The organism is Aquitalea sp. ASV15 (assembly GCF_016429115.1).
GTDB lineage: Bacteria > Pseudomonadota > Gammaproteobacteria > Burkholderiales > Chromobacteriaceae > Aquitalea > Aquitalea magnusonii.
In genome coordinates this window covers 1-57,199 of sequence record NZ_JAELTZ010000022.1, presented here as the reverse complement: position 1 = coordinate 57,199, position 57,199 = coordinate 1, and the positions used below count along the sequence as shown (strand labels likewise).

Below are 57,199 nucleotides of genomic sequence, written 5' to 3'. Positions count from 1 at the left end.
AAGTGGGTCGTACTCCGCCACTGCAACAAAGGCCGGGGGCAGCGCGCTCAGATCGCCCGCCGCCAGGGGTGCCAGCCGTGGATCGGCATGCAGTGCCGGGTCGGCTGCGTACTGCGCCAGGTAATAGCGCATGTCAGCGCGGCTGAGCAGCGGGGCATCGGCATGTTCACTGGCCGCAGGCTCGGTCGGCACGGCCGCCAGTGCCGGGTAGAGCAGCGCTTGCCCGCACAGCGGCGGACCAGGCCTGCCACGGGCCGCCAGGCATAGTGCTGCGGCCAGATTGCCACCGGCACTGTCACCGGCAACCACGACACGGGCGGTGTCGATACCCAGCCCGAGGCCATCCAGCCGCAGCGCGTCCCATACCGCCAGGCAATCCTCGAAGGCGGCAGGAAACACATGCTCCGGAGCCAGGCGGTAATCGACCACCAGCACAGCCGCGGCACACTGCAGCGCCAGCGGTGCCGCGATAACGACATGGGAATCCAGTCCACCGAGCATCCAGCCGCCGCCATGCAGATACAGCACACAGGGCCAACCGGCAGGCGGTCTGTCCGCCGCGGGGCGGTACAGGCGCAAGGGGATGGCCCTGCCGGCCACCGGCAACGCAAGCTCGGTCACCTGCAGCCCCGCCGGTAGCGGCGGGGTGAAGTAACGGCACAGGGCATCGTAGGCGACACGCATTTCGGACAGGCTGTCGTCAGCGGGCTGAAACAGGGCGCACTGCTTGACAAAAGACTGCATTTCCGCAGAAAGCTGATAGCGACTGGCCATGGCCGGGCTCAGGAGCTGGACTGGTTGCTGGCCACGGCAGGGGGTGGCTGTTCGCCTATCTGGTGTGCCGGGACCGCACCATAATCTTCATGCAGCCACTTGAGCAGGCCATACACCATCACCAGCGTGATCAGGGCAAAGGGGATGGCCGTCACAATCACCGTGGTCTTCATGGTATTGAGCGGTGCCTTGGCAAAAATCATCGCCAGCGGCACCAGCGTGAGCATGACGCACCAGAACAGGCGGTCGATGGGGGATGGGTCCTCCCCTTCGGCCAGGTTGCGGGTACAGGTGGCGGAGACGGCATAACCTACCGCATCCATGTGCGCGGCCAGAAAGATCGCCATCACCGCCAGAAAGAAGGCCATCACCACACGGCCAGCGGGCAATAGCGCCAGCAACTGCGCAATAGCCGATTCCCCTCCCTCGGCCTGCAATACCTGCGGCACCGCCACCAGGCCATTGATGAAGCTGTGCACGCTATAGCTTTCCAGCACGCCGTAAACAAACCAGATGCCGGCACAGCCGCCAAACATCATGGCCAGCAGTACCTCACGGATGGTGCGGCCGCGGGAAACGCGGGTGACAAACAAGGCCACTCCCGGTGCATAGGAAATCCACCACAGCCAGTAAAACACCGTCCACTCACGGGTAAACTTGCCGTCGCCCAGCGGGTCGGTAAACAAGCTCATGTCGACAAAACTGCTGAGCATCAGCCCCAGGCTGGACAAGACATTACTGGTAATGAAGTGGGTTGGCCCCAGCAGATACACATAAGCGGCCAGTGCCAGCACGCCCCAGCACACCATCTGGCTCAGGCGCTTCATGCCGCCATCCATGCCCACCCAGGATGACAGGGTAAACAGCACGGCAACTGAAAGAATCACCACCAGCTGCGTGACAAAACTATCCGGAATGCCGGTTAGCGTGGATAGCAAGCGGGTAAAGGTGGTGGCGGTCAGCACCAGGGAAATGGTCAAGGCCCCGAACATGCACAGCATGAACAGCAAATCCACCAGGCGGCCCAGCGGGCCGTCAGACCGACGACCGGTAATGGCGGCAACGATGGCCGCCAGGCTCAAGCCCTTGTTTTTGCGCACGTGATAGTAGTAACACATGGCCACCGAGCCCACGGCATACATGGCCCAGGCACTCAGGCCGGAATGAAACAGCGAATAAGCCACACTGTATTTCAGCGCCTGCGGCGATGCCGGCGGCAGGTTCAGACCGGGGGTCTGGTAGTAATACGCCCAGTCCAGAAAGCCCCAGTACAGGGCGGACGAGCCCATGCCGGACATGATGAACATGAAAATCCACGACAAGGTGGAATAATCCGGGCCGCCTTCGCCCAGACGGATCTGCCCGTACTTGCTCAGCGCCAGCCAGGCAACAAACAGCACCGAGCCAAAGGCAAACAGCAAGATCGGCGAGGCAAATACATTGGTACACCAGGTCATCAATCGATCCGCCACCTCGATCGAAGCCTGCGGCATGGCGATCATCACCACCACCATCACCATCACGATCAGCAAACTGACCAGTGCCAGCGGCACATCGCGCCGGCTGTGTGTGAGCTTGTGCATCTTGCCTCCCTGCTGCCAGGCCCAGGCCCGGCCTGATTCGGAAATAAGGAAATTACGCTGTCCTGCCCGTACGCCGTGGCTCAGTCTTCCACCGCCAGCGGAGCCTGCATGACAGCTGCGGCAATGGCCTGGCCCAGCTCGGTGGTGCTGGCCCGGCCCCCCAGATCAGCGGTCAGCGGACCGCTCAGCAGCACAGACTCGATGGCCCGCATGATGGCATCGTGGGCGGCGCGGCAAGGCCCCTGGCTGTGGCCAAGAAAATCCAGCATCAGCGCACCTGACCAGATCATGGCGATGGGGTTGGCGATGTTTTTGCCGAAGATATCCGGCGCAGAACCGTGTACCGGTTCAAACAGGGAGGGGAAACGGCGCTCGGGATTGAGATTGGCCGACGCAGCCAGGCCAATGGTGCCGGTACAAGCCGGGCCGAGGTCGGACAGGATGTCGCCAAACAGATTGGAAGCCACCACCACATCGAAGCGGTCGGGCTGCAATACAAAACGTGCAGCCAGAATATCCACATGCTGCCGTTCCCATTGCACCTCCGGGTAGTGCTGTGCCACCGCCGCCACCCGCTCATCCCAATAGGGCATGCTCACCGCGATGCCGTTGGATTTGGTGGCGGCGGTCAGCTTTTTGCGCGGCCTGCTTTGTGCCAGGGCAAAAGCGTGATGCAGGATGCGATCCACGCCATGACGGGTAAATATTGCTTGCTGCAACACCAGCTCGCGTTCCGTTCCTTCGAACATGCGGCCACCGACTGCGGAGTACTCGCCCTCGGTATTTTCCCGCACCACCAGGAAATCGATCTCACCCGGCTGACGATTGGCCAGCGGACAGGGCACACCGGGCAGCAAACGCACCGGACGCAGATTGACGTATTGGTCGAACTGGCGGCGGAACTTCAACAGCGAACCCCACAGCGACACATGGTCCGCCACCTTGTCCGGCATGCCGACGGCTCCGAAATAGATGGCGTCAAAGCCGCGCAAGGTGTCGAACCAGTTGTCTGGCATCATCTGGCCGTGTTGCAGGTAGTAGTCACAGCTGGCCCAGTCAAACCGGCTAATCGACAAGTCGATGTCAAAGCGCCTGGCCGCCGCCTCCAGCACCCGCAAGCCTTCCGGTAGCACTTCCTGCCCGATGCCATCGCCTGCGATGGCGGCAATCCTGTAAGCCCGCATCCTGCCCTCCTCTGTTCTTTCGTCGTAATGACTTTGTACTTCGAGGCCTAGCATGGCGGAAAACAAAGCCCGGATAATTGGCTGATCCGTGCATACAGAAAACACGAAACATGAAGGATCTGCTGCAGCTTGAAGATTTGCGGGTATTTTGCCTGGTCGTGCGCAAGGGCGGATTTGCTGCGGCCGCCGAAGCCATGGCCGCCTCGCCGGCCTATGTCAGCAAACGCATTCGCGTGCTGGAGCAATGCCTGGATTGTCGTCTGCTGGACCGCACCACCCGGCGCATTGCCATGACCGAGCGGGGAGAACGCATCTACCAATGGGCGGGCAAAATACTGCAGGACGTGGAACAGATGAGCGTGGAGATCGGGAGTGCGCGGGAGCAGCCGCGCGGCATCATCCGCATCAGCAGCAGCTTTGGTTTTGGCCGGGTGCATCTGGCACCGGCACTGGGCGAACTGGCAGGACACTACCCGGAGCTGAACATCCGCTTCGAAGTGGCCGATTGTCTGATCGACCTGGCCCAGGAAGGCATCGACCTGGACATCCGCGTGGGCAACGAGATTGCCCCGCAGCTACTGGCGCGCAAGCTGGCGGATAACCGACGCATCCTGTGTGCGGCGCCGGCTTATGTGGCAAGACATGGCGCTCCGGCCACGCTCAATGCACTGAGCCGGCACAATTGCCTGGTCATCAAGGAAAGGGATCATCCCTTCGGGGTATGGCGGCTGACCGGCCCGCAAGGGGAATGCAGCATCCGGGTGCAGGGTGCGCTGGCGGCCAACCATGGCGAAGTGGTACACCAGTGGGCCTTGCAGGGCCACGGCATCATGTTGCGCTCGCTATGGGATGTGGCCGGCGAGCTGGAACGGGGAGAACTGGTACGGGTATTGCCCGATTACTACCTGCAGGCTGATATCTGGGCGGTGTATCCGGAAAAGCTGGCCAGCTCGGCCAAGCTGCGTGTCTGTGTCGAATTCATCCAGCAGTATTTCCGGCGCAGCCGGCTGGCGTGATGCCAGCCCGTCGCTGCATTTGCCGGCCCGCGCCGCTATTTCGGCTTGCGCAAGCTGGCCGGGGTATGGCCGGCCGGGCTGTCCGGCCCGTCTTCATCCTCATCATCCTCAGCCGCATAGGGCTGCGGCTTGACACCAGGCAGGTCGACTGGCGGCGGGGCCTTGGACAGTCTGGCCAGTGAACCGATGGTGGACATCACCAGCGCCACGATGACAAACAGCCAGAACCAGGTGGAATGCAGAATATCCATGGCCTCTTCCTTCAAGGGTTCTCCTGCCAGCGGCCGGCAGGCATCCGGCCGCTGGCAAGCAAAGCTCAGCCGCGACGCAGCACACGCGCTGCATCCAGCGCGAAGTAAGTCAGAATGCCATCCGCCCCGGCACGCTTGAAGGCCAGCAGGCTTTCCATCATGCATTTCTCTTCGTTCAGCCAGCCATTCTGGAAGGCGGCCTTGAGCATGGCGTATTCACCAGACACCTGATAGGCATAGGTCGGCACGCGGAAGGTGTCTTTCACGCGGCGGATCACATCCAGATAAGGCAGGCCCGGCTTGATCATCACCATGTCGGCGCCCTCCTCCAGATCCATGGCCACTTCCTGGATGGCCTCGTCCAGGTTGGCCGGGTCCATCTGGTAGTTGTACTTGTCGGCCTTGCCCAGATTGGCGGCTGAACCTACGGCATCGCGGAAGGGGCCATAAAAGGCGGAAGCGTACTTGGCGGAGTAAGCCAGTATCTTGGTATGGATGAAGCCGGCTTCTTCAAAGGCATCGCGCAGCGCGCCAATGCGACCGTCCATCATGTCGGACGGGCCAAACACGTCCACACCGGCTTCGGCGTGGCACAAGCCCTGACGGATCAGCACTTCGGTGGTTTCGTCATTCAGCACATAGCCATTGTCATCGATCAGGCCATCCTGACCATGCACGGTATACGGGTCCAGTGCGCCATCCGTCATCACGCCCAGTTCGGGAAAGCGCTGCTTGAGCGCACGCACCACGGTGGGTACCAGGCCATCCGGGTTATAGGCTTCCTGTGCGGCATTGTCCTTGCCGGTTTCAATCACCGGGAACAGCGACAGCATCGGGATGCCCAGTTCCAGGGCTTGTTCGGCGGTATACAGCAGCTTGTCCAGGCTCTGGCGCACCACGCCCGGCATGGAAGCGACCGCCTGCTCGCGATTCTCGCCTTCCAGCACAAATACCGGATAGATCAGGTCATTGGTGGTCAAGACGTTCTCACGCATCAGGCGGCGGGAAAAATCATCCTTGCGCATGCGGCGCATGCGGGTGGCGGGGAAATAGCGGTTGGCAAAAATCATGGGATTTCCATCACAGTGACAATAGCAATGCCGGGAATTGTACGCCTGTTGCCGCCGGCTGGCAGTGTCATTCCCATGCGCAGCGGCCACGGGGCCGATGTGTTGCGCCCTGCAGGGTCTGCCGGGCGGGCGCCCGCGGCAATAGCAGGTGATACATCAGGAAAAATCATACCAAGCATTCTTGTCACTCATGGCGGCTGGCGCTAAATGTTGTGTAAAAACAGCATTTTTATAAGACAAAATGTCTAATTTGCCAAAATGCAACAGTTAAAATACTTAGCAAAACGCGGGTTCATGCTGAAAAACAACAATGAAAAACAATATTCACCGGATGGACATTGAACTTTAAAACAAACGCAAGCATTTGTTTTAAAACAATAAAATATAACAAAACACATGAAATTAGTCCATTTGCACTGATTAATCAGGCAAATTCTCATGGCAATTTGTTAATAAATGTTCATTGACGGTTACAAAGGTGTTTCGCACACTCAGCCCCGTTGGTGAAATCAAGTTTTCACATGGCTTGCTTTACACCGCGCCCAGCCTGCCAACAGATCAGGCAGGCCAGAAAAAACTACTAAAGGATTTAGAGGAATGAAAAAACTCGTACTCGTTGCTGCCATCGCAGCCGCCATGCCGGTACTGGCCCAGGCCGACGTGACCATCTACGGCTCCGTGCGCGCCGGTATCGACAGCCTGAAATACAATGGCCAGACCACCACCGGTGTTGATGACTACAACAGCCGCATCGGCTTCAAGGGTAGTGAGGATCTGGGGAACGGCCTGAAGGCGGTATGGCAAGTGGAAAACGGCTTTGCTGTTGATGGCGTAGCCAGCAAGTCGGGCTCCGGCACCGGCACCCTGGCCAACCGCACCAGCTTTGTCGGCCTGGAAGGCAGCTTTGGTAAAGTGACCCTGGGCAATCAGCTGGACATCTTCAGCGAAACCGAAGCCACCGACAACCTGTATGGCCCGCGTCGTGATTCGATGGGCATTCCCTTCCCGCTGTATGAAGGTACTGACGTGTTTGGTGCTTACGGCGATGGCTTCACCAAGAACGGCATCCGCTATGACAGCCCGGACCTGAACGGCTTTACCGCCATTGTTGAATATGGCGCAGGCGAAGGCCGCTCCAGCACCACCGGCAAGCAGACCGGCAATAACTTCGGCGCACGTCTGGCTTATACCCATTCCGGTTTCTTTGGCGCCTATGCCAACATGACCCAGCTGAACGTGCTGGGTTCGGACAAGAACAGCACGGTACATCGTGTTGAATTCGGCTACGACGCCAACAACCTCTACCTGGCGGCCACCGTACAAAAGGCAACGCTGTATGGCGATGCCTGGGCCAAGAACACAGACGGCAGCTATGCCATCTCCAATCTGGCCAGCTTCGGCATCGCCAATACCGGTCTGAACAAGCTGAACAGCCACTCCTGGGCCATCAATGCTGCCTACACCATTGGCGCCTTCAAGCCGTCCTTCGTTTACTCCAAGCGCAGCGGTGTCAAGGTGGATGGTCAGTCGCAAGACTGGGGTGCCAGCCAGTGGGCAGCCGCCGTCGACTACAGCCTGAGCAAGCGCACCATGGTGCAGGCCGGCTACGGTCAAGTGAAAGAAAACGATGGTGCCGCCTCTGCGCTGGGCATGAGCGACGCCAAGACCACCCTCACCTGGCTGATGCTGAAGCACAACTTCTAAGCCGTGCTGCCTGGCTGGTTCCTTTGAAGAAAGTTCTTTGCCACCGCCTGGTCGCGGTGGCTTTTTTCATTTCGTCGTCCGGCACAGGCTCAAAAAACAAAACCCCCGGAAAACCGGGGGTTGTTCAACAAGGTCTGCACGCAGGGCCAGACGCGGTTTGCCAGCTTACTCGAAGAAATCGCGCAGCTTGTCCATGAAGGATTTGGAGCGCGGATTATGCATGGCCACGTCGCCCTGGCTGATGGCTTCAAATTCGCGCAGCAATTCTTTCTGGCGCTCGGTCAGCTTGACCGGGGTTTCCACCACCACATGGCAGTGCAGATCGCCATAGTCGGTGCCACGTACAGCCTTCACGCCCTTGCCACGCAGACGGTATACCCGGCCGCTTTGCGTTTCGGCAGCAATCTTCACCTTGGCCATGCCATCCAGGGTGGGGATTTCCACCTCGCCACCCAATGCGGCTGTCGCGAAGGAAATCGGCATCTCGCAATGCAGGTCCATGCCATCGCGCTGGAACACCGCATGCTGCTTGATGTGAGTGACCACATACAAATCACCAGCCGGGCCGCCATTCTGCCCCGGTTCGCCTTCGCCGGACAGGCGGATGCGGTCGCCCTCGTCCACGCCAGCCGGAATCTTCACGTTCAGGGTCTTGGTGGTCTTCTTCTGACCAGCACCATGGCAGCTGGTGCAAGGATCGCTGATCTGCTTGCCGGTGCCGTGGCAGGTCGGGCAGGTTTGCTGGATGGAGAAGAAACCCTGGCTCATGCGTACCTGACCATGGCCACCGCAGGTGGAGCAGGTCTTGGGCTGGGTGCCCGGCTTGGCACCGGTGCCGTGGCACACTTCGCAGTCTTCATGCGAGGGGATGCGGATCTGCTTTTCGCAGCCACGCGCCGCTTCTTCCAGCGAAATATCCAGGTTGTAGCGCAGGTCGGCACCACGATAGACATTGGAACGGCCACCGCCCGCACCGCCCCTGCCACCGCCGAAGATGTCGCTGAAAATATCGGCGAAATCGCCAAAGCCACCAAAACCGGCACCACCACCACCAGCGCCGGCTTGCGGATCTACCCCGGCATGGCCGAACTGGTCGTAGGCGCCACGCTTCTGGCTGTCAGAGAGGATTTCATAGGCCTCTTTGACTTCCTTGAATTTCTCTTCGGCTTCCTTGCTGTCCGGATTGCGGTCCGGGTGATATTTCATCGCCAGCTTGCGGTATGCCTTTTTGATGTCGTCCTCGGAAGCATCACGATTGACGCCGAGCACATCATAAAAATCTCTTTTGGACATAGTGTTTCACTCTCTGGCCGCGACCAGCGGTGCGGCAGGCAATGATCTTCTTGATACGGCAAAGGCACAGAGGCCGGTGGAGCAGTCTCCGCCATTCCCTGTGCCTCGTTCAGTCAGCAAGCCTGTGGCTTACTTTTTGTCTTTTACTTCTTCGAACTCGGCATCCACCACATCGCCTTCGTCCTTGGCCTTGCCGGCATCGGCGGCACCCTGACCCGCCTCAGCCTGCTGTGCCTGGGCATACATGATTTCGCCCAGCTTCTGGCTGGCCTTGGCCAGTTCTTCAGTCTTGGCTTCGATCACTGCCTTGTCTTCGCTCTTCACCACTTCTTCCGCGGCTTTGACAGCGTCTTCGATCTTGGCCTTTTCCGCGGCGTCGATCTTGTCGCCGTGCTCTGCCAGCGACTTCTTCACGCTGTGGATCAGACCTTCGGCCTGGTTGCGGGCAGTCACCAGCTCGTGCAGCTTCTTGTCTTCCTCGGCATTGGCTTCGGCATCCTTCACCATGCGCTGGATTTCCTCTTCCGACAGACCGGAAGAAGCCTGGATGGTGATGTTGGCCTGCTTGCCGCTGGCCTTGTCCTTGGCCGATACGTGCAGGATACCGTTGGCATCGATGTTGAACTCCACTTCGATCTGCGGAATGCCACGCGGTGCCGGCGGAATGTCACCCAGATTGAACTGGCCCAGGCTCTTGTTGGCGGCAGCCTTTTCACGCTCGCCTTGCAGCACATGGATGGTCACCGCAGTCTGGTTGTCATCCGCCGTGGAGAAGGTTTGCGATGCCTTGGTCGGGATCGTGGTGTTCTTCTGGATCAGCTTGGTCATCACGCCGCCCAGGGTTTCGATACCCAGCGACAGCGGGGTCACGTCCAGCAGCAGCACGTCCTTGCGGTCACCCGACAGTACCGAACCCTGGATCGCTGCACCAACGGCCACGGCTTCATCCGGGTTCACGTCCTTGCGCGGTTCCTTGCCGAAGAATTCCTTAACGGCATCCTGTACTTTCGGCATACGGGTCTGACCACCCACCAGAATCACGTCGGTGATGTCGGACAACGATACGCCAGCATCCTTCAATGCCACGCGGCACGGTTCGATGGAGCGGGTGATCAGGTCGTCAACCAGGCTTTCGAACTTAGCGCGGGTAATCTTCATCGCCAGGTGCTTCGGACCGGTGGCATCCATGGTGATGTACGGCAGGTTCACCTCGGTCTGAGTGGCGCTGGACAGCTCGATCTTGGCTTTTTCAGCGGCTTCCTTCAGACGCTGCAGGGCCATTACATCGTTCTTCAGGTCCACGCCCTGTTCGCGCTTGAATTCGGTCACGATGTAGTCGATCAGGCGCTGGTCGAAGTCTTCACCGCCCAGGAAGGTGTCACCGTTGGTGGACAGCACTTCGAACTGGTGCTCGCCGTCAACGTCGGCGATTTCAATGATGGAGACGTCGAAGGTACCGCCACCCAGGTCGTATACGGCGATCTTACGGTCACCTTCCTGCTTGGCCAGACCAAAGGCCAGGGCAGCTGCGGTCGGTTCGTTGATGATGCGCTTCACTTCCAGGCCGGCGATACGACCGGCATCCTTGGTGGCCTGACGCTGGCTGTCGTTGAAGTAGGCCGGTACGGTGATCACCGCTTCGGTCACTTCTTCACCCAGGTAGTCTTCGGCAGCCTTTTTCATCTTGCGCAGCACTTCTGCGGAGATTTGCGGCGGAGCCAGTTCCTGATCGCGTACCTTGACCCAGGCGTCGCCATTGGGCGCCTTCATGATCTGGAAAGGCATCAGGTCGATGTCTTTTTGTACTTCCTTGTCTTCAAAGCGGCGACCGATCAGGCGCTTGGCGGCGTACAGGGTGTTCTTCGGATTGGTGACAGCCTGACGCTTGGCCGGTGCGCCAACCAGGATCTCGCCATCGTCCAGATAAGCGATGATGGACGGGGTGGTGCGTGCGCCTTCGGCGTTTTCAATGACTTTCGGGTTGCCGCCTTCAACTACGGCTACGCAGGAGTTGGTGGTGCCCAGATCGATACCAATGATTTTGCCCATATTCCTTATTCCTTTATCTCAATTCGTTGCGACTGCGGCCAAACGCTGATAGCCGTGGCCTGTTGTTTTCATAGGTATTGGCTATGCTGTCTTTTTCAAGTGGCTGCCAAGAACCTTTTTATGACTCTCGTGTCAGGCTTTGGCCTTGGCCACGATCACCATGGCCGGACGCAGCGTGCGCTCAGCCAGTTGATAGCCTTTTTGCAGCACCCGTAACACCGTATTGGCTTCAGCGTCGGATTCTTCCGCGCTCATGGCCTGGTGTAGATGCGGATCCAGCTTGTCGCCTACCGCCGGGGAGATTTCCTTGATCTGTACCTTGTCAAAGGCGGCCACCAGTTGCTTCAGCGTCATGTCCACGCCCATCTTCAGGGTGTCGATCTGGCCGCTCTGATCCAGCAGCGCCATTTCCAGGTAGTCCTTTACCGGCACCAGCTCCTGGGCAAACTTGTTGATGGCGTACTTCTGGGTATTAAGCAGCTCTTCGGCATTGCGGCGACGCTGGTTTTCCTGATCGGCACGGCTGCGCAGCAGTTGATCCTGCAGTTCGGCAAGCTGTGCTTCCAGTGCGGCGATGCGCTGTTCGGCGGTTTGCTCGACAGTCTGTTCGCTGGCTGCTGCGTTGATGGTTTCGTCGACCGCGGCTTCGTTGGTCGCGTTGTTCTGGTTTTCCTGCATGGCAAGACCTCAAGTGAATCAGCTTTTAACGATGTCCCGATGCCAGATAAGGTCTCTCTGCGGGAATTCAAGTCCCGGTTCTTGCCCAGGGTTCACAACCGCTGTGACCAGCGCTCACCGCACAGTGCGTTTTCGGACTTTTCTTTTCGCAACTGCAACAAAAACTGGGCGATCAATTATTCATTTTTCGCCACAATTGTCACCTTCTGAACATCGTGTTTTTTTCGGTGTTGCACCGCACACAAGCGATTTTTTTTGTGCTTATAATGGGCCACACACGCTGAATGACCCACCCGAGCAAAGCCGTTATCCGCGGGCTTTTGGTGGTCAGAACGGGCAACAGGCAAAAACCGTTGTCAACAAAATCACTCCGGAAAAACCGGAATGTCATTTGGCCAGAGGATTGCCGGAATTCACCGGACTGCAGAGAAAACTATTCGAGAAGGGTTTGAACATGACTACTCGCGAACAACGTATCGCCGCCATTCAACATGACTGGGACACCAACCCGCGCTGGAAAGGTATCAAGCGTGGTTACACCGCCGCCGACGTAGAGCGTCTGCGTGGTTCGGTGCAAGTGGAACACACCCTGGCCCGCCAAGGCGCCGAGAAACTGTGGAACCTGGTCAACAACGAACCCTACATCAACTGTCTGGGCGCCCTGACCGGTGGTCAGGCCATGCAGCAGGTCAAGGCTGGCATCAAGGCCATTTACCTGTCCGGCTGGCAAGTGGCTGCTGACAACAACGAATACTCCGCCATGTACCCGGACCAGTCGCTGTATCCGGTGGACTCGGTGCCGAAGGTGGTGGAGCGTATCAACAATGCCTTTACCCGCGCCGACGAAATCCAGCACTCCAAGGGTGTGGAAAAAGGCCAGCCGGGCTTTGTTGACTACTACGCGCCCATCGTGGCCGATGCCGAAGCCGGTTTCGGTGGCGTACTGAACGCCTACGAACTGATGAAGGCCATGATCCGCGCTGGCGCGGGTGGCGTGCACTTCGAAGACCAACTGGCCTCGGTGAAGAAATGTGGCCACATGGGCGGCAAGGTACTGGTACCGACCCAGGAAGCCATCCAGAAGCTGATCGCCGCCCGTATGGCTGCCGACGTGTACGGCGTGCCGACCCTGGTGATTGCCCGTACCGACGCAGAAGCTGCTGACCTGATCACCAGCGACTACGACGCCAACGACAAGCCTTTCCTGACTGGCGAGCGCACTGCCGAAGGCTTCTACAAGACCAAGAAGGGTCTGGAACAAGCCATCAGCCGCGCCGTGGCCTACGCTGACTACGCCGACCTGGTATGGTGCGAAACCGGTACGCCGGATCTGGAATTTGCCCGCAAGTTTGCCGAAGCGGTACACGCCAAGCACCCGGGCAAGCTGCTGGCCTACAACTGCTCGCCGTCCTTCAACTGGAAGAAGAACCTGGACGATGCCACCATCGCCAAGTTCCAGCGCGAACTGGGTGCCATGGGCTACAAATACCAGTTCATCACTTTGGCTGGTATCCACAACATGTGGTACAACATGTACGACCTGGCACAAGACTACGTTGCCCGCGGCATGTCGGCTTATGTGGAAAAGGTACAAGAGCCGGAATTCGCCGCTCGCGAACGTGGCTACACCTTCGTATCCCACCAGCAGGAAGTGGGCACCGGCTACTTCGACGACATCACCACCGTGATCCAGGGCGGCCAGTCCAGCGTGACCGCGCTGACCGGTTCCACCGAAGAAGAGCAGTTCCACTAAGCAAAGCACGCCGGCTGCCGCCGGAAGCGCAGCAACAACCCGCCGCAAGGCGGGTTTTTTATTGCCCGCACGACATGACCTACGTGGTGAAAACGCCACAGCATATTCTACATAATGTAAAATAACCGCTCTGAGAAATTAATATTTTTACAATTAGTCCAATAAATTAGCTGATAAAAATATAAAAGTAAGGCTTCCAATAAAAAAATATGACTTTCTGTCAAACTTCTCTGCAAGCCACCAGCTCATCATGCCCTTGCAAAGGAGATCCCCATGCTAGCCTTCCCCGCCAATCGCTATCCAGCCTTTCAGCCCTGGCCTCTGCCTGACCGGCAATGGCCGTCACGTCGTCAGACACAAGCCCCCATCTGGCTCAGTACCGATCTGCGCGACGGCAACCAGGCCCTGGCCGAACCACTGACAGTCGCGCAGAAACTGCACTTTTTCGACCTGCTCGTGCAATGTGGTTTCAAGGAAATCGAGGTTGCCTTCCCTGCAGCCTCGCAAACCGATTTCGATTTTGTGCGCTGTTTGATCGAAGAAGGCCGGGTCCCCGACGATGTCACGCTGCAGGTGATTACCCAATCGCGTGCCGATTTGATTGCCCGCACCTTCGATGCCTTGCACGGCGCGCGGCGCGCCATCGTCCACCTCTACAACGCCACCGCACCCGCTTGGCGCGAAATGGTATTTGGTCTGGATGTCGCCGGTGTAACCCAACTGGCAGTGGATGGCTGCCGCCTGATACGCGAACACACGCAGCAACAGCCAGACACGGAATGGGTATTCCAGTACTCACCAGAAACCTTTTCCGCCACCGAACCAGAGGTGGCGCTTTCCGTATGCACCGCCGTCATCGATTGTTGGGGACCCACGCCAGGCAAACCGATGATCCTCAATCTGCCGGCAACCGTTGAGATGTCAACGCCCAATACCTATGCCGACCAGATCGAATGGCTATCGCGCCGCTTGCCGTACCGAGACAGCCTGATTCTCAGCGTGCACCCCCACAATGACCGGGGTAGTGCCGTAGCGGCGGCCGAGCTGGCCATGCTGGCAGGAGCACAGCGTGTGGAAGGCTGCCTGTTTGGCAACGGTGAACGCACCGGCAATGTCGACCTCGTAACCCTGGCGCTCAATCTATACAGCCAAGGCATTTCACCTAGCTTGGATTTTTCCGACATCGACAGCCTGCGTCGGCAAGTGGAAGACTTTCTGCAATTGCCGGTACACCCACGCCACCCCTACGCCGGCGAGTTGGTTTATACCGCATTTTCTGGTTCGCATCAGGACGCCATCCGTAAAGGCTTTGCACAGCAGAAGGCGGACGAGCCATGGCGCCTACCCTATCTGCCGATAGACCCGGCCGATGTAGGCCGAAGCTATGAAGCGGTGATCCGCGTCAACAGCCAGTCTGGCAAGGGCGGCATAAGCTGGCTACTGGAACGGCACTATGGATTGCGCTTGCCACGCGCCTTCCAGACCGACCTCAGCCGCCGGGCACAACAGGCCGCCGACAGCAATGGCAAGGAACTGGAGCCCGTCGAGCTGTACGCCTTGTTTGAAGCAGCCTACCTGAGGCCGGCCAGCAACTGGCGCTATCAGGCTCATTCATTAAGCAGCGCAGCAGACGGCACCGTCACGCTGGAAGTGCAACTGCTCACGGCCACTGGCCCATGCACTCTGCACGGCAGCGGCACCGGGCTGATCAGCGCCTTGCTCGACGCCTTGCCGCAGACAGTACAGGTGGTGGATTATCAGGAGCATGCTCTGGCCAGCGGCGCGGATGCCACTGCCATCTGCTATGTGGAGCTGATGTTGCCCCAAGACAAAGGTATGCTGGCAGCGGCAAGGGATTCGGATGTGGAGCGCGCGGCCCTGCGCGCCGTACTGGCCGGACTTAGCAGCGAACCAGCGGTCATCCACATGGCGGCGGCTACGTGATCATTTAGCTGAGCTAAACAATTTATTCATCCGGCAGCGCTTTTTCTTACACAATTTCGCACCAATACTATGCACATCCGGCCTGCCATCTGGCAGGCCGCATCACGTCTCATCGAATCTTCGTCACGAAAGGCAAGAACATGGCAAAAGTCGTCGTCGTTTATCACTCCGGTTACGGTCATACCCAGCGCGTTGCCCAGCAAGTGGCCGCCGGTGCCCATGCCGAACTCATCGCCATCGATGCCGAAGGCAATGTGCCGGACAGCGCCTGGGATACCCTGGCCGCTGCCGACGCCATCATTTTTGGCTCCCCCACCTATATGGGCAGCCCGAGCTGGCAGTTCAAGAAATTTGCCGATGCCAGCTCCAAGGCCTGGTTTACCCGAGCCTGGCAGGACAAGGTGTTTGGCGGTTTTACCAATAGCGCCAGCCTGAACGGCGACAAGCAGGTAGCGCTGATCAATCTGCAGACCCTGGCTTCGCAGCACGGCGGCATCTGGGTCAGCCTGGGCCTGCTGCCCAGCAACAGCAAGGCGGCAGCGCGTACCGACGTCAATAACCTGGGCGGTTCGGTTGGCCTGCTGGTGCAATCCCCGTCGGATGCCAGCGTGGATGAAATCCCGCAAGGTGATCTGGACACTGCCAAGCAATACGGCGCGCGCGTGGCTGCCATCGCCGCCAAGCTGCGCGGCTGATCCGGCCGATTGCAGATGTAAAAAAAGCCACCGTTACCGGTGGCTTTTTCATGGGCCATGTCTGGCTCAGGACGGTTTGTGCAGGTGGGAGTGCTTGCGCGAATAGCCGAAGTACACCACCAGGCCAATCACCAGCCATACCACGAAGCACAGCCAGGTCAGTGCCGACAGCTGCGCCATCAGGAACACGCAGAAGATCACCGCCAGCGCCGGGATATAAGGGACGCCCGGGCAGACAAACTTGCGCGGCAGGTTGGGTTCGGTCTTGCGCAGCTTGATGATGGCAATGGCAATCAGCGAGAACGCCGCCAGGGTACCGATGTTCACCAGCTCGGCCAGGGTGTGCAGCGGAATGAAACCGGCAATCAGCGCAATGATGGTGCCGATCAGCCAGGTGGCCTTGTACGGCGTGCCGTATTTGGGGTTCACCTCGGAGAAGATCTTCGGCAGCAGGCCATCGCGGCTCATGGCGAACAGGATGCGGGTCTGGCCGTAGGTCATCACCAGAATCACCGTCAGCATGCCCAGAATGGCACCCAGGTCGACAAAGCCGGCAAACCAGTCCAGCTTGGCCACTTGCAGGGCCAGCGATACCGGGTGGTCGATGCCGGCAAACTGGGCGTAAGGCACGATGCCGGTCATGATGGCCGACACGATGACATACAGGATGGAGCAGATGGCCAGCGACCAGATCACGCCCTTGGGAATGTCACGCGCCGGGTCTTTCACTTCCTCTGCCGCGCAAGTGACGGCATCAAAACCCAGGAAGCTGAAGAATACGATGGCCGCGCCATGGAACACGCCGTTCATGCCATAAGGCAGGGCCGGGCTCCAGTTGACCGGCTTGACGTGCCAGATGCCGATGGCGATGAACATCAGCACCACGGCCACCTTGATCAGCACCACGATATTGTTGACCCGCTTGGATTCCTTGATGCCAAAGGCCAGCAAGGCGGTGATCAGCATGGCGATGGTAAAGGCCGGCAGGTTGAACAGGGTGCTCTTGCCCGGTACGGCACCGGCAGCGGCGGTCAGGGCCTCCGGCAGGTGTACACCAAAACCGCCCAGCAGGCTCTGGAAGTAGCCGGACCAGCCCACGGATACCGCCGAGGAGGCCAGCAGGTATTCCAGCATCAGGTCCCAGCCGATGATCCAGGCGATCAGCTCGCCCAGCGTGGCATAAGCATAAGTGTAGGTGGAGCCGGAAATCGGCAGCATGGCCGCAAATTCGGCATAGCACAGTGCGGCAAAACCGCAGGCAAAGGCGCCGATGATGAAGGACAGCACCAGGCCCGGACCGGCCACGGTGGCACCGGTGCCGGTCAGCACGAAAATGCCGGTGCCGATGATGGCGCCGATCCCCAGCATGGTCAGGTCGAAAGCCGTCAGCTCCTTGCGAAGCCCTTTGGCGGTCTGGGCAAATTCCAGCATGCCCTGAACGCTCTTCTTGCGCATCAAACTCATGTTCAGACTATCCTGTGTGCGCCGTTCCCCTTGCCATGTTTGGGCAGCGGGGTAGCCGGCGTTGATGATCATACTCAGCCCTTCCGTGGCTGCCCCGTCTGTTGCCGGTTCGTGACCGACACCTCAACGCAGGGCACTGCAACGGAAAACGCGCGATCTTACAGGAAGGGGGGAACAGTTCAAGCCATAAAATCGGACAAAGTGTATCCATTATCCATTACCGGGCAGTTCTGGCAGCAGGATTTGCTGCAAAGCTGTCATAAGTCTGCAAGACAAGGCAGTTAATGGCGCTATCCGACCAATAATCCGGTAGAAATTGCCAAAAAAACGCAATGCCATGCCTATTTGACCGCAGTTTGCCCTGGTGCAAGCCTGGCTCACCCGGATGCAAGCCAATGCAACAACCTGCCATGACAGCCGACTGAATCAGCGGCAGGCGTGGATGCGGGCATCGCCAGACATGGCGGGGAAAGCCACAGGCATGGCAGTCGGCCGGGAACTGCCGCAGCGGCCAGGCAGGCGCGCAATGCCGCTGCTCAATCCCAATAGCCCGGCGCGGTATAAATCTGCCGCAGATGCTCGATGAAATGCCGCACCCGTGCCGGCAGAAAGCGTCGCTGCGGCACCACCGCATACACCGGGTAGTCCGGTGCGGCAAACTGATCCAGCACCGTGACCAGCCGCCCTTCCGACACATCATCCTTCACTTCCCACAGCGAGCGCCAGGCCAGGCCCAGGCCCTGCAAGGCCCAGTCGTGCAGCACGGCACCGTCATTGCACTCCTGCCGCCCGGACACGCGCAGGTTGATCAGCTCGCCATCGCGCTCGAAGCTCCAGCCACGGCTCTGGCTCTCGCCCAGCGACAGGCAGTTGTGGCTGGCCAGCTCGTCCAGCGTGCGCGGAATGCCATGTCGTGACAGATAGGCCGGCGAGGCCACCACCACGCGGCGGTTTTCCGCCAGTCGCATCGCCACCAGCGAGGAGTCGGCCAGATCAGAAATACGGATGGCGCAGTCAATGCGTTCGCGCTGCAAGTCGATCAGCCGGTCAGACAAGTCCAGCGTCACCCGAATATCCGGCTGCGCCAGCTGAAAGGCCGCAATATGCGGGGCCACATGGCGCCGGCCAAACCCGGCTGGTGCCGACACGCGCAAATGGCCACGCGCCCGACCGCTGCCGGAGGCCACCGCCGCCTCGGCCTCGGACAGCTCGGACAGGATGCGCTGGCAGTCTTCAAAAAACGCCGCTCCCTCCTGCGTCAGGGTCACGCTACGGGTGGTACGCACCAGCAATTTCACCCCCAGCCGCTCCTCCAGCGCATCCAGCCGCCGCCCTATCATGGCCGGCACCACCCCTTGCTGGCGTGCAGCGGCCGACAGGCTGCCGTGATTGACCACGGCGACAAAGGTTTCCAGCTGCTTGAATTCGCTCATTGCATACTTGAAAGTAAAAGATGTTATGCCTATTTATGCATTTTTTTTTACTGTTTGGCTAGATACACTGGCTGTCATCGCAATGCAGCATTTTGATCAATCAGGACGGTAGTCCGCCGCCCACGGCAATTCAATCAGGAGCAAGCACATGGCTGTCACCCTTCCGCAAGGCGTGGAAATCCTCGCCCCGCTGACCCCGGCGTTTGAAGAAATCCTCACTACCGAGGCGCTGGCCTTTGTGGCCAAGCTGCACCGCCAGTTTGAAGCGCGCCGCCGCGAACTGATCGCCGCCCGCGTGGTACGCCAGGCCGAACTGGATGCCGGCAAGCTGCCGGACTTCCTGCCGGAAACCGCCGCCATCCGCGCTGGCGACTGGAAGATTGCCCCGCTGCCGCAGGATTTGCTGGACCGCCGCGTGGAAATCACCGGGCCGGTTGACCGCAAGATGATGATCAATGCGCTGAATTCCGGTGCCAAGAGCTTCATGGCCGACTTCGAGGACTCCAACTGTCCGAGCTGGGAAAACCAGATCAGTGGCCAGATCAATGTGCGCGATGCCTATCGCAAGACCATTTCCTTTGCCAATCCGGACGGCAAGCAATACCGCCTGAACGATAGCGTGGCCACGCTGATCCTGCGTCCGCGCGGCTGGCACCTGATGGAAAAGCACGTCACCGTGGATGGCGAGATTGTCTCGGGTTCGCTGTTCGACTTTGCCCTGTCCTTCTTCCATAACATCGCCTATCTGCAAAGCGTGGGCAGTGCCACCTATTACTACCTGCCGAAGATGGAAGGCCATCTGGAAGCACGCCTGTGGAATGATGTATTCGTGTTTGCCCAGAACGAGCTGGGTATCCCGCAAGGCACAATCAAGGCCACCGTACTGATCGAAACCATTCTCGCGGCTTTCGAGATGGACGAAATCCTCTACGAACTACGCGAACACAGTTCCGGCCTGAATGCTGGCCGCTGGGACTACATCTTCAGCTGCATCAAGAAGTTCAAGCAGAACCGCGACTTCTGCCTGGCCAACCGCGCACAGATCACCATGACCGTGCCCTTCATGCGTGCCTATGCCCTGCTGCTGCTGAAAACCTGCCACCAGCGCAACGCACCGGCCATTGGCGGCATGGCGGCGCTGATTCCGATCAAGAACGATCCGGTTGCCAATGAAAAGGCACTGGGCGGTGTGAAGGCCGACAAGGACCGCGATGCCACCGACGGCTACGACGGCGGCTGGGTAGCGCACCCGGGGCTGGTGCCGATTGCCAACGAAGCCTTCAGCCGCGTGCTGGGCGATGCGCCTAACCAGATTGCCAAGCAGCGCCCGGATGTGAACGTTACCGCTGCCGATCTGCTGAACTTCCAGCCGGAAGCGCCGATCACCGAAGCCGGCCTGGCGATGAACATCAATGTGGGCATCCAGTATCTGGGCTCGTGGATTTCCGGCAACGGCTGCGTACCGATCCACAACCTGATGGAAGATGCTGCTACCGCAGAAATCTCCCGCTCGCAGATCTGGCAGTGGATTCGCAGCCCCAAGGGCGTGCTGGATGATGGCCGCAAGGTGACGGTGGAACTGTTCCGCGAACTGCAGGCCGCGGAAGTGGCAAAGCTGAAAGCCGAATACGGCAGCCGCTGGACCAAGCAATACGAAGACGCGGCCGGCATGTTCGACCTGCTGACCACCTCGGACGACTTTGTCGAGTTCCTGACCCTGCCAGGCTACGACTACATCGATTAAACGATCGACCCTATAGCTGGCAATTTGCCAGCTTACACTCATGCGGCCCGTGATCCGGGCCGCTTTTTTTATGCCTGCCCGCCGAATCGGCAACTTCCTGTCTCCAATATCCAATTTCAGCCATTTTATTGCGCACCGCAGCAAGAAAAATCTTTGGCATTGGAATAAAATTGCGCGAAATAAACATTTTCCAAAAAAATCTATCCTGACTCACAAGGAAACGCCATGTCCCTACGCCATCGCCAACTGCTGGCCGCTACCGCTGCCGTGTTGTCCCTGTCTGCCGCCGCGGCGGAAATGCAATCTGTCGCCATCACCGCCATCGTCGATCACCCGGCACTGGATGCCGCCCGCAAGGGGATTACCGATGAACTGAAAGCCGCCGGTTATGGTGAGGACAAGGTCAAGGTGCAATACCAGAGCGCCCAGGGCAACCCGGCCACGGCCGGCCAGATCGCCCGCAAATTCGTCGGTGACAAGCCGGACGTCGCCGTCGCCATCGCCACCCCGTCCGCCCAGGCCCTGGTGGCCGCCAGCAAGACCCTGCCCATCGTGTTCACTGCCGTCACCGATCCGGTGGCTGCCAAGCTGGTGAGCAGCTGGAAACCCAGTGGCAGCAATGTCACCGGTGTATCCGACATGCTGCCGCTGGGCCCGCAGGTGGACCTGATCCTGAAAGTGAAACCGGCCGCCAAGCGCATCGGCATGGTTTATAGCCCGGGTGAAGTCAACTCCACCATCGTGGCCAAAGAGCTGAAGGCCGAGCTGGCCAAGCGCGGCATGACCCTGGTGGAAGCCCCGGCCGCCCGTACCGTCGACGTGGCCCCGGCCGCCAAGAGCCTGATCGGCAAGGTGGATGCCATCTACACCAGCACCGACAACAATGTGGTGTCCACTTACGAATCGCTGGTGGCTGTAGCCAACCAGGCCAAGCTGCCGCTGATTGCCTCGGATACCGATTCGGTCAAGCGTGGTGCCATCGCCGCCCTGGGCATGAACTACTACGACATGGGCCGCCAGACCGGCAAGATCGTCATCCGTATCCTGAAGGGTGAAAAGCCCGGCAGCATTGCCCCGGAAGTGGGCAGCAAGCTGAGCCTGACCGTTAACCCGTCTGCCGCCATGAAGCAAGGTGCCCCGCTGTCAGCCACCCTGCTGAAAGAAGCCCAGAACACCGTCAAGTAAGCAATAGCTGCGCAACGCTGCCCTGATGGCCTGATGGTCGTCGGGGCTTTGTCCGTTATCACCGCCCTGCCTGCCCTGGCAGGGCCCGCCGGCTCCCCCATCCGGGCCGCCGGTTTGTCGTAGAGGTTTTCATGTCCCTGATTTCACTGATGGGCGCGCTGGAAATCGGCCTGATCTTTGCGCTGGTCGCACTGGGCGTGCTGATTTCCTTTCGCCTGCTCAATTTCCCCGATCTCACCGCTGACGGCAGCTTCCCGCTGGGCGGTGCCGTCGCCGCCGTATTGATTGCCGGCGGCCATGACCCGTGGCTGGCCTGTGGCCTGGCCGCCATCGCCGGCGCCGCCGCCGGCTGGCTCACCGCCTGGCTGAACGTACGGCTGGGCATCCTGCAATTGCTGGCCAGCATCCTGGTGATGATTGCGCTGTACTCGATCAACCTGCGCATCATGGGCGCGCCCAATATCGCGCTGATCGGCCTGCCCACTGTGTTCACCCCCTTTGTCAGCACCGTCAATGACAATGCCTGGCTGATCCAGCCGGCGGTACTGGCCGTCATCGTGGTCTTGGCCAAGCTGTTGCTGGATGCCTTCTTTGCCTCCGAAGCCGGACTGGCGCTGCGCGCCACCGGCGCCAATCCGCGCATGGCGCGTGCCCAGGGCATCTCCACCGACCGCATGACGCTGGCCGGCATGGCGCTATCCAATGCGCTGATTGCCCTGGCCGGCGCCCTCTATGTGCAAACCCAGGGTGGTGCCGACATCTCCATGGGTATCGGCACCATCGTGGTCGGCCTGGCGGCGGTGATCATTGGCGAAACCCTGCTGCCGCCACGCAGCCTGTGGCTGGTGACACTGGCCACCGTGCTGGGCGCCCTGCTCTATCGCCTGCTGATTGCCCTGGCCCTGAATGCCGACTTCATCGGCCTGCAAGCGCAGGACCTGAACCTCATTACCGCCGTGCTGGTGGGTCTGGCGCTGGTACTGCCCAAGATCAAGGCCAAACTGCGCAACAAGCAAGGAGGACGCACCGCATGATGCGCGCCGACAATCTGTTCAAAACCTTCAACCCCGGTACGCCGCTGGAAAACCCGGTGCTGCGCGGCCTGTCGCTCACCATCGAATCCGGCCAGTTCGTCACCGTGATCGGTAGCAATGGCGCGGGCAAATCCACCTTTCTCAATGCCATCAGCGGCGATATCAGCCCGGATAGCGGCAGCCTGTTTATCGATGGCCAGGATGTGACACGCCAGACGGCCTGGCAACGCGCCGGACTGGTAGCCCGTGTGTTCCAGGACCCGCTGGCCGGCACCTGCGAAGGCCTGTCCATCGAGGAAAACCTGGCGCTGGCCATGCAGCGCGGCCAGGGGCGCGGTCTGTCACGGGCAGTGAAAGCCAGCTATCGCGAACAATTCCGCGCCAAGCTGGCCACCCTGCAACTGGGGCTGGAAAACCGGCTGGGCGACCGCATGGGCCTGCTCTCCGGTGGCCAACGCCAGGCAGTGAGCCTGCTGATGGCCTCCTTGCAGCCTTCGCGCCTGTTGCTGCTAGACGAGCACACCGCTGCGCTCGACCCCAAAACCGCCGCCTTCGTGCTGCAACTGACCGACCGCATCGTCAGCGAAAACCAGCTGACCGCGCTGATGGTGACCCACTCCATGCGCCAGGCGCTGGATCATGGCCATCGCACCGTGATGCTGCATCAGGGCCGGGTGGTGCTGGATGTCAGCGGTGAGGAGCGCAGCCGCATGGATGTGCCCGACCTGCTGGCCATGTTCGAGCAGACTCGGGGCGAAAAGCTGGACGACGACGCCCTGTTGCTGGGCTGAGCCTGCGCAAGATCGTTGGCTGGGACAGTACAGCCCAGCCAACGACCATTTTCTTGTCATAAAAACGAACCTTCTGCAGCAACTCTGCTCAAAAGCCTGTTTGAAAACATCAGCAGGGAGCTTGCATGAACAACTACCTCATCCCCGCCCTGATCTGGGCCAGCCTGTCCGGGGTGTCGGCCATGGCCAGCGCGGCCGACACTATCGAATTGCGTCTTTCCGCCTCAGCCCAGCAGGAAGTGGCCAATGACCAGCTGCAGGCCACACTGTATTTGCAGGACAGGAGCGAGCAGCCCGCGCTGCTGGCAGACCGCCTGAACAAGGGCATTGCCCGTGGCCTGGCGGCCGGCAAGGCTTACCCGCAGGTGGAGCTGAGTAGCGGCAGCTACAATAGCTGGCCCAGCTATGACAAAGGCGGCAAGATCAATGGCTGGCAAGGCCGGGCGGAAATCCGCCTGAAAAGCCGCAACATGACGCAGGCGGCGGAACTGGTCGCACAATTGCAAAAAACCATGCTGCTGGAGGGTGTGCAGTTCAGTGTTTCCGATAATGCCCGCCACGCCGCTGAAAAAGCCATGATTCCGGCCGCACTGGCAGAAATGCAGCAACAAGCCGATATCACCGCCAAAACCCTGGGGAAAAGCCGGGTCACCATCAAGGAACTGGAATTCGGCAATGCCGCCCCGGCTTATCGCCCCCCCATGCTGATGCGGGCCGCCGCCGCGCCCATGGCCAAGGAGATGGATGTGGCCCAGCCAGACTGGCAGCCGGGGCAAAGCCAGCTGCAGCTGCAGATTACCGGCAAGATCGAACTCGACTAGCTCACACTCAACTAGGGCTTTATGCATGCGCAGCCATGCGCTAAAGTAAGCACATAACGGGCTGAGTTCATCAGCCCGCTTTTACGATCCGCCGAGCACCCTACCACCATGAAACTGATTGCCTCCCTCACCAGCCCGTATGCCCGCAAGGTACGCATCGTGCTGGCCGACAAGAAGATTGATTGCCCGCTGGAAGAGGACATGCCATGGAATCCGGACAGCCAGGTCCCGCATTACAATCCACTGGGCAAGGTCCCCGTGCTGGAGCTGGATGACGGCAGCACCCTGTTCGATTCACGGGTCATCGTGGAATACCTGGACAATATCTCGCCGGTGGCGCGCCTGCTACCGCAGGAAAACCGCCGCCTGATCAACACCCGCCGCTGGGAAGCGCTGGCCGATGGCATCACCGATGCTGTGGTGGCCATCGTGCTGGAGCAGCGCCGCCCGGCCGACAAGCAGATGCCGGAGTGGATTGCCCGCCAGCAAGACAAGGTAGACCGCGGCCTGGCCGCCCTTTCCAGCGACCTGGGCGAACGCCAGTGGTGCAATGGCGAGAGCTACAGCCTGGCCGATATCGCCGTCGGCTGCTGCCTGGCCTATCTGGATTTCCGCTTCCCCGCCATCGACTGGCGTGCCAGCTATCCCAATCTGGCCACCCTGCTGGAACGCTTGTCCACCCGTCAGTCTTTCATCGATACCCAGCCACCCGCAGTCTGAGCCGGGCACATGAAAAAACCGGGCCAGTCCCGGTTTTTTGTTGCGCCCCCCACGCTCATGACTGCCGCGGTGCCAGCATGATGATGCCCATCCCCAGCAGCGCCAGCGTGGCCCCCAGCATATCCCACAGTCCCGGCCGCACCCCATCGACCAGCCACAGCCACAGCAAGGCCACCACCACGTAGACACCACCATAAGCGGCATAGACACGCCCCGCCGCGGCTGGGTGCAGGGTCAGCAGCCAGACAAACAGCAGGAGTGCCAGCGCCGCCGGCAGCAACAGCCAGACCGAACCCTGCTGCTTCAGCCACAACCAGGGCAGATAGCAGCCGGTAATCTCGGCCAGAGCGGTCAGGCCAAACAACAGCAATAACTTCAACAAGGCCACAAGTGTTTTCCTTTAGTCGATTTGCCCGGCGCTGCTGGCAAGGTCAGTGGGCGGCCTGCGCCAATTCCTGTTGATACGCGGCCACTTCTTCTGCCATCCAGCCGGCAAAATCACGCTGTTTGCGCTGCGAACTCTCCCGCGCCGGCCACACCAGCCAGTGCGGGTAAGGATAAGGCACCACGATATCACTCAGCTGCACCAGCGTGCCGGCTTGCAAGGCGGCATGCACCAGGCTGCGCCGCTCCAGCGCCACCCCCTGCCCCTGCTGTACCGCCTGCAGCACCAGATTGGAATCGTTGATCCACAAACCGGCCTGGGCCGGCTCGGCCACGCCGGCAGCCTGACACCAGCCCATCCAGCTCTCCACCGTACGCACCACCGGCCCGGCCACGATCTCGGCCGGCGTGCGCGGCAACCGCCCTTGACGGAAGCTTGGCGCAGCCACCACCACCAGTTCATCATCAAACAAATGCTGTTGTTGCAGCCCCTCCCAATCGCCCTGCCCCATGCGGATGCCGATATCCACCAGCCCCTGGCGCAAATCCTGGATATCCAGGCTGGCACGCAGGCTGATGCGGTAGTGCGGGAAACGCGCCTGGAAGCGTGGCAGGCGCGGCAGCAGCCAGTGCGCGCCAAAGGAAGGCAGCACCGCCAGCACCAGCTCGCCATCACGCGGCCGTGCCTGTACCAATCGTGTAGCCTCGGTTAATTCTGCCAGACCGACCCGCACCTGCAGCGCATACAGCCGGCCATCTTCGGTCAGGCGCAAACCACGCCCCTCACGCACAAACAACACCACACCCAGCAAGTCCTCCAGCTGGCGTATTTGCTGGCTGATGGCCGAGTGGGTGACATGCAGCTCGCTGGCGGCCAGGGTGACGCTACCCAGGCGGGCCAGGGCTTCGAAACTGCGCAGGGCAGATAGGGGTGGCAAGGCTCTCATGTAAGAAAAACTAACATGAATTCCAAATAAATATCAATTTTCCGCAGCCAGCCCGACGCTTATAGTGAACTCACCCCCACGCAAGGAGATGACCATGGCCCATTCATTACGGCTGGAACTGGCGGATGGCGAACTGCTGGTGCTACAGCTTGCCCGGCGCTGCCAGCTGTTTGCCCGCAGCGGCGCGCACTGGCTGACCATTGATGGCCAGGACATTTGCCTGCACGATGGCGAAACCGTCGACCTGCCTGCCGGCAAATTATTGCTGGAGGGCCGTGGCCAGCTGGAGCTACGGCTCTGCGCCGAACAGGCAGCTGCGCAACATGCCTGGCTTAGCCTGGGCAGCCATTACCAAACCGTTTGAACCGGAAAGGATGATCATGCAACTGATAGGCATGCTGGATTCCCCTTATGTACGCCGTGTCGCCATCAGCCTGCGCCTGATGGCGATTCCCTTCAGTCACCGTGCGGTATCGGTATTCCGCCATCTGGCCGAGTTTCAGGCCATCAACCCGGTGGTCAAGGCACCAACCCTGATTCTGGACGATGGCAGCACGCTGATGGACTCCACCCTGATTCTGGATTATCTGGACACCTTGCATCCGGAGCGCAGCCTGATGCCACCAGCCCTGCCACAACGCCAGCGTGCGCTGCGCTTGCTGGGGCTGGCGCTGGCCGCCATGGAAAAAAGCGTGCAGCTGGTTTACGAGCAGCGCGTGCGCCCCGAAGACAAACGGCATCAGCCCTGGCAGGAGCGGGTCAGTGCGCAGCTGCTGGCCGCCTATGGCTTGCTGGAGCAGGAGCTGGGCCGCGAGGCGCTGTCACTCAACTCGCTGGATCAGGCCGGCATCAGTATTGCCGTGGCCTGGCGCTTCAGCAGGGAAATGCTGCCGCAGCAATTGGCCTGGGACGATTTTCCGCTGTTGCAGCAATGGAGTGCACAGGCAGAGACCCTGCCGGCCTTTCTCGCCACGCCGTTTGAGTAGCCCGGTCACCGCCAGCCGGCAAGGCCTGCTTGCCTTGCCCTCACCGGATACAAAAAACCGCCTGTCCTCAGCCAAGGACAGGCGGTTTGTCAGGTCACTGCGTGCATTCCGCCTCAGGCCGTCAGCTCCAGCAGCAGCTTGTTGATGCGCTTGACGAAGGTGGCCGGGTCTTCCAGCTTGCCGCCTTCTGCCAGCAGAGCCTGGTCGTACAGCACCTGGGCCAGATCGGCAGCACGGCCGGCATCGGACTCTTCGGCCAGACGTTTCACCAGCACGTGTTCCGGATTGATTTCCAGCGTCGGCTTGCTGGTTTCCACCTTTTGTCCAGCCGCCTTCAGCATGCGCTCCAGATGCGCGCTCATATCATGCTCGCCGGCAACCAGGCAGGCCGGGCTATCGGTCAGGCGCACCGTGGCGCGCACTTCCTTCACCTTGTCGCCCAGGGCATTCTGCACTTTTTCCACCAGCGGCTTGGCAGCTTCTTCAGCCTGCTTCTGGGCTTCCTTGTCGGCTTCGTCTTCCAGTGCGCCCAGGTCCAGTTGGCCCTTGGCGACCGACTGCAGCGATTTGCCGTCAAATTCAAACAAGGAGCCGACCACCCATTCGTCCACGCGGTCGGTGAGCAGCAGCACTTCCACGCCCTTCTTCTTGAACACTTCCAGGTGCGGGCTGTTGCGGGCAGCGGCCAGGGTGTCGGCGGTGATGAAGTAGATCTTGTCCTGACCTTCCTTCATGCGGCCGATATAGTCGCTCAGGCTGACCGTCGGCTCGTCACCGTCCACCGCCGTGGAGGCAAAGCGCAGCAGCTTGGCAATGCGTTCCTTGTTGGCGTGGTCTTCGCCCACACCCTCTTTCAGCACCTGGCCAAACTCTTTCCAGAATGCCGCATACTTTTCCGGCTGATTGCTGGCCAGATCTTCCAGCAGGCCCAGTACCTTCTTGACGCAACCGGCACGAATGGCGTCGATATCCTTGCTTTCCTGGAGGATTTCGCGCGATACGTTCAGCGGCAGGTCATTGCTGTCGATCACCCCGCGCACAAAACGCAGGTATTGCGGCATCAGCTTGTCGCTGTCTTCCATGATGAACACACGGCGCACATACAGCTTGATGCCCTGCTTGCGTTCGCGGTCCCACATATCGAACGGCGCACGCGCCGGGATGTACAGCAGCTCGGTGTATTCCTGGCGGCCTTCGACACGGGCATGACTCCAGGCCAGCGGGTCGGTGAAGTCGTGCGCCACATGTTTGTAAAACTCGATGTACTGCTCGTCGCTGATCTCGCTCTTGCTGCGGGTCCACAGCGCGGAGGCGGCATTGACCGCCTCCAGCTCGTCGCTTTCGATCACTTCGCCGTTTTCGCCGTAGCTATTGCCCTTCTTCATCAGGATGGGGATGGAGATGTGATCGGAGTAGGTCCGTACGATGCGCTTGAGTGCCCAGTCATTCAGCAAATCGTCTTCACCTTCCTTCAGGTGCAGCACGATGTCGGTACCACGACCGGCTTTTTCCACCTGTTCCAGCGTGTATTCGCCTTCGCCTTGCGATTCCCAGCGCACGCCCTCGCTGGCGGCGCTGCCGGCACGGCGGGTGGTGAGGCTGACTTTGTCAGCCACGATAAAGGCCGAGTAAAAACCGACGCCGAACTGGCCGATCAGGTTGGCGTCTTTCTTGGAGTCGCCGGACAGCTGTTCGAAGAAGGCCTTGGTGCCGGATTTGGCGATGGTGCCGATATTGGCAATCACCTCGTCACGGTTCATGCCGATGCCGTTGTCGGAAATGGTGATGGTGCGGGCTTCCTTGTCGAAGCTGACGGTGATGTTCAGCTCGGCATCATTCTCGAACAACTCGGGCTTGGCCAGACCTTCAAAACGCAATTTGTCGGCTGCATCCGATGCATTGGAGATGAGTTCTCGCAGGAAGATCTCCTTGTTGGAATACAAGGAGTGGATCATCAGGTGAAGGAGTTGCTTGACTTCGGTCTGAAAGCCCAGGGTTTCTTTCTGTGCGCTCATGGTCTCTATTCATCAGTGGTTGGGTAATGGTGAGCTGACAGATAGGGGCAGAGTTAAGCGATTTCAATACCCTTACCCAGAATGCGGTCGCGGCAGCGGTGTGCCGGACAGCTGCAGCAGCTCGGCCACCACGGCAATGGCCACTGCGACCGGCTGGCGACTGTCGATGCCGGAGATGCCGACCGGACAGCGTATCGAGGCAATCCGCCCCAGCGGCAAGCTGCCCATCAGCCGCAGATTAAAGCTGGCCAGCTTGCTGTGACTGCCCAGCAAGCCGACAAAGCGCGCGTCAGCACGCTGCAGTATCTGCTCGATCCAGCAATAGTCCAGCAGATCGCTATGCGTCATCACCAGCCAGCAGGCGTCTGCCGGCAACTGTCTGTTCAGCTCGACGCCACCCAGCAGGGTCGTGACATGCTCCGGGCAGGCCAGCGGGAACATGGCGGGCCGGCTATCCAGCCAGATCAGCCGGACCGGCAGCTCCCCCAGCAGGCGGCTCACCGCACGTCCGACATGGCCGGCCCCACACAGCACCACAGTCAGTTCGGGCGCCGCCAGATCGTCTTGCAGCACGGTTGGCTCGGCCAGCCAGCGCACTCCCTCACCGCTGCCGGCAGGCCAGCTGCAACGCACGGGCGCAGCAGAATCCAGCAGCAGCGTCCGCCGCAAAACCCGCCCCTCGCGCCGGGCTTGCCAGGCCAGTTCCAGCCATGGCTCATCCTGCCGGTCCAGCTTCTCAAACAACAGCCATACCTTACCGGCGCAGCAATACTCACCCGCCGGCCCCAACTGAAAGCACAGGCAATGCCGTAGCACCTGTGGCTGGGCCAGCAGGCGACGGGCATGGCTGCATGCTTGTTGCTCCAGCCAGCCACCACCCAGCGAATCGGCTTGCCAGTCCTCAGCCAGTGCCAGCCGAGCGCCGGTTTCGCGCGGTACCTGCCCCTGGCTACGCACCACGGTCACCAGCATGGCCTGACCTTGTTGCGGTAGTTGCCGCCGCAGCGCGGTCAGCCAATCCCCCTCCAGCAGCATCGCCCTTTCCTTTTCCATGCGGCTCATCAGACAGCCAGCGACCCGCGCGCAGGCGGGTCCACTAGCTCAATGCCCCGGCACCGACATCACCTCGGTGGCGCTGGCTTCGGTCAGGTCCGCCTGACCCAGGCCATTGAAAAATGCATTAAGCACCACGGCGGTCAGGCTGGCCAGCAGGATGCCGCTGTGCAATAGCGGTGCCATGCCGGCCGGCATCTGGCCAAAAAAGTCTTTGGCCACGGTGGGAATCATGCCCATGCCCAGGCTGATGGCGACGATGTACAGGTTGTAACGGTTGTGAAAATCCACCCGCGACAACACCTTGATGCCGGTGGCCAGCACCATGCCAAACATCACGATACCGGCCCCGCCCAGCACGAAGGGGGGAATGGAAGCCACCACGATGGACATCTTGGGCACCAGGCCAAAAGCGATCAGGATAAAACCGGACATCACGCACACCCAGCGGCTGCTGACCCCGGTAATACTGACCAGGCCGATGTTTTGCGAAAACGAGGTATGCGGGAAGGTATTGAACATGCCACCCACCATGGTCCCCAGTGCATCCACCCGCAGGCCGCGTACCAGATCATCGCGCCGGACCGGACGATCGACGATTTCCCCCAGTGCCAGAAACATGCCCATCGATTCGATGAACACGATCAGCATCACCACGGTGAGGGTGATGATGGACCACAGCTCGAACCGTGGCGCACCAAACTTGAAGGGTGTGATCAGGGCAAACCAGCTGGCATCCTGCAAGCCGTTGAAATCCACCTTGCCCAGCAGCAGCGCGATGCAGAAACCCAGCACCAGGCCCAGCAGGATGGAGATATTGGCCAGGAATCCACGGGCAAAGCGGATGATCAGCAGAATGAAGATCAGCACGCTGAGTGAAATACCCAGATAAAGCGGGCTGCCGTAATCAGGCGAACCCAGGCCGCCCGCCGACCAGTTGATGCCGACACCGATGATGGACAAGCCAATGGAGGTAATCACCACCCCGGTGACCAGTGGCGGGAAAAACCGGATCAAGCGGCCGATCAGCGGCACCAGCAGCAGCGACAGCAGGCCGGCAGCCATGGTGGCACCAAAAATGCCGGGCAGGCCCAGTGCCGGATTCTGGCCAATGGCAATCATCGGCCCCACCGTGGCAAAGGTCACCGCCATGATGACCGGCATGCGAATGCCAAAGCCCTTAAAGCCCAGGCATTGCAGCAGCGTGACCAGGCCACAGCAGAACAGGTCGGCACTGACCAGAAAGGCGATCTGCTCCTTCGGCAGCCCGACAGCGCCACCGACAATCAGCGGCACTGCCACCGCTCCGGCATACATCACCAGCACGTGTTGCAAGCCCAGTGTGAACAGCTGTACCAGCGGCAGCTTTTCGTCCACCGGATGAACATTTTGCGTCGAGTTCATCGAGTCTCTCCTTCGCATGAGTCTTCCGCCAGCGCAAAACACGCTGTACGGGTGGGTGGCTCGCCTGACGACGGACGTGACGGGGCCACCCTGTTGCATCAACAACAAGGACTACAGCAGGAACCATCAGGGATTGAGGCTAGCTGGCGGCCTCGATGCGATAGCTCGTGGACAAGGCAAACTCATCGCAGTTGTGCCCGCTACCGACACGGTCGACCACGATGAAATCTCCCTCCCGCCCCAGACTGATCAAGGGGTGATGCCAGCAGCCACGGCGATAGTTGACCCCCTGGTCGGAATAGGCATGAAAGGCGCGCAAGCCGCTTTCATCCGGCAGGCCGTTTGGCAGGCTGGGGGCCACCACCACGATGAAAGGCACACCGTTGCAGGGGATGAAGGACTGACTGCCCAACGGGTGACGTTCGAGCATGCTGATGCTCAGGGGAAAATCAAAGGCTGCGCCACGTGCCATGCTGATGGCGGGCAACCCGTCCTCGCCCACCACCTCGACCATGCCCAGCTTGTGATAGCGCTGGGTACTGCCGTTATTGATGGGAAACCAGTCGCTGCCTTCGATTTCAATGACATCGCCAAAAGGGGCGAACGCTTCCTTGCTCAGTGCTTCCAGGACAAGCTGGGCCATGGTGTTTCTCCTCTTCAGAATCGGCGGGTCTGATGGCTGTCAATCAACCAGACGGCCCCAGATGCGCAAGCGGCTGACGCCACCATCGGGGAAGATGTTCAGGCGCACATGATTGACCGGCCCCAGCGGACGGATCTGCTCGCGGTCATAAAAGTGCTGCTTGTCCATGGCAGTTTTTTGCTCGGGCAACAAGGTGTCCCAGAACATGGCCTGGGTCACGATGGACTGATCGGTGCCCTGGGTCACCCGTGCGGCCTGAATGGAAATGCTGTCCGGATAATTGCCCTTGAAATGGGCGGTATCCACCTCGATACGCTCGACAACGGCAGTGTGCCCCAGCTGGATGATGCACCAGTCGTTGCCGGGTTCACGGCGGCGGCGGGTTTCCCAGCCATCGCCCATATTGATGCCACGACCAGGCATGATCAGGCGAAAGGGCACGCCGAAATGGGCATCGTTATAGGCAACGATGCGGCCCCCATGCTGTAGCGCCGATACTTCATGCAGGGCAGAACGGTCCTTGCCCGCCCAGTCGCTGTCGGGCTGGCCATACACCCGAAAACGCGCCACGCCGCCATCCGGATAGATGTGCAGCCGCAGATGTGTCCACACCCGTTGGTCATCGACGGCAAAAAAGTGATGCGCGTTGCTGCCCAGCGCTGCCGCCGGCAGGATTTCGGTCCATACCGTATGCTCGTCAGGTGCGCCGGCGATATGGCAAGCCTCCACCGAGGCGGCAGGCGGGAAGTTGCCGGTAAAATGGCTGGTATCGATATCCAGTCCCTTGATCACGCCAGGCAGGCCCAACTGGATGAGCGCATGATCATGCCCGCCATTACGGCGACGGCGCGTCTCCCAGCCATCCATCCATTTGCCGTGATCGTCAAACTTGCCGACCACAAACACCGGTGACGATGACTGCAGCATGCGCTCTGCCGGCGCAAACCACTCGTCCGAGCAGGACAGCACGCAAGCACCAAAATCCGGATCGGCCAGATTGACATGGCGACGGGCAAACTCGGGTAATTCAACCGGCGCAGCAGGTACAACGGTCGCCGTGGGATGCAATGCAATACTCATGATGTCTCTCCTTTATTTTTGCTTTACCACCAACACGATTTGCTACTTACCACTCCTTCACAGGGCAACGCTGGCCAGGGTCTGCCCCAGCAGTACGCCACCCATCACCACAAAACAGATGGCAGAAGCCATCAGGAACAGCCGGCGCAGCGCGGCCATGCTGGACAGCAGCCGGCTGGCCAGCAGGCCATAAGCCAGCTTGCACAACAGATCGACCACCATCCAGCCCAGCACCATCCACAACAGCTGCGGCAACAATGGTCTGGACGCCGTCATGAATTGCGGCAGCAAGGCCAGGAAAAAAGCGATGTCCTTGGGATTGCTGATCCCCAGCAAAAAGGCTTTGGAAAATAACTGCGCCCGTCCCTGGCGACCATCAGCCGCCCGCGCCGCGCTATTGCGTCCCTGCCAGGTGCGGATGCCCAGATAAAACAGGTAGCAGGCGCCCATGGCTTGCAGCAGCAGGAAGCTGCGCGGCGATGCCAGCAGCAAGGAGCCGATACCCAGGGCCGACAGCAGCAGCAGGCTGACCGAAGCCAGCACGCCGCCGGCGATACCGGGCCAGCTCTTCCAGACGCCAAACTGCAGGGCATTGCCCACCATGAACAGTGACAGCGGCCCGGGTACGGCAATCACCACGGCAATCGCCAACAGATAGAGGCCCAGCGTTTCCGGACTCATGCACAAACGCTTTCCGGGAGCAGTGCCTCCAGACGCAAGCGACCGATACGATAGATCTGCTCCAGGCACTCGCGCCGCTCCTCCTCCACGCCCAGTTGCAAGCGGCGTTCGAATTCGCGGATGATGCCCGCCCGGTCATAGCCGCGCACCGCCAGGATGAAAGGGAAGCCGAATTTGCTGCGGTAGGCATCATTCAGCTCAGTCAGCCGGGCAAACTCCTCCGGGCTGCATTGATCAAGCCCTGCTCCGGCCTGCTCGGTGCTGGACTCTGCCGTCAGCTCGCCGCGTATCGCGGCCTTGCCGGCCAGCTCAGGGTGAGCCCGGATCAGCGCCATCTGCGCGGCATAGCCGGCCTTTTCCACTTCCCCGGCCATGACGGCAGCCAGCTCGGCCACCGAATGGAAAGGACGCAAGGCTGCGGTGCGCTCTGCCACCCAGGGCGAGTGTTCGAAGATACCGCCCAGCACCGCGACAAAATCATCGAATGGCAACTGGTTCAATAATGACAGGGTGACAGGCTGGTTCATCGGCAGGACTCCAGAGCGGGGTGGGGATAATGACGCAGCCAGTGCTGGGCGATATCGACACGACGGCATACCCATGCCCATTCATGCTGCTGCACATAATCGAGAAAACGCTGTAATGCGGCAAAACGCCCCGGGCGACCAATCAGGCGGCAATGCAGGCCGATGGACAGCATGGCCGGCGTGGTTTCGCCTTCGGCATACAGCACGTCGAAGCTATCCTTCAGATACTGGAAAAAATGCTCGCCAGTGTTGAAGCCCTGCACTGAGGCAAAGCGCATATCGTTGGCATCCAGGGTATAAGGCACCACCAGATGCGGCTTGCACTGGCCATTGCCCAGGCGGACTTCCGTCCAGAAGGGCAGCTCATCGCCATAGTGGTCGGCGTCGTAGAGAAATCCGCCCTCCTCCACCACCAGCCGGCGGGTATTCGGGCTGTCGCGGCCGGTGTACCAGCCTGCCGGATGCGCTCCGGTCAGCTGGCTGATGATTTCGACACAGCGCTGCATGTGTTCGCGCTCCAGGCTGATATCCGCATTCTGGTAATGCAGCCAGCGGTAACCGTGGCAGGCCAGCTCATGCCCCAGCTCGACAAAGGCCGCAGCCGCTTCCGGATTGCGCTCCAGCGCCATGCCGACCGCAAATACCGTCAGCGGCAATTCGCGCTTTTCGAACTCACGCAAAATACGCCATACCCCGACCCGCGAACCGTACTCATACAGGCTTTCCATCGACATGTGCCGCGCAGGGTAGGCCGCTGCGCCCACGATTTCGGAGAGGAACTGCTCGGATGCCGCATCACCGTGCAGCACATTGCTTTCTCCCCCTTCCTCGTAGTTGAGGACAAACTGCACGGCCACCCTGGCCTGGCCTGGCCAGTTCACCTGGGGCCGTTGGCGGCCATAGCCGATCATGTCGCGCGGATACGCCTGTTGCATGCGTTGAACTCCTTCGGTCTTGGGCCACTAAAGCTGGCGATGAAACATCGTCCATGGATCAGGTACATTTCTGTCGGCAAAATGCATGCGCTCTTCGCAATCCTGCAAATGCTGCCGCATGGCGTGCTGCGCCCCTTGTCGGTCTCCCCGGGACAACTGCTGCAGGATCTGCTCATGCTCATCGAATGAGCAGGCACTGCATCCCGGCTTGTCGTACAGGGCGATGATGAGCGAGGTGCGCGAACACAGGCTGTTCATCAATTCGGTCAGTACCTCGTTTTCCGCCAGACGCACCAGCTGCACATGAAAGGCATTGGACAGGCGAATCCAGCTGACCCGGTCCTGCCGCTCGAAAGCCGCCCGCTCCTGCCGCACCATTTGCCACAACTGCTGCAGGCGATCTGGCAAATCGGGCAGGCTCAGCAATTTATCCAGAATGGCAGCCTCCACCATACGTCTGGCCTCGAACACATCGCGGGTTTCCTTGATGTCCGGCTGCGCCACAAATGCCCCGCGATTGGGCTGCAGCTCAACAATCTTGTCATGCTGCAACTGGGCCAATGCCGCTCGTACCGTGCTGCGCGAACAGGCAAACGCATCGCACAGCACGGCCTCGGTCAGCTTGACGCCCGGCCGCAGACGCTGGTCGATCACCGCATCGAAGATTTCCAGGTACAGCCGGTCCACTTCGCCGGGCGGCTGGCCCTCGTCACGCCAGCTGGAGGCCGGCGGTGCAGCCATGACGTCCTCCCCTTCCTGCACAGGCCATTGATGATTGTTCATTTTTGCAATTTCCACAATACGGTAATGACTTCCAAAATATTGTTGACAATTATCGACAGGATAAAACAATATCGTCAACTCAAATCGCCCATGCTTTGCACAACAACAACAGCCCGCCGCTCACAAACCGCGCAGGGCTGGCACATCGGAGACAAACAAATGGGAAAACTTTCCACACACGTGCTGGACACCATGCATGGCCGCCCCGCGGCCGGGGTGCACGGTGAGCTGTACCGGATACAAGAAGAGGGACGCACGCTGCTGCGCCGCTTTGATACCAACGAGGATGGCCGCTGCGACGAGGCGCTCCTGTCTGGTACGGCCATGCAGGCCGGGGTGTATGAGCTGGTTTTTCATGCCGGCGACTATTTCGCCAGCCAGGGGGTGGATCTGGCGCAGCCCTGTTTTGTCGATCAGGTGGTACTGCGCTTTGGCATTGCCAATCCAGCCGAAAACTATCACGTCCCGCTGGTCGTCACGCCCTGGACGTACTCGACCTACCGCGGTAGTTGACCCCTACTTTCGATCAGGAACTTCGCTCATGGAAAGCTACCTCCTCGAGTTCGGCAACCTGCTGCTACGCTGGTTGCACGTGATCGCCGCCATTGCCTGGATTGGCGAGTCCATCTACTTTGTCATGCTGGACAACAGCCTTACCCCACCCAAGGGAGAGCAAGACCCGCGTTATGACCTGCTGGGTGAGATGTCCTCGGTGCATGGCGGCGGCTTTTATCACAACCAGAAATATCTGACCCGCCCGCCTTTTCCGCTGGATGACAAACTGCACTGGTCGTTCTGGAAGTCCTACACCACCTGGCTGTCCGGCTTTGCCTTGTTCTGCCTGCTCTATCTGAGCAACCCGGCGGTCTATCTGGCCAATCCGGCCAGCCCATGGGCCTGGGCCGCCGTACTGACGCCGACCGAGGTCAATATCGCGGCCATTGCCCTGCTCATCGTCGGCTGGCTGGTTTACGACGAACTATGTCGCCGCATCAGCCCGGAAATGCAGCGCGATGGCCTGCTGAGCGTGGCAGTGGCGTTCATGATGGCCGGCGTGGCTTACTTCAGCTCCCATGTCTTCCAGGGGCGCGCCGCCTTTCTGCTGACCGGCGCGGTCATGGCCACCTGCATGTCGGCCAATGTGCTGTTCTGGATCATCCCCGGCCAGCGGCGGATGGTGGCCGCGCTACAGGCCGGAGAAGCGCCCAATCCGCTGGATGGCAAACGCGGCAAGCAAAGATCGGTGCATAACACCTACTTCACCCTGCCGGTCGTGTTCCTGATGATCAGCAATCACTATGCCTTTGCCTATAGCAATGACACGGCCTGGTTCATCATGGTGTTGTTCATCCTGGCCGGCGCCTTGATCAGGCAATATTTTGTACTGCGTCACCGTGGCGAGAACGTACTGACCCTGCTGGCAGCCAGCGCCATCATGCTGCTGGTCATCGGCATGATTGCCGCCCCCTCCAGCACGCCGAGCGACAATGCGACTAACAGCGCAAGCGCAGCCAGCAGCCATGTCACACCCTCTGCCAGCACCCTGGCAGAGGACAAGGGCAAGGACAGCGGGATGCAGAGCGTTGCCAGTGTGCTGCATCAACGTTGCGTCGCCTGCCATGCCGCCAAACCAAGCCAGCCGGGCTTTGCCGCAGCACCAGCGGGTATCCGGCTGGATAATGAACGGGACATCCGCTTGCATTACCTCAAGATCAAACAGGCTGTCGCCAGCAAATACATGCCGCTGGCCAACACAACCAAGATGAGCGAGGAGGAGCGTCAACTGATTGCCCAGTGGCAGCCATAGCAAAGGCAGGCAGGACACGGAGGGAGCATGGCCCGGCTGCTGGCAGGCCTTTTGACACTGCCGGGCAACAGCTGGCTCAGCCTGTCAGCCGGTCTGCTGACGCATGCAGTGGTTGAATGAAACGGCGCGACAGGGCCCGGTGTGATAAACAACCTTGTCAGCAATCAGTAAGGGGCGGATTTCTCCGCCCCTTTTTCACATCCGTCTTGATGGCGGCTGGCCGCCAGCTGCCTTACTGGGCCGGGATGGCAAAGTCCGACAATTGCTCCAGCGCCCGGACCATGGCGCTGTGATCCCAGGCTGCCCCGCCCTGTGCCACGCAGCTATTGAATAATTGCTGTGCCAGTGCCGTTGCCGGCAGGGCCAGGGCCATTTTCTGGGCACTGGACAAGGCCAGGTTCAAGTCCTTCTGATGCAGGGAGATGCGGAAGCCAGGATCAAAAGCCCGCTTGACCATGCGTTCGCCATGCACTTCGAGAATCCTCGACGAGGCAAAACCGCCCAGCAGCGCCTGACGCACCTTGGCCGGGTCAGCACCGGCACGTGCCGCAAACAGCAGCGCTTCGCCCACCGCTTCTATCGTCAGTGCCACAATCATCTGGTTGGCCACCTTGGCTGTCTGACCGTCACCATTTTCACCGACCCGGGTGATGTTCTTGCCCATCAATTGCAGCACCGGCAGCAAGCGCTCGAATACCGCCTGCGGCCCACCGACCATGATGGAGAGGGTTGCCGCCTTGGCTCCCACTTCGCCACCGGATACCGGTGCGTCCAGATAGTGGCCGCCCAGCTGTTCGATACGCTGGGCATACTGTTTGGTGTCCAGTGGAGAGATCGACGACATGTCGACCACAACCTTGCCGGCCAGCTCGGCCTCCGCCACTCCTCCGGCACCAAACAATACCTCGCCCACATCCGGGGTATCCGGCAACATCAAAATGATGACTTCGGTCTGCTGGGCCACCTGCCGGGCCGTTTCACACAGCGTCAGGGACTGGCCGGTCAGGGACGACGGCAGGCCGCTGCGCGAATTGACAAACAAGGTATGGCCGGCTTGTAGCAGATGCCCGGCCATGGGCGCGCCCATGATGCCCAGTCCAATGAATCCTATCTTCATTGCCATCTCCTTCTGTCTGTTCAGGAAAGATATTGCTTGGCCCAGGCCAGGCCGGCCTGGGTGCCATTGCGCGGTTTGTACTCGCAGCCTATCCAGCCCTGATAGCCGATTTCATCCAGCAAACGGAACAGATAGGGATAATTGATTTCGCCCGTTCCGGGCTCGTGCCGACCAGGGTTGTCAGCCAGCTGGATATGGGCGATGTGCGCCAGCTGCGACTGCAGGGTCTGCGCCAGTTCGCCTTCCATGCGCTGCATGTGATAGATGTCGTACTGGACAAACAGATTGTCACTGCCGATATCCCTTATCAGGGCCAGTACCTGGCGGGTACGCGATAGCGCAAATCCCGGGATGTCAAAGGTATTGATGGCCTCGACCAGCAATTTGATCCCCTCGGCCCGCAACGCATTGGCAGCAAAGCGCACATTGTTGTAGAGGGTTTCCTCCACCGTGTCGGCATCGACTCCTGCCGGACGAATGCCGGCCAGTACATTCAACTGGCGACATCCCAAAGCCTTGGCATAGGCGATGGCTTCACCCACCCCATCCTGAAACTCGCCGACGCGGTCGGGCAGGCAGGCAATGCCACGCTCTCCGGCCTCCCAATTCCCGGCGGGCAGGTTATGCAGCACCTGCACCAGCCTATGCTTGTCCAGCTGCTCGGCCAGCTGCAGCTTGTCGTAGGCATAGGGAAACAAGTACTCCACGCCATGAAAACCGGCAGCGGCGGCCGCCTGAAAACGCGACAGGAAATCGACCTCGCCAAACAACATGGTCAGATTGGCAGCAAATCTTGGCATAAGACTCTCCCGATAAAGGTGGCAAGCACATCAGACCGGCAGGTCGATGATGTCTTCAAACTCGTTGATGGCATTGATTTCTGCCCCCATGGCGATATTGGTGACTCTTTCCAGAATGACCTCCACCACCACCGGCACCGCATGCTGTTCCATCAGCCGCTGTGCCTCGGCCAGGCCGGATGCCAGCTGCGCCGGTTCGCGCACGCGCACGGCCTTGCAGCCCAGCCCCTCCACCACGCGAACATGATCGACACCATAACTGCCCAGTTCCGGGGCATTGATGTTTTCAAAACTGAGCTGCACACAGTAATCGATATCAAACTGACGCTGCGCCTGACGAATCAGGCCGAGGTAGCTGTTATTCACCAAGACATGGATGTAGGGGACACGGAACTGTGCGCCAACGGCCAGTTCTTCCAGCATGAACTGGAAGTCGTAATCACCGGAAATGGCGACGACAGCAGTGGAGGGGTCCGCCACCTTGGCGCCGATGGCGGCCGGAATGGTCCAGCCCAGCGGGCCGGCCTGGCCGCAATTGATCCAGTTGCGCGGGTGATAGACATGCAGGAATTGCGCTGCCGCAATCTGCGACAGGCCGATGGTGCTGACATAGCGGGTGTTCTTGCCGAAAAAGCGGTTCATTTCCTCGTATACCCGCATTGGCTTGATCGGTACGTTGCCATGATCACTACGGCGCAGCATGCTGCTCTTGCGGCGCTGGCAGGCATCGCGCCACTGCGGACGCGTCGGCAAACGCCCCTGCTCCTGCCATTCGCGGGCGATGTCGATCAGCAGGCTCAGCGCGCTGGCGGCATCGGACACGATGCCGTAATCAGGAGCAAACACCCGACCAATCTGGGTGGGTTCGATATCGATATGCACGAACTTGCGCCCGGCGGTATAGACATCGACCGAACCGGTATGACGATTGGCCCAGCGATTACCGATACCAAGCACAAAATCCGCCGCCAGCAAGCTGGCATTGCCGTAGCGGTGGGAGGTTTGCAGGCCGGCCATCCCTGCCATCAGCGGATGGTCGTCCGGTATGCAGCCCCAGCCCATCAGCGTGGGAATCACCGGCACCTGCACGATCTCGGCAAAGGTGGTCAGCAGTGTCGACGCATTGGCATTGATGACGCCGCCGCCGGCGACGATCAACGGACGCTCTGCCTCGAGCAGCATGCTCAATGCCTTTTCCAGCTGGGCACGGCTGGCGGTTGGCTTGAACACGGCCAGCGGCTGATAGGTTTCCGGGTCGAAATCGATCTCGGCCATCTGCACATCAAAAGGCAGGTCGAGCAAGACCGGGCCCGGGCGACCGGAACGCATCAGGTGAAAGGCCTGCTGCAAGGCACCCGGCAGTTGGGCCGGTTCCATCACGGTTGTCGTCCACTTGGCCACCGGCCGGGCGATCTCCTTGATGTCGACGGCCTGGAAATCTTCCTTGTGCAAGCGGGAACGCGGCGCCTGGCCGGTGATGCACAGAATGGGAATGGAGTCGGCCGCGGCAGAATACAGGCCGGTAATCATGTCGGTACCCGCCGGACCAGATGTGCCAATGCAGACGCCGATATTGCCGGCACGGGCGCGGGTGTATCCCTCGGCCATGTGCGATGCGCCTTCCACATGGCGCGCCAGCAGATGGCGGATGCCGCCGATCTTTTTCATGGCGGCATACAGCGGGTTGATGGCGGCTCCCGGTACGCCAAAAACCGTGTCCACGCCCTCCTTGCTCAAGATATGAACGGCTGCTTCGATTGCTCTCATTTTGGCCATGGATTGCTCCTGAATTAGGCCGGCCTCACCACCTTGGTCATGGCCCAGCATGGCTTCAACTATCCCGCAGCACAGAAACATAGTCAACAAATAATGGAAATGGTTTCCATTATTTTGTTTTTTGATAATTTTTCCATTAAAATCATTTTGTTACACAAATAAAAATAAAGAAAACAAATACCAAAAAACAAAAAAACTGCCATGCCATCAGTAATAGCTACACCCAACTGTACCTAAGGCGTAAAATCGCAACGAACTTCCCACCCGCCCATGCCACGAGGACATATGGCCAAAGCCGACAGCACCCCGCGCCCCTCCACCCGCAAACGCGCCGATGGCGGAAGCGCCAGTACAGGCCAGGTGCAGTCACTGACCCGCGGTCTGGTATTGCTGGAGCGAATTGCCGAAGCGCCTGCCGGCATCATGCTGACCGACCTTTCCATGCAGGTGGGCCTGCCCAATTCCACCACCCACCGCTTGCTCAGCACCATGCAGCAAATGGGTTTTGTGCAGCAGACCGGCGATTTGGGACTATGGAGCATCGGTGTGCGCGCCTTTACCGTAGGCAGCGGCTTTCTTGGCAGCCGCGACCTGTCCACCCTCGCCATGCCGGTATTGCGCCGCACCATGGAGGCCGCCGGCGAGACCAGCAATCTGGTGGTGTTCGACACCGATGCCTGGCAAAGCGTGGTGGTGGGCCAAGTGCAATGCCGCGAACTGATGCGCATGCTCGCACCAATTGGCGGTCGCCTGCCCTTGCACGCCTCAGCCGCAGGCAAGGCTTTTCTGGCGGCCCAGGATGCAGAACACCTGAACCGCATCTTGCAAAAAACCGGCTTGCCGCATTACACCGAGCACACCATCACCACCCCCGCCCTGCTCAAGGAACAGCTAGTGCGGATTCAGCAACAGGGCTTTGCATTTGACGATGGCGAACATGCACTGGGCCTGCGTTGCGTGGCCAGTTGCATCTATGACGAAAGCAGTCAGGCATTCGCCGCCATCTCAGTATCCGGCCCGAAATCGCGCATCCCGGATGAGCGCGTCACCCATCTGGGATCGCTGGTCATGCAGGCTGCCAGCGAGATCACCCAGCACTATGGTGGTAAACCCAGGAAAAGCAGCTGAAACCTGAGCGGCTAGCCATAAAAAAAGCTCTGCATGCATTTACAGAGCTTTTTTTATGGCATCGCCACCAGCGTTATTTGTCGCGCAAGCCCGCCGGCAACGCGAATACTGTCGACTCCTCCACACCGTCCAGCTCGGCAACGTCTTCCGCACCATATTGACGGATCTGTTCGATGACAGCCTGCACCAGCACTTCCGGCGCACTGGCACCAGCAGTCACGCCCACCCGCTGCTTGCCGGCAAACCAGGCTTCCTGCAGCAGGCTGGCATTGTCGACCATATATGCATCAACCCCCTTCAGCGCCGCGACTTCACGCAGGCGATTGGAGTTGGAGCTATTGGGCGATCCCACCACGATCACGATATCGCACTCGTCGGCCAGCACCTTGACGGCATCCTGGCGATTCTGCGTGGCATAGCAGATATCGTCCTTTTTCGGACTGGTAATACCCGGGAAACGTGCTTTCAGGGCAGTGATGATGTCGCGGGTTTCATCCACCGACAGCGTGGTCTGGCTGACATAGGACAAGGCTTGCGGATTGCGCACCTGCAGCTTGGCGACATCGGCAACGTTTTCCACCAGATACATGCCGCCCTCCACCTGCCCCATGGTGCCCTCCACCTCAGGGTGGCCGGCATGGCCGATCATGATGATTTCCATTGCTGCCTGGTGCATGCGCTTGACCTCGACATGCACCTTGGTGACCAGTGGACAGGTGGCATCGAACACTTGCAGGCCCAGCGCCTCGGCTTCGGCGCGCACCGATAGCGGCACACCGTGCGCCGAATACACCAGGGTGCTGCCTGCCGGCACATCCTTCAGCTCTTCAATGAACACCGCCCCCTTGGCGCGCAGGTTTTCCACCACGAAGCGGTTGTGCACCACCTCGTGACGCACATAAATGGGGGCGCCAAACTTTTCGATGGCACGCTCGACGATGGCGATGGCCCGGTCTACCCCGGCACAAAAGCCACGGGGATTGGCCAGCATGATGGTCTTCGTCATCAGCAATCCTTACAGAAAGACCGCAGCCAGCGGCGACGGTACAAAAACGGGTATCAGGCAGATCTGGGCCGTTTCATGCTGTCCAGCACCATCAGCACGGCACCGACACAGATGAAGGAGTCAGCCAGATTGAAGGCCGGGTAGTACCAGCTGTGCTGGTAATGCACCAGGATGAAATCCACCACATGGCCATAGGCCAGGCGGTCGATCACATTGCCGATGGCGCCACCGATGATGAAGCTGGCTGCGACATTCATCAGGCCGGTAAAGCGTCCCTTGATGATGTTCCATCCCAGATAGCCGGACACACCCAGCGCCAGCAGGGTGAACAAATACTTTTGCCAGCCTCCGGCATCGCGCAGAAAGCTGAAGGCAGCGCCCGGATTGTAGATCAGGGTAAAGCTGAAATAGCCGGGAATGACATCCCGCATTTCGCCAAACTGGTACTGGCTGTTGAAATAGATCTTGGACAACTGGTCCAGCACGATGACCAGCAGCGCCAGCCCCATCCACTTGGGCCAGCTTTTGGCGTGAGGCGCACTCATTACGGATTCCATTGCATTACATCCCTTGCCGCCAGGACGCTCCCGGGTCCAGCCCCGGGAGCCTAATCAGGCCAGATCAGGCGTGAGCCCGCTGCTCGCCCTTGCCATCGATATTGTCCACGCAGCGTCCACACACCGCGCCATGACCAGCATGTGACCCGACATCGGCACGATAGTGCCAGCAACGCTCACATTTCTGGTAAGTGGACGGCGTGACCGTGATGCGGGTTTCATCTGCTTCCTTGACCCGTACCGCCGACACGATCAGCACAAACTTCAGATCCTCACCCAGGCTGGCCAGGTGCTGGTACAGCTCGCCGGCGGCTTCGATATCCAGCTCGGCCTGCAGCGAGGAACCGAGTTGATCGGCACTGCGCAATGCTTCGATCTGTTTGTTGACCTGGGCACGCAGGCCGCGGATGGCGTCCCACTTCTGCTGCAAGGCTTGCTCGCTGGCACTGCTCAGCGCCGGGAACTCATGCCAGGTATGGAAGAGCGTGGATTCTTCATCGCTCTTGGTCAGCACTTCCCAGGCTTCATCAGCGGTAAAGCACAGCACCGGTGCGATCAGCAGCAGCAGGCTGCGGCTGAGGTGGTACAAGGCGGTCTGGGCGCTGCGACGGGCACGGCTGTCGGCCTGGGTGGTGTACAGGCGATCCTTGATGATGTCGAGGTAGAAGGCGCCCAGATCTTCCGAGCAATAATTCACCACCTCCTGCATCGCATGGTGGAAGGCATAGCGGGTGTACAGCTCGCCCGCCACACGCTCCTGCACCTGGCGCGCCATCAGCAAGGCGTACTGATCCAGTTCCAGCATTTCGCCAAACGGCACGGCATTGTCCAGCGGATCGAAATCCGACAGGTTGGCCAGCAGGAAACGCAGGGTATTGCGCAGGCGGCGGTAGCTCTCGGTCACCCGCTTGAGGATTTCGTCGGAAATGGCCAGTTCACCGGAGTAATCGGTCGATGCCACCCACAGGCGCAGGATGTCGGCACCCAGGCTGTCATTGACCTTCTGCGGCGCCACCACATTGCCCTTGGACTTGGACATCTTCAGGCCCTTGCCATCCACCACGAAACCGTGGGTCAGCAATTGCTTGTACGGTGCGCGGCCGATGGTGGCGCAGCCGGTGAGCAAGGAGGACTGGAACCAGCCGCGATGCTGGTCACTGCCTTCCAGATACAGGTCGGCCGGCCAGGCAAGCTCGGCACGCTGCTTGAGCACGGCAAAGTGGGTGGAGCCGGAATCGAACCACACGTCCAGCGTGTCGGAAAGCTTGCGATACTGGTCGGCCTCGTCGCCCAGCAATTCGCGGGCATCCAGGCTGAACCAGGCTTCGATGCCCTGCTGTTCGATACGCAGCGCCACTTCTTCCAGCAAGGCCAGCGAACGCGGATGCAGCTCACCGCTTTCCTTGTGCACGAAGAAGGTCATCGGCACACCCCAGTTACGCTGGCGCGATACGCACCAGTCGGGGCGGTTGCCGATCATGGCTTCCAGACGGGCTCGTCCCCAGGCCGGGAAGAATTCGGTGGCATCCACTGCGCTCTTGGCACGCTCACGCAATGCCACGCCATCCTTGCCGGCCTTGTCCATGCCGATGAACCATTGGGCCGTTGCGCGGAAAATGATGGGCGTCTTGTGACGCCAGCAGTGCGGGTAGCTATGCAGCAGGCGTGTCTGATGGATCAGGGCACCATGTTGCTCCAGGGTTTCGATGACCTTGGGGTTGGCTTCCCATACCGTGAGGCCGGCAAACAGCTCGGTGGTGGACTTGTAACGGCCATCGTCGGCCACTGGATTGTCGATGGGCAAGCCATATTGCTGTCCCACCTGGAAGTCTTCCAGACCATGTGCCGGTGCGGTGTGGACCAGGCCGGTACCGGCATCGGTGGTGACGTGATCGCCACAGATCAGCGGCACGCTGCGTGCATAGAAGGGGTGTTGCAACTGGATCATGTCCAGTTGCGCACCGGTGGTTTCGCCCAGAACAACAGTATCGGCAAAGCCATAGCGCTGCAGGGCGGACTCGGCCAGCTCCTTGACCAGGATCAGCTTGCCCTTGGGCGTGTCGATCAACTGATAAGTCAGCGTGGCGCTCACGGCCACCGCCTGGTTGGCCGGCAGGGTCCAGGGCGTGGTGGTCCAGATGACGGCACGCGCATCGCTCACCTGCGCTTCGGTCAGGCCAAACGCGGCTGCCAGCTTGTCGCTGTCCAGTACCTTGAAACCAACATCAATGGCCGGGGAGTTCTTGTCTTCGTATTCGACTTCGGCCTCGGCCAGTGCCGAACCGCACTCGATACACCAGTGCACCGGCTTTTCACCCTTGAACAGGTAGCCATTGCTGTAGATGGTGCCCAAGGTACGCACGATGTCGGCTTCGGTCTTGAAGTCCATGGTGAGATAGGGATTGTCCCAGTCACCTAGCACGCCCAGACGGATGAAGTCCTTTTTCTGGCGGGCAATCTGCTCCTTGGCATACTCGCGACACAGTTCGCGGAACTTGGCCGCCGGAATCGCTTTGCCATGCAGCTTTTCCACCATCAATTCGATAGGCAGGCCGTGGCAATCCCAGCCCGGCACATAGGGGGCATCAAAGCCGGCCAGGGTCTTGGAGCGGACAATGATGTCCTTCAGCACCTTGTTGACGGCATGGCCGATATGAATGTCGCCATTGGCATACGGCGGGCCGTCGTGCAGGATGAATTTGGGACGGCCGGCCGACAGTTTGCGTACCTTGTCGTAGCGCTTCTGTTCCTGCCAGCGCTTGACCCAGGCAGGTTCGCGCTTGGCCAGATCCCCTCGCATGGCGAACGGGGTATCCAGCAGGTTGACGGTTTTACGGTAATCGATGCTCATGCCTGCTCTCGCTGCAAACTGGTCAAATAGGTATGGGCACTGGCAGCATCGCGTTCGATCTGCGCCACCAGTGCCGGCAAATTGTCATAGCGCTCTTCATCGCGCAGTTTCTTCAGGAAGCGCACCGTGACGCGCTGGCCATACAGATCGCCAGAGAAATCAAACAGATGTGCTTCAAGCTTGTAGTCGCTGCTGGTGCTGACCGTGGGGTTCAACCCCAGGCTGGCCACCCCTCCCTTGCGACCAAAGGGGGTCTCTACTTCTACCACAAACACGCCCTGCAAGGCCGGCTTCAGGTGTGGCAGATGGACATTGATGGTGGGAAAACCGATGGTCCGCCCCAGCTTCTTGCCATGCATCACCTTGCCAGACAGCTGATAGCAGCGCCCCAGCAAGGCATTGGCCGCATCCAGGTCGCCCAGTGCCAGCCGCTCGCGCACCAGGGTACTGGATGCGCGCTCGCCCTGGACCAGCACCGACGGCATGGCCTCGGTGACAAAATCCGGACAGGCGGACAGCAAGTCGAAATTCCCCTTGCGGGCAGCACCAAACTGGAAATCGTCACCGATCAGCAAATAACGGGTTTTCAGATCACGTACCAGCACATCCTGGATGAAGGCTTCTGCTCTCATGCCGGCAAAACGCTGGTTGAAACGAAAGACAAACACGTAATCCAGCAGGCCCAGTTCGCGCAGAAAACTACACTTGTCGCGCAAGGTGGATAGCCTGGCCGGCGGATTGCTGCGGGTGAAAAACTCGCGCGGGTGCGGTTCGAACGTCAGCAGCGCAGTGGGCAAGGAACGGGCCTTGGCCTCTTCCTTGAGGCGCTGCAGCATGTGCTGGTGGCCCAGATGCACGCCATCGAAATTGCCGATGGTCAATGCACAGCCAGCGAGCCCAAAGCGTCGCGGGTCTCCTAGAAATACCTGCATGTGCTGCCTAGCATCCTGAAAACTTACGATTGTAGCCGTGCGCAGCGCGCAGCGTCCAGCCAAGCGCACCGATGGTGCAAAACAAAAAAGCCCCACTTGCGTGGGGCTTTTCAGGTCTACCGTGGCAGATTACTGCTGGGTAACAACCTTGACAGCGTCGATCACTACGTCAACACGACGATCCGGCTCGATGCAGGCCTTGATTTCAGCATTTTGCTTCTTGTTCTTGGCATACTTCGGGAACTTGGACTTGCACTCGTCGGTCATCTTGGCATCAGCCTTGCCCTTGCCAACTGCAGTCACCTTCTCAGCCGGTACACCAGCGTTTACGAAGTATTCCTTGACAGCATCAGCACGCTTCTGCGACAGGGCGTTGTTGTACTTGTCGCTACCCATGAAGTCGGTGTAGCCGTCGATTTCAACACCGTTCAGAACGCCTTGACCAGCGTGGGCCTTCAGCTTGGCAACCAGCGGATCCAGTTCGTTCTTGGCATCAGTACGCAGGGTAGCCTTGTCGAAGTTGAACAGAACCTTGGCGGACAGGGTGACGTGTTCCTTGACGGAAACCGGAGCAGCCTTGGGAGCTTGTGCTACCGGAGCAGCCGGCTTGGCAGCTTCGCGATCGCCACACTCAACCAGACCGTCCTTGGCCTTGTCGAAGTAGGCAGTGTGCCAGCATTCGCCGTAGTTGTTACGGGAAACGGCGTCGGTGCTTTGATCTACGGTGTAGCCCGGCTTAGCTGCGAACGCGCTAGCAGAAACCAGCAGAGCAGCAACCAGGGCGCTCAGTTTCAGCTGTTTAGTCATATTATTCCCTCTTTTATCTATGAATCGGTATTGATGCGGTTGACGCAAACACCACGCGGACAATTCTACTGCAAACAACAGGGTAAGCGCCAAACTGTGTTTATGCAGTTAACGGGCACTATAGAAATGCGTCCACCCGGTGTCAACACAGCACGACAGCTGCTGCAGACAACATGTTGCAAAAAAGCATCAAAAATCAGGCAAAATTCAGCACTTCTGTATCATTAACACGACACTATCACAACGATGTTACACGGCGACGAAACAGGGGAAGCGGTTCACGATGGGTGGACTGGTAACGTTCCGTGAAGGTGTCATATCCGGACAGCGCGCTGTCAATCGCTTTGCCATCCTTGATTTCAAAGGCATTGAAGCCAACCTGCCAGAGATAGTGCAGCAAATCCACCCACACGTCGCCCAAGGCTCTTAACTCACCGGCATAGCTGTATCGTTCGCGCAACAGTCGTCCCAGACTGTAACCTCGCCCATCAGTAAAGGCTGGAAAATCCACCGCCACCAGCGGCAGCGCCGCCAGATCGGCCGCCAGCAGCTGCGGATCATCAGCCGGAGCCAGCCAGACGGCAGTCCGGCCGGGCCGGGCCTGCCAGCCGGCCTTGTCGGCCAGCCATTGCGACAGCGGTACGATTACGTCGACGTCGGGGGCGACCGCCGGATACTGTCCCTCGGCATCGGCACGCAGGATCTGCCAGCCATCCTGAACAATCTGGCCATCTTTAATGATGCTTTGCATAAACGCGCTCCTTGAAGGGGTCGAGGCCAATACGGCGTACGGTTTCGATAAAGCGCTCGCCGGCTGCGCGCTGTTCCAGGTACACGGTCATGATTTTTTCGAAGGCCAGAGGCACATCGGCCTGGGCAAACGAAGGGCCAATCACCTTGCCGATGGTGGTGTGGCTGCCCTGGCTGCCGCCAAGGGTGATCTGGTACCACTCCTCGCCGTTCTTGTCGACGCCCAGGATGCCGATATTGCCGATGTGATGATGACCACAGGCATTCATGCAACCGGAGAAATTGCAGTCGATGTCTCCCAGATCAAACAGGTAGTCCAGATCCTCGAAACGGGTCTGGATCGCTTCCGCCACCGGGATGGAGCGTGCATTGGCCAGGCTGCAGAAGTCACCACCCGGGCAGCAGATGATGTCGGTCAGCAGGCCGATGTTCGGTGTAGCAAAGCCCTGGCTCTTGGCCAGTTGCCAGACTTCATACAGGTCGCGCTCACGCACATCCGGCAGAATCAGGTTTTGTTCGTGTGCCACACGCAGCTCACCGTAACCGAAACGGTCGGCCCAGTCGGCAGCGGCGTCCATCTGCTCGGCGGTGATATCACCCGGGGGGACGCCGGTCTTCTTCAATGACAGTACGACAGAACGATAGCCGGCCTGTTTGTGAGGACGAGTATTACGCTCCACCCAGCGGGCAAAGGCCGGTTCTTCAGCCAGTTTGCTGCTGAACTCAGGCGGATTGGCTGACAGCTGTTCGTAGTCGGGGTCGGTGAAGAAGGAGGCATAGTGGGCGACATCCACATCCCGCAGGGTGGATGGGCCATCTTTCAGATGCAACCATTCGTCTTCGACCTTGGCGGCAAAGCCCTCAACAGTCATGGCCTTGACCAGAATCTTGATCCGCGCTTTGTACTTGTTGTCACGGCGACCAAAACGGTTATAGACGCGCAGTACCGCGTCCAGATAGGTCAGCAGATGGCGGGTGGGCAAGAATTCCTTCACCACTTCACCCACAATGGGGGTACGTCCCAGACCACCGCCGACGATCACCTTGAAGCCGACTTCACCCGCCTCATTGCGCACCACATGCAGGCCGATATCGTGTACTTGTGTCGCGGCGCGATCTTCCACGCTGCCGGATACGGCAATCTTGAACTTGCGCGGCAGGAAGGCGAATTCCGGATGCAGGGTGCTCCACTGGCGGATGATTTCGCAATAGGCGCGCGGGTCGAGCAATTCGTCCTGGGCTACACCGGCGAAGGCATCGGTGGTGGTGTTGCGCACGCAGTTGCCGGAGGTCTGGATGGCATGCATTTCCACTTCGGCCAGTTCGGCCAGGATATCCGGCACCCGCGCCAGCTCAGGCCAGTTGAACTGGATGTTCTGACGCGTGGTGAAGTGGGCGTAATTCTTGTCATAGGTGCGGGCAATGTGCGCTAGCTTGCGCAATTGACGGCTTGCCAGATGGCCATAGGGAATGGCCACCCGCAGCATGGGGGCATGGCGCTGGACATACAGGCCATTCATCAGCCGCAGCGGGCGGAATTCATCTTCGGACAGCTGACCCGCCAGAAAGCGCTGGGTCTGATCACGAAACTGCTCGACACGCTCGCGCACAATGCGGTGGTCGACTTCATCATAACGGTACATGGTTGGATGTCCTTGGGTAAGGTTGGCCTGTGCTGGCCGGCCAGCCTTATGCTGGGCGCTTGAGCGGGCTTGCCTTGATGTGCAGGCCGCACTCTTTGGATTCGGGGTTTTCCCACCACCAGCGGCCTGCACGCACGTCCTCACCGACGGTGATCGCACGGGTACAGGGGGCACAGCCGATGGAGGGGTAACGCTGATCATGCAGGGCGTTATAGGGCACATCGTTGCTGCGGATGTATTCCCACACTTCGGCCTCGGTCCATTCGATCAGCGGATTGAATTTCATCAGGCCATTGTCGGCATCGAATTCCTGATTGCCCAAGTCCTGGCGCGTAGGCGACTGTTCGCGACGCAGGCCGGTAATCCAGGCGGACTTCCCCGCCAGTGCGCGCTTGAGCGGCTCGATCTTGCGAATCTGGCAACAGGATTTGCGCAGTTCCACGCTGTGATAGAAACCATTGATGCTATGGGTATTGACGTAGGCCTCGGTGGCCTCGGTCTGCGGGAAGTACACCTTGACCGGCAAGGCCGGGTAGTGCTCGGCCACCTGCTGCATCAGGGTGTAGGTTTCTGCTGGCAGGCGTCCGGTATCCAGGCTGAACACCTGCAGCGGCAGGGCCAGGCGGGCGATCAGATCGGTCAGCACCATGTCTTCGGCGCCATAGCTGTTGGCCAGCACCGCATCCGGGTGCTTGGCGGCAATTTCCGTCAGCAAGGCTTGGGTTGCGGCAAGTTTCACATCCAGGCTCATCGAGCGCTCCACATAGGTATAGTCTGGCTAGGGCACCATCCTACCCAAGCCCCATATAAACCTAAAAGAATATTGTGTTAGTATTTAATGCCTACAGGTTTTATGGAATACGCCCGTCTTATGAAACTGCAACAGCTGCGCTATCTGGTCGAAGTGGCCAAACAGGGCCTGAATGTCTCCGAAGCAGCGGAAAAGCTGCATACTTCTCAGCCCGGCATTTCCAAACAGATTCGCCTGCTGGAAGACGAGCTGGGCATTCAGGTATTCATTCGCAACGGCAAGCGCGTGGTGTCGGTTTCCGAGCCGGGCAAGGAAGTGCTGCGCATTTCCGAGCGCATTCTACGTGAAGCACAGAACCTGAAACGGGTGGGTGACGAATTTTCGCGGGAATCGGAAGGGGCGCTCACCATTGCCACCACCCATACCCAGGCCCGCTACGCCCTGCCGCCCACGATTGCAGCCTTTGTGCAACGCTATCCCAAGGTCAGACTCTCCATCAAGCAGGGCAGTCCGACCCAGATCTGCGAAATGGTGGTGTCCGGCGAGGCCGATCTGGCGGTGGCAACCGAAGGCATTGCGCTCTACAAGGAGCTGGCCATGCTGCCCTGCTATGAATGGAACCGTTCGGTGGTGGTGCCGCAGGATCATCCGCTATTGCAACTGGAACGGCCGATTACGCTGGCCGATATTGCCAGTTATCCGATTGTCACTTACGACTTTGCCTTTGCCGGCCGCTCCAAAATCAACAAGGCCTTTGCTGATCAGGGGCTGAGTCCCAACGTGGTACTCACTGCGATCGATACCGATGTGATCAAGACCTATGTTTCGCTTGGCCTGGGTATCGGCATCATCGCCAGCATGGCATTCGAGCCGAACCGTGATGCCGGTTTGCGCATCATCGATGCCGGTCACCTGTTCGAGCCGTCCACCACCAAGATCGGCATTCGCAAGGATGCCTATCTGCGTGGCTTTGCCTACACCTTTATCGAGCTGTTTGCTCCCCACCTGCACCGACGCGAAGTGGATGCCGCCCTGCTGGCCCACGACAGCGATCTGGACGACTGAAACAAGACAGCAGACAGACAAACGCCCCGGCATGCCGGGGCGTTTTGACTGATGAGCTGCCGTAATTACAGGGTCAGGCCACCGGTTACTTCGATTGCCGCGCCATTGATGTAGCTGGCTTCGTCCGATGCCAGGAAGGCATAGACATTGGCGATTTCGGCCGGGTCGGCCATGCGCTTCATCGGCACCTTGTCTTCCATGGCCTGGATCACTTTTTCCGGCATGGATTTCAGGATGGGCGTAGCCACAAAGCCCGGACATACGGCGTTGGCGCGGATGCCCTTCTTGCCCAATTCCTTGGCCCAGGTCTTGACGAAGCCGATCACGCCAAACTTGGTGGCGGCGTAGTTGGTCTGGCCGAAGTTGCCATACACACCGACTACCGAGGATGCGTTCAGGATGACACCACCACCCTGCTCCACCATGGTATCCACCACGGCGCGGGCGCAGTTGTACACGCCCTTCAGGTTGATGTCGATCACCTTGTCGAACTGATCGTCGGTCATCTTGATCAGCTGGGCATCCATCACGATGCCCGCATTGTTCACCAGTACGTCGATGCGGCCAAAGCGTGCTTTCAGATCACCAACCATATCGGCGATCTGCGCCTTGTCCGTCACGTTGACCTGGTAGCCGACAGCCTCCCCGCCCAGAGCCTTCAGTTCTTCCACCACCGCATTGACAACGTCAAGGTTCAGGTCACAGACGGCAACGATGGCGCCTTCCTTGACGAACTTTTCCGCAGTAGCCTTGCCGATGCCGCTGGCACCGCCAGTGATGATGGAGACTTTCCCTTTCAATCGCATGGTTCTTCCTTCATTAACTTGAGGTTGCAGGCAACCCGATCACGGGTCGACTTTCGGGCTCCACCATCGACCCATTCGAGATCAGGTTCCTGTTCTTGTCTTGTAATTATTATGTGGCACTACGTAAAAACGGGAGCATCGTGCGCTGTCGTTATTGCAGCGCAACACAATGTCGCACTGCAATATAGCGCACCTGCTCCCGTCGGTAAAGCAATCGCTCTAGCCTGCCTGTCACGATGACAAATACAAGGCCGGCCGCGAGTATTCCGGCTTACTCCAGACCCTTGCTGGCCAGATAATCCTCGTAATTGCCGGTGTAGTAGTCATAGCCGCCCTTGCCATCCAGTTCCAGCACATGGGTGGCCAGCGAGCTGACGAACTGACGGTCGTGCGAGACGAATATCAGCGTGCCCTTGTACTTTTCCAGCGCCATGTTCAGCGCCTCGATGGATTCCATGTCCATGTGGTTGGTCGGTTCATCCATGATCATCACATTGGGCTTCTGCAGCAGCAGCTTGCCATACAGCATGCGGCCCTTCTCGCCACCAGACAGTACCCGCACCGGCTTGGTCACTTCGTCGCCGCCAAACAACAGTCGGCCCAGGGTGCCGCGAATGACTTGCTCGTCGTCGCCTTCCTGTCCCCACTGCCGCATCCACTCGGTCAGTGTCATGTCGCTGTCGAACTCGGCTTCATGATCCTGGGCGAAATAACCGATCTGTGCTTTTTCTGCCCACTTGATCGTGCCGTAATCAGCTGTCAGGCCCTCGGCAAAGGCAGGTTCAAACGCACCGGCCAGCAACTTGACCAGCGAGGTCTTACCGGCACCGTTCGGGCCGATCACCGCCAGACGGGCACCGGCTTCCAGGATGAAACTCATGTCCTTGAACAGCACTTTGCTATCGTAAGCCTTGCTCAGGTTTTCCACTTCCACCGCCTGACGATGCAGCTTGAAGCGGTCGTCGGTTTCAAAGCGGATGAACGGGCTCTGACGGCTGGATGGCTTCACTTCCACCATCTCGGACTTCAGCTTGTCCACCTGCTTCAGGCGGGAAGTCGCCTGGCGTGCCTTGGACTTGTTGGCCGAGAAGCGCGCCACGAACTCCTGCAGTTCCTGGATACGTTCCTTGGCCTTGCTGTTGGACGACAACTGGCGTTCGCGCGCCTGGGCCGAGGCGATCATGTAATCGTCGTAGTTGCCCGGATAGATGCGAATGGTGTTGTAGTCCAGATCCGCCATGTGGGTACACACGGAGTTCAGGAAGTGACGGTCGTGGGAAATGATGATCATGGTGGAATTGCGCTCGTTCAGCACATTTTCCAGCCAGCGAATGGTGTTGATGTCCAGGTTGTTGGTCGGTTCATCCAGCAACAGGATGTCCGGATTGGAAAACAGCGCCTGCGCCAGCAGGACACGCAGCTTCCAGCCCGGTGCCACTTCGCTCATCGGGCCGAAATGCTGCTCGACCGGAATACCCACCCCCATCAACAGCTCGCCGGCGCGGGCTTCGGCGGTATAGCCATCGTACTCGGCGAACTTGGCTTCCAGTTCTGCCGCGTGCATGTAGTCATCTTCGGTGGCTTCGAGGTTGGCATAGATGGCGTCGCGTTCGCTCATTGCCGACCACATTTCGGTGTGGCCCATCAGCACGACATCGATGACGCGCTGCTCTTCATAGCCAAACTGATCCTGCCGCAGCTTGCCCAGGCGCAGACCGTTTTCAATGGCCACTTCGCCACTGGTCTGCTCCAGGTCACCGCCCAGAATTTTCATGAATGTCGATTTGCCGGAACCGTTGGCACCAATCAGGCCATAACGGTTGCCTTCGCCAAACTTGACGGAAACCTTTTCAAACAAAGGCTTCACGCCAAACTGCATGGTAATGTTGCTAGTGGTAATCACGCTTGAGATCCTTCAGCCAGTCCAGCCGTAAGTATCGGAAAAACGTAGGATTCTATCACAGCCCGCTTTCAATCCGGAGTCCTGCACCAAATGCGATGACATGCTTTTGACCCGTAGGGGAATTCCGCTACAATCGAAGACTTTGAATCCTCATCCCTAGATATAGGCAGAACTATGCTTACCGGTAGCTTGGTTGCCCTGGTCACCCCGATGACCACAGATGGTCGGGTCGACTTCGAATCGCTTTCCCGCCTCGTTGATTTCCACATCGACAACGGAACCAGCGGCATTGTCGCCGTCGGCACCACTGGCGAATCCGCCACCCTGGCCGTTGATGAACACATCCAGGTCGTCGAGGCCGTCATCAAACAAGCCAAGGGTCGCGTCAAGGTCATCGCCGGCACCGGGGCGAACTCCACCGCCGAAGCCATTGAACTGGCCGCCCATGCCAAGCAGGCCGGTGCCGACATGACCCTGTCGGTGGTGCCCTACTACAACAAGCCCACCCAGGAAGGCATGTACCGCCACTTCCGCGCCATTGCAGAAAGTGTCGACATCCCGGTGATCCTGTATAACGTACCGGGCCGTACCGTTGCCGACATGAATAACGACACGGTGCTGCGCCTGACCCAGGTACCCGGCATCATCGGCCTCAAAGACGCCACTGGCGATATCGGCCGCGCATGTGACCTGATCAGCCGCGTACCGGCCGACTTCGCACTGTACTCCGGCGATGACGCCACCGGCATGGCCTTCATGCTGTGCGGCGGCAATGGCGTGATTTCGGTCACCTCCAATGTGGCACCGAAACTGATGAGCCAGATGTGTGCTGCAGCCATCGCCGGCAACACCGTGCTGGCTCGCCAGCTGAATGAC

At 59.6% G+C, this 57,199-nt stretch carries 52 protein-coding genes (1 of these 52 cut by a window edge); 18 read left to right on the top strand and 34 right to left on the bottom strand.

Features of this window, described 5'->3' with window-relative positions; genetic code table 11:
• The 3 genes from JHD64_RS11805 to JHD64_RS11795 form a co-directional block, all read right to left on the bottom strand.
• Positions 1–774, bottom strand: the 5' portion of a protein-coding gene (locus tag JHD64_RS11805) for an alpha/beta hydrolase (RefSeq protein ID WP_199053345.1). 180 nt of this gene lie to the left of the window's left edge; the window shows 774 of its 954 coding nt (coding positions 1–774); the start codon lies at positions 772–774; its stop codon lies beyond the left edge, outside the window.
• An 8-nt stretch (positions 775–782) separates the two neighbouring features.
• Positions 783–2,357, bottom strand: a complete 1,575-nt coding sequence (locus tag JHD64_RS11800; RefSeq protein WP_059286442.1) for a BCCT family transporter — start codon at positions 2,355–2,357, stop codon at positions 783–785.
• Positions 2,358–2,437: 80 nt separating this feature from the next.
• Entirely contained in the window at positions 2,438–3,541 is a 1,104-nt protein-coding gene (locus tag JHD64_RS11795; RefSeq protein ID WP_199053344.1) for a tartrate dehydrogenase, read from the bottom strand.
• 110 nt (positions 3,542–3,651) lie between these two features.
• Here JHD64_RS11795 and JHD64_RS11790 point away from each other — a divergent pair, with 110 nt between their 5' ends.
• Positions 3,652–4,557 carry a LysR substrate-binding domain-containing protein gene (locus JHD64_RS11790; protein WP_059286444.1) on the top strand — a complete coding sequence of 302 codons (906 nt, stop codon included), beginning with the start codon at positions 3,652–3,654 and terminating at the stop codon, positions 4,555–4,557.
• Between the two features lie 35 nt (positions 4,558–4,592).
• Here the strand turns inward: JHD64_RS11790 and JHD64_RS11785 are convergent, their stop codons facing one another.
• Positions 4,593–4,808 carry a hypothetical protein gene (locus JHD64_RS11785; RefSeq protein WP_146215988.1) on the bottom strand — a complete coding sequence of 72 codons (216 nt, stop codon included), beginning with the start codon at positions 4,806–4,808 and terminating at the stop codon, positions 4,593–4,595.
• 65 nt (positions 4,809–4,873) lie between these two features.
• Positions 4,874–5,878, bottom strand: coding sequence for a porphobilinogen synthase (gene hemB / locus JHD64_RS11780; RefSeq protein WP_199053343.1), 1,005 nt, complete (start codon positions 5,876–5,878; stop codon positions 4,874–4,876).
• 597 nt (positions 5,879–6,475) lie between these two features.
• On the opposite strand from hemB, the gene JHD64_RS11775 reads away from it, so the two are divergent.
• Positions 6,476–7,582: a porin gene (locus JHD64_RS11775; RefSeq protein ID WP_199053342.1), complete on the top strand. Its 1,107-nt coding sequence runs from the start codon at positions 6,476–6,478 to the stop codon at positions 7,580–7,582.
• A gap of 165 nt (positions 7,583–7,747) precedes the next feature.
• Here the strand turns inward: JHD64_RS11775 and dnaJ are convergent, their stop codons facing one another.
• The 3 genes from dnaJ to grpE all read right to left on the bottom strand — a co-directional run bounded on the left by dnaJ (position 7,748) and on the right by grpE (position 11,602).
• Positions 7,748–8,875 carry a molecular chaperone DnaJ gene (gene dnaJ, locus JHD64_RS11770; RefSeq protein ID WP_059286448.1) on the bottom strand — a complete coding sequence of 376 codons (1,128 nt, stop codon included), beginning with the start codon at positions 8,873–8,875 and terminating at the stop codon, positions 7,748–7,750.
• A gap of 129 nt (positions 8,876–9,004) precedes the next feature.
• Positions 9,005–10,924 (bottom strand): molecular chaperone DnaK, encoded by a 1,920-nt coding sequence (gene dnaK, locus JHD64_RS11765; RefSeq protein ID WP_059286449.1) that lies wholly within the window; start codon positions 10,922–10,924, stop codon positions 9,005–9,007.
• A 132-nt stretch (positions 10,925–11,056) separates the two neighbouring features.
• Positions 11,057–11,602 (bottom strand): nucleotide exchange factor GrpE, encoded by a 546-nt coding sequence (gene grpE, locus JHD64_RS11760; protein WP_059286450.1) that lies wholly within the window; start codon positions 11,600–11,602, stop codon positions 11,057–11,059.
• Positions 11,603–12,056: 454 nt separating this feature from the next.
• On the opposite strand from grpE, the gene aceA reads away from it, so the two are divergent.
• From aceA to JHD64_RS11745, 3 genes are all read left to right on the top strand, one after another.
• Positions 12,057–13,355, top strand: coding sequence for an isocitrate lyase (aceA, locus tag JHD64_RS11755; protein WP_045847570.1), 1,299 nt, complete (start codon positions 12,057–12,059; stop codon positions 13,353–13,355).
• A gap of 273 nt (positions 13,356–13,628) precedes the next feature.
• Complete coding sequence (gene leuA / locus JHD64_RS11750; RefSeq protein WP_199053341.1) at positions 13,629–15,299, top strand: 2-isopropylmalate synthase; 1,671 nt, start codon at positions 13,629–13,631, stop codon at positions 15,297–15,299.
• Positions 15,300–15,439: 140 nt separating this feature from the next.
• On the top strand, positions 15,440–15,994 hold the full coding sequence (locus tag JHD64_RS11745; RefSeq protein ID WP_059286451.1) for a flavodoxin family protein: 555 nt from the start codon (positions 15,440–15,442) through the stop codon (positions 15,992–15,994).
• A gap of 66 nt (positions 15,995–16,060) precedes the next feature.
• Here JHD64_RS11745 and JHD64_RS11740 read toward each other — a convergent pair whose 3' ends face one another.
• Together JHD64_RS11740 and JHD64_RS11735 are read right to left on the bottom strand one after the other, a co-directional pair.
• Positions 16,061–17,458, bottom strand: coding sequence for an amino acid permease (locus JHD64_RS11740; protein ID WP_059286453.1), 1,398 nt, complete (start codon positions 17,456–17,458; stop codon positions 16,061–16,063).
• Positions 17,459–17,994: 536 nt separating this feature from the next.
• Entirely contained in the window at positions 17,995–18,891 is an 897-nt protein-coding gene (locus tag JHD64_RS11735) for a LysR family transcriptional regulator (RefSeq protein ID WP_199053340.1), read from the bottom strand.
• A gap of 148 nt (positions 18,892–19,039) precedes the next feature.
• Here JHD64_RS11735 and aceB point away from each other — a divergent pair, with 148 nt between their 5' ends.
• From aceB to JHD64_RS11705, 6 genes are all read left to right on the top strand, one after another.
• Complete coding sequence (aceB, locus tag JHD64_RS11730) at positions 19,040–20,635, top strand: malate synthase A (protein WP_110313612.1); 1,596 nt, start codon at positions 19,040–19,042, stop codon at positions 20,633–20,635.
• Between the two features lie 225 nt (positions 20,636–20,860).
• Positions 20,861–21,820 (top strand): ABC transporter substrate-binding protein, encoded by a 960-nt coding sequence (locus JHD64_RS11725; RefSeq protein WP_199053339.1) that lies wholly within the window; start codon positions 20,861–20,863, stop codon positions 21,818–21,820.
• Positions 21,821–21,951: 131 nt separating this feature from the next.
• Positions 21,952–22,854 (top strand): ABC transporter permease, encoded by a 903-nt coding sequence (locus tag JHD64_RS11720; protein ID WP_110313613.1) that lies wholly within the window; start codon positions 21,952–21,954, stop codon positions 22,852–22,854.
• Positions 22,851–23,645 carry an ABC transporter ATP-binding protein gene (locus tag JHD64_RS11715; RefSeq protein WP_059285766.1) on the top strand — a complete coding sequence of 265 codons (795 nt, stop codon included), beginning with the start codon at positions 22,851–22,853 and terminating at the stop codon, positions 23,643–23,645. The genes JHD64_RS11720 and JHD64_RS11715 overlap by 4 nt, the downstream gene beginning before the upstream one ends.
• A 125-nt stretch (positions 23,646–23,770) precedes the next feature.
• Positions 23,771–24,466, top strand: a complete 696-nt coding sequence (locus tag JHD64_RS11710; RefSeq protein WP_199053338.1) for an SIMPL domain-containing protein — start codon at positions 23,771–23,773, stop codon at positions 24,464–24,466.
• Positions 24,467–24,574: 108 nt separating this feature from the next.
• Positions 24,575–25,186 carry a glutathione S-transferase gene (locus JHD64_RS11705; RefSeq protein ID WP_059285768.1) on the top strand — a complete coding sequence of 204 codons (612 nt, stop codon included), beginning with the start codon at positions 24,575–24,577 and terminating at the stop codon, positions 25,184–25,186.
• Positions 25,187–25,241: 55 nt separating this feature from the next.
• Here the strand turns inward: JHD64_RS11705 and JHD64_RS11700 are convergent, their stop codons facing one another.
• Both JHD64_RS11700 and JHD64_RS11695 read right to left on the bottom strand, forming a co-directional pair.
• The gene (locus JHD64_RS11700; protein ID WP_199053337.1) at positions 25,242–25,574 is read right to left on the bottom strand and encodes a YnfA family protein; all 333 of its coding nucleotides are present in this window, start codon (positions 25,572–25,574) and stop codon (positions 25,242–25,244) included.
• Positions 25,575–25,617: 43 nt separating this feature from the next.
• Positions 25,618–26,517, bottom strand: coding sequence for a LysR substrate-binding domain-containing protein (locus JHD64_RS11695; protein ID WP_199053336.1), 900 nt, complete (start codon positions 26,515–26,517; stop codon positions 25,618–25,620).
• Between the two features lie 94 nt (positions 26,518–26,611).
• Between JHD64_RS11695 and JHD64_RS11690 the strand changes: the two genes are divergently transcribed.
• Together JHD64_RS11690 and JHD64_RS11685 are read left to right on the top strand one after the other, a co-directional pair.
• On the top strand, positions 26,612–26,881 hold the full coding sequence (locus JHD64_RS11690; protein WP_082693414.1) for a DUF2917 domain-containing protein: 270 nt from the start codon (positions 26,612–26,614) through the stop codon (positions 26,879–26,881).
• A 16-nt stretch (positions 26,882–26,897) separates the two neighbouring features.
• The gene (locus JHD64_RS11685) at positions 26,898–27,503 is read left to right on the top strand and encodes a glutathione S-transferase family protein (protein ID WP_199053335.1); all 606 of its coding nucleotides are present in this window, start codon (positions 26,898–26,900) and stop codon (positions 27,501–27,503) included.
• A gap of 113 nt (positions 27,504–27,616) precedes the next feature.
• Here JHD64_RS11685 and htpG read toward each other — a convergent pair whose 3' ends face one another.
• From htpG to JHD64_RS11640, 9 genes are all read right to left on the bottom strand, one after another.
• Positions 27,617–29,518 (bottom strand): molecular chaperone HtpG, encoded by a 1,902-nt coding sequence (gene htpG, locus JHD64_RS11680; RefSeq protein ID WP_059285770.1) that lies wholly within the window; start codon positions 29,516–29,518, stop codon positions 27,617–27,619.
• A 72-nt stretch (positions 29,519–29,590) separates the two neighbouring features.
• Positions 29,591–30,580: a xanthine dehydrogenase accessory protein XdhC gene (gene xdhC, locus JHD64_RS11675; protein ID WP_199053334.1), complete on the bottom strand. Its 990-nt coding sequence runs from the start codon at positions 30,578–30,580 to the stop codon at positions 29,591–29,593.
• Positions 30,581–30,619: 39 nt separating this feature from the next.
• The gene (locus tag JHD64_RS11670; RefSeq protein ID WP_255524352.1) at positions 30,620–31,975 is read right to left on the bottom strand and encodes a nucleobase:cation symporter-2 family protein; all 1,356 of its coding nucleotides are present in this window, start codon (positions 31,973–31,975) and stop codon (positions 30,620–30,622) included.
• A 139-nt stretch (positions 31,976–32,114) separates the two neighbouring features.
• A complete protein-coding gene (locus JHD64_RS11665) occupies positions 32,115–32,618 on the bottom strand; it encodes an ureidoglycolate lyase (RefSeq protein ID WP_059285773.1) in 504 nt (167 codons plus the stop codon).
• Between the two features lie 39 nt (positions 32,619–32,657).
• Entirely contained in the window at positions 32,658–33,698 is a 1,041-nt protein-coding gene (alc, locus tag JHD64_RS11660; RefSeq protein WP_199053332.1) for an allantoicase, read from the bottom strand.
• A 57-nt stretch (positions 33,699–33,755) separates the two neighbouring features.
• Positions 33,756–34,379, bottom strand: coding sequence for a LysE family translocator (locus JHD64_RS11655; RefSeq protein ID WP_199053331.1), 624 nt, complete (start codon positions 34,377–34,379; stop codon positions 33,756–33,758).
• The gene (uraD, locus tag JHD64_RS11650; RefSeq protein WP_199053330.1) at positions 34,376–34,906 is read right to left on the bottom strand and encodes a 2-oxo-4-hydroxy-4-carboxy-5-ureidoimidazoline decarboxylase; all 531 of its coding nucleotides are present in this window, start codon (positions 34,904–34,906) and stop codon (positions 34,376–34,378) included. Before uraD ends, JHD64_RS11655 begins: the two co-directional genes overlap by 4 nt.
• Complete coding sequence (puuE, locus tag JHD64_RS11645) at positions 34,903–35,841, bottom strand: allantoinase PuuE (protein WP_059285777.1); 939 nt, start codon at positions 35,839–35,841, stop codon at positions 34,903–34,905. Before puuE ends, uraD begins: the two co-directional genes overlap by 4 nt.
• Before the next feature lie 27 nt (positions 35,842–35,868).
• Entirely contained in the window at positions 35,869–36,624 is a 756-nt protein-coding gene (locus tag JHD64_RS11640; protein WP_199053329.1) for a GntR family transcriptional regulator, read from the bottom strand.
• A 159-nt stretch (positions 36,625–36,783) separates the two neighbouring features.
• On the opposite strand from JHD64_RS11640, the gene uraH reads away from it, so the two are divergent.
• Positions 36,784–37,137, top strand: coding sequence for a hydroxyisourate hydrolase (gene uraH, locus JHD64_RS11635; RefSeq protein ID WP_199053328.1), 354 nt, complete (start codon positions 36,784–36,786; stop codon positions 37,135–37,137).
• 28 nt (positions 37,138–37,165) lie between these two features.
• Positions 37,166–38,431, top strand: coding sequence for a urate hydroxylase PuuD (locus tag JHD64_RS11630; protein WP_199053327.1), 1,266 nt, complete (start codon positions 37,166–37,168; stop codon positions 38,429–38,431).
• 232 nt (positions 38,432–38,663) lie between these two features.
• On the opposite strand, the gene JHD64_RS11625 is transcribed toward JHD64_RS11630, so the two are convergent.
• Genes JHD64_RS11625 through gcl form a run of 3 tightly spaced genes read right to left on the bottom strand, consistent with a single transcriptional unit; the run spans position 38,664 to position 42,124 of the window.
• A complete protein-coding gene (locus tag JHD64_RS11625) occupies positions 38,664–39,548 on the bottom strand; it encodes a 2-hydroxy-3-oxopropionate reductase (RefSeq protein WP_199053326.1) in 885 nt (294 codons plus the stop codon).
• A gap of 20 nt (positions 39,549–39,568) precedes the next feature.
• Entirely contained in the window at positions 39,569–40,348 is a 780-nt protein-coding gene (gene hyi / locus JHD64_RS11620; protein WP_059285781.1) for a hydroxypyruvate isomerase, read from the bottom strand.
• A 30-nt stretch (positions 40,349–40,378) separates the two neighbouring features.
• The gene (gene gcl / locus JHD64_RS11615) at positions 40,379–42,124 is read right to left on the bottom strand and encodes a glyoxylate carboligase (RefSeq protein WP_199053325.1); all 1,746 of its coding nucleotides are present in this window, start codon (positions 42,122–42,124) and stop codon (positions 40,379–40,381) included.
• 285 nt (positions 42,125–42,409) lie between these two features.
• Here gcl and iclR point away from each other — a divergent pair, with 285 nt between their 5' ends.
• On the top strand, positions 42,410–43,252 hold the full coding sequence (gene iclR / locus JHD64_RS11610) for a glyoxylate bypass operon transcriptional repressor IclR (protein ID WP_199053324.1): 843 nt from the start codon (positions 42,410–42,412) through the stop codon (positions 43,250–43,252).
• Positions 43,253–43,325: 73 nt separating this feature from the next.
• Here the strand turns inward: iclR and ispH are convergent, their stop codons facing one another.
• From ispH to JHD64_RS11570, 8 genes are all read right to left on the bottom strand, one after another.
• Positions 43,326–44,258 carry a 4-hydroxy-3-methylbut-2-enyl diphosphate reductase gene (gene ispH, locus JHD64_RS11605; protein WP_199053323.1) on the bottom strand — a complete coding sequence of 311 codons (933 nt, stop codon included), beginning with the start codon at positions 44,256–44,258 and terminating at the stop codon, positions 43,326–43,328.
• Between the two features lie 53 nt (positions 44,259–44,311).
• Positions 44,312–44,803, bottom strand: coding sequence for a signal peptidase II (gene lspA, locus JHD64_RS11600; RefSeq protein ID WP_233170457.1), 492 nt, complete (start codon positions 44,801–44,803; stop codon positions 44,312–44,314).
• 76 nt (positions 44,804–44,879) lie between these two features.
• Positions 44,880–47,666, bottom strand: coding sequence for an isoleucine--tRNA ligase (gene ileS / locus JHD64_RS11595; RefSeq protein WP_199053321.1), 2,787 nt, complete (start codon positions 47,664–47,666; stop codon positions 44,880–44,882).
• Entirely contained in the window at positions 47,663–48,598 is a 936-nt protein-coding gene (locus tag JHD64_RS11590; RefSeq protein ID WP_199053320.1) for a bifunctional riboflavin kinase/FAD synthetase, read from the bottom strand. Before JHD64_RS11590 ends, ileS begins: the two co-directional genes overlap by 4 nt.
• A 129-nt stretch (positions 48,599–48,727) precedes the next feature.
• Positions 48,728–49,405 (bottom strand): OmpA family protein, encoded by a 678-nt coding sequence (locus tag JHD64_RS11585; RefSeq protein WP_110313615.1) that lies wholly within the window; start codon positions 49,403–49,405, stop codon positions 48,728–48,730.
• A 238-nt stretch (positions 49,406–49,643) separates the two neighbouring features.
• The gene (locus tag JHD64_RS11580; RefSeq protein WP_110313616.1) at positions 49,644–50,156 is read right to left on the bottom strand and encodes a DUF934 domain-containing protein; all 513 of its coding nucleotides are present in this window, start codon (positions 50,154–50,156) and stop codon (positions 49,644–49,646) included.
• Positions 50,140–51,798 (bottom strand): nitrite/sulfite reductase, encoded by a 1,659-nt coding sequence (locus tag JHD64_RS11575; protein ID WP_199053319.1) that lies wholly within the window; start codon positions 51,796–51,798, stop codon positions 50,140–50,142. The genes JHD64_RS11580 and JHD64_RS11575 overlap by 17 nt, the downstream gene beginning before the upstream one ends.
• Positions 51,799–51,844: 46 nt before the next feature.
• Positions 51,845–52,549: a phosphoadenylyl-sulfate reductase gene (locus JHD64_RS11570; protein ID WP_199053318.1), complete on the bottom strand. Its 705-nt coding sequence runs from the start codon at positions 52,547–52,549 to the stop codon at positions 51,845–51,847.
• A 120-nt stretch (positions 52,550–52,669) separates the two neighbouring features.
• Between JHD64_RS11570 and cysB the strand changes: the two genes are divergently transcribed.
• Positions 52,670–53,614: an HTH-type transcriptional regulator CysB gene (gene cysB, locus JHD64_RS11565; RefSeq protein WP_059287469.1), complete on the top strand. Its 945-nt coding sequence runs from the start codon at positions 52,670–52,672 to the stop codon at positions 53,612–53,614.
• A gap of 65 nt (positions 53,615–53,679) precedes the next feature.
• Here cysB and fabG read toward each other — a convergent pair whose 3' ends face one another.
• Together fabG and JHD64_RS11555 are read right to left on the bottom strand one after the other, a co-directional pair.
• The gene (gene fabG, locus JHD64_RS11560; protein ID WP_059287468.1) at positions 53,680–54,420 is read right to left on the bottom strand and encodes a 3-oxoacyl-ACP reductase FabG; all 741 of its coding nucleotides are present in this window, start codon (positions 54,418–54,420) and stop codon (positions 53,680–53,682) included.
• 271 nt (positions 54,421–54,691) lie between these two features.
• Positions 54,692–56,323, bottom strand: a complete 1,632-nt coding sequence (locus JHD64_RS11555; protein ID WP_110313618.1) for an ABC-F family ATPase — start codon at positions 56,321–56,323, stop codon at positions 54,692–54,694.
• Positions 56,324–56,497: 174 nt separating this feature from the next.
• Here JHD64_RS11555 and dapA point away from each other — a divergent pair.
• The coding region (gene dapA, locus JHD64_RS11550; RefSeq protein ID WP_199053317.1) for a 4-hydroxy-tetrahydrodipicolinate synthase at positions 56,498–57,199 on the top strand (702 nt) is incomplete at its 3' end.

What these genes read in the sequence shown, in the direction of transcription:
- JHD64_RS11800 (WP_059286442.1), bottom strand. Translation starts at nt 2,357, where the DNA reads ATGCACAAGCTCACACACAGCCGGCGCGATGTGCCGCTGGCACTGGTC.
- JHD64_RS11795 (WP_199053344.1), bottom strand. Translation starts at nt 3,541, where the DNA reads ATGCGGGCTTACAGGATTGCCGCCATCGCAGGCGATGGCATCGGGCAG.
- JHD64_RS11790 (WP_059286444.1), top strand. Translation starts at nt 3,652, where the DNA reads ATGAAGGATCTGCTGCAGCTTGAAGATTTGCGGGTATTTTGCCTGGTC.
- JHD64_RS11785 (WP_146215988.1), bottom strand. Translation starts at nt 4,808, where the DNA reads ATGGATATTCTGCATTCCACCTGGTTCTGGCTGTTTGTCATCGTGGCG.
- hemB (WP_199053343.1), bottom strand. Translation starts at nt 5,878, where the DNA reads ATGATTTTTGCCAACCGCTATTTCCCCGCCACCCGCATGCGCCGCATG.
- JHD64_RS11775 (WP_199053342.1), top strand. Translation starts at nt 6,476, where the DNA reads ATGAAAAAACTCGTACTCGTTGCTGCCATCGCAGCCGCCATGCCGGTA.
- dnaJ (WP_059286448.1), bottom strand. Translation starts at nt 8,875, where the DNA reads ATGTCCAAAAGAGATTTTTATGATGTGCTCGGCGTCAATCGTGATGCT.
- dnaK (WP_059286449.1), bottom strand. Translation starts at nt 10,924, where the DNA reads ATGGGCAAAATCATTGGTATCGATCTGGGCACCACCAACTCCTGCGTA.
- grpE (WP_059286450.1), bottom strand. Translation starts at nt 11,602, where the DNA reads ATGCAGGAAAACCAGAACAACGCGACCAACGAAGCCGCGGTCGACGAA.
- aceA (WP_045847570.1), top strand. Translation starts at nt 12,057, where the DNA reads ATGACTACTCGCGAACAACGTATCGCCGCCATTCAACATGACTGGGAC.
- leuA (WP_199053341.1), top strand. Translation starts at nt 13,629, where the DNA reads ATGCTAGCCTTCCCCGCCAATCGCTATCCAGCCTTTCAGCCCTGGCCT.
- JHD64_RS11745 (WP_059286451.1), top strand. Translation starts at nt 15,440, where the DNA reads ATGGCAAAAGTCGTCGTCGTTTATCACTCCGGTTACGGTCATACCCAG.
- JHD64_RS11740 (WP_059286453.1), bottom strand. Translation starts at nt 17,458, where the DNA reads ATGAGTTTGATGCGCAAGAAGAGCGTTCAGGGCATGCTGGAATTTGCC.
- JHD64_RS11735 (WP_199053340.1), bottom strand. Translation starts at nt 18,891, where the DNA reads ATGAGCGAATTCAAGCAGCTGGAAACCTTTGTCGCCGTGGTCAATCAC.
- aceB (WP_110313612.1), top strand. Translation starts at nt 19,040, where the DNA reads ATGGCTGTCACCCTTCCGCAAGGCGTGGAAATCCTCGCCCCGCTGACC.
- JHD64_RS11725 (WP_199053339.1), top strand. Translation starts at nt 20,861, where the DNA reads ATGTCCCTACGCCATCGCCAACTGCTGGCCGCTACCGCTGCCGTGTTG.
- JHD64_RS11720 (WP_110313613.1), top strand. Translation starts at nt 21,952, where the DNA reads ATGTCCCTGATTTCACTGATGGGCGCGCTGGAAATCGGCCTGATCTTT.
- JHD64_RS11715 (WP_059285766.1), top strand. Translation starts at nt 22,851, where the DNA reads ATGATGCGCGCCGACAATCTGTTCAAAACCTTCAACCCCGGTACGCCG.
- JHD64_RS11710 (WP_199053338.1), top strand. Translation starts at nt 23,771, where the DNA reads ATGAACAACTACCTCATCCCCGCCCTGATCTGGGCCAGCCTGTCCGGG.
- JHD64_RS11705 (WP_059285768.1), top strand. Translation starts at nt 24,575, where the DNA reads ATGAAACTGATTGCCTCCCTCACCAGCCCGTATGCCCGCAAGGTACGC.
- JHD64_RS11695 (WP_199053336.1), bottom strand. Translation starts at nt 26,517, where the DNA reads ATGAGAGCCTTGCCACCCCTATCTGCCCTGCGCAGTTTCGAAGCCCTG.
- JHD64_RS11690 (WP_082693414.1), top strand. Translation starts at nt 26,612, where the DNA reads ATGGCCCATTCATTACGGCTGGAACTGGCGGATGGCGAACTGCTGGTG.
- JHD64_RS11685 (WP_199053335.1), top strand. Translation starts at nt 26,898, where the DNA reads ATGCAACTGATAGGCATGCTGGATTCCCCTTATGTACGCCGTGTCGCC.
- htpG (WP_059285770.1), bottom strand. Translation starts at nt 29,518, where the DNA reads ATGAGCGCACAGAAAGAAACCCTGGGCTTTCAGACCGAAGTCAAGCAA.
- xdhC (WP_199053334.1), bottom strand. Translation starts at nt 30,580, where the DNA reads ATGAGCCGCATGGAAAAGGAAAGGGCGATGCTGCTGGAGGGGGATTGG.
- JHD64_RS11670 (WP_255524352.1), bottom strand. Translation starts at nt 31,975, where the DNA reads ATGAACTCGACGCAAAATGTTCATCCGGTGGACGAAAAGCTGCCGCTG.
- JHD64_RS11665 (WP_059285773.1), bottom strand. Translation starts at nt 32,618, where the DNA reads ATGGCCCAGCTTGTCCTGGAAGCACTGAGCAAGGAAGCGTTCGCCCCT.
- alc (WP_199053332.1), bottom strand. Translation starts at nt 33,698, where the DNA reads ATGAGTATTGCATTGCATCCCACGGCGACCGTTGTACCTGCTGCGCCG.
- JHD64_RS11655 (WP_199053331.1), bottom strand. Translation starts at nt 34,379, where the DNA reads ATGAGTCCGGAAACGCTGGGCCTCTATCTGTTGGCGATTGCCGTGGTG.
- uraD (WP_199053330.1), bottom strand. Translation starts at nt 34,906, where the DNA reads ATGAACCAGCCTGTCACCCTGTCATTATTGAACCAGTTGCCATTCGAT.
- puuE (WP_059285777.1), bottom strand. Translation starts at nt 35,841, where the DNA reads ATGCAACAGGCGTATCCGCGCGACATGATCGGCTATGGCCGCCAACGG.
- JHD64_RS11640 (WP_199053329.1), bottom strand. Translation starts at nt 36,624, where the DNA reads ATGAACAATCATCAATGGCCTGTGCAGGAAGGGGAGGACGTCATGGCT.
- uraH (WP_199053328.1), top strand. Translation starts at nt 36,784, where the DNA reads ATGGGAAAACTTTCCACACACGTGCTGGACACCATGCATGGCCGCCCC.
- JHD64_RS11630 (WP_199053327.1), top strand. Translation starts at nt 37,166, where the DNA reads ATGGAAAGCTACCTCCTCGAGTTCGGCAACCTGCTGCTACGCTGGTTG.
- JHD64_RS11625 (WP_199053326.1), bottom strand. Translation starts at nt 39,548, where the DNA reads ATGAAGATAGGATTCATTGGACTGGGCATCATGGGCGCGCCCATGGCC.
- hyi (WP_059285781.1), bottom strand. Translation starts at nt 40,348, where the DNA reads ATGCCAAGATTTGCTGCCAATCTGACCATGTTGTTTGGCGAGGTCGAT.
- gcl (WP_199053325.1), bottom strand. Translation starts at nt 42,124, where the DNA reads ATGGCCAAAATGAGAGCAATCGAAGCAGCCGTTCATATCTTGAGCAAG.
- iclR (WP_199053324.1), top strand. Translation starts at nt 42,410, where the DNA reads ATGGCCAAAGCCGACAGCACCCCGCGCCCCTCCACCCGCAAACGCGCC.
- ispH (WP_199053323.1), bottom strand. Translation starts at nt 44,258, where the DNA reads ATGACGAAGACCATCATGCTGGCCAATCCCCGTGGCTTTTGTGCCGGG.
- lspA (WP_233170457.1), bottom strand. Translation starts at nt 44,803, where the DNA reads ATGAGTGCGCCTCACGCCAAAAGCTGGCCCAAGTGGATGGGGCTGGCG.
- ileS (WP_199053321.1), bottom strand. Translation starts at nt 47,666, where the DNA reads ATGAGCATCGATTACCGTAAAACCGTCAACCTGCTGGATACCCCGTTC.
- JHD64_RS11590 (WP_199053320.1), bottom strand. Translation starts at nt 48,598, where the DNA reads ATGCAGGTATTTCTAGGAGACCCGCGACGCTTTGGGCTCGCTGGCTGT.
- JHD64_RS11585 (WP_110313615.1), bottom strand. Translation starts at nt 49,405, where the DNA reads ATGACTAAACAGCTGAAACTGAGCGCCCTGGTTGCTGCTCTGCTGGTT.
- JHD64_RS11580 (WP_110313616.1), bottom strand. Translation starts at nt 50,156, where the DNA reads ATGCAAAGCATCATTAAAGATGGCCAGATTGTTCAGGATGGCTGGCAG.
- JHD64_RS11575 (WP_199053319.1), bottom strand. Translation starts at nt 51,798, where the DNA reads ATGTACCGTTATGATGAAGTCGACCACCGCATTGTGCGCGAGCGTGTC.
- JHD64_RS11570 (WP_199053318.1), bottom strand. Translation starts at nt 52,549, where the DNA reads ATGAGCCTGGATGTGAAACTTGCCGCAACCCAAGCCTTGCTGACGGAA.
- cysB (WP_059287469.1), top strand. Translation starts at nt 52,670, where the DNA reads ATGAAACTGCAACAGCTGCGCTATCTGGTCGAAGTGGCCAAACAGGGC.
- fabG (WP_059287468.1), bottom strand. Translation starts at nt 54,420, where the DNA reads ATGCGATTGAAAGGGAAAGTCTCCATCATCACTGGCGGTGCCAGCGGC.